The 43,724-nt window shown below is 70.8% G+C and carries 48 protein-coding genes; 21 read left to right on the top strand and 27 right to left on the bottom strand.

Features of this window, described 5'->3' with window-relative positions; genetic code table 11:
* Window positions 1-93: 93 nt before the first annotated feature.
* Window positions 94-657 (bottom strand): DUF3000 domain-containing protein, encoded by a 564-nt coding sequence (locus ACFWIW_RS29935; RefSeq protein WP_378371552.1) that lies wholly within the window; start codon window positions 655-657, stop codon window positions 94-96.
* Window positions 658-745: 88 nt separating this feature from the next.
* Here ACFWIW_RS29935 and hemE point away from each other — a divergent pair, with 88 nt between their 5' ends.
* From hemE to ACFWIW_RS29915, 4 genes are read left to right on the top strand one after another with little or no spacing between them, the layout of a single operon-like run.
* Window positions 746-1,819, top strand: a complete 1,074-nt coding sequence (hemE, locus tag ACFWIW_RS29930) for a uroporphyrinogen decarboxylase (protein ID WP_378371551.1) — start codon at window positions 746-748, stop codon at window positions 1,817-1,819.
* Window positions 1,816-3,195, top strand: a complete 1,380-nt coding sequence (gene hemG / locus ACFWIW_RS29925) for a protoporphyrinogen oxidase (protein WP_378371550.1) — start codon at window positions 1,816-1,818, stop codon at window positions 3,193-3,195. The genes hemE and hemG overlap by 4 nt, the downstream gene beginning before the upstream one ends.
* 25 nt (window positions 3,196-3,220) lie before the next feature.
* Window positions 3,221-3,913: a hydrogen peroxide-dependent heme synthase gene (hemQ, locus tag ACFWIW_RS29920; RefSeq protein ID WP_016332997.1), complete on the top strand. Its 693-nt coding sequence runs from the start codon at window positions 3,221-3,223 to the stop codon at window positions 3,911-3,913.
* Between the two features lie 11 nt (window positions 3,914-3,924).
* Window positions 3,925-5,271, top strand: coding sequence for a CoA transferase (locus ACFWIW_RS29915; protein ID WP_378371549.1), 1,347 nt, complete (start codon window positions 3,925-3,927; stop codon window positions 5,269-5,271).
* Between the two features lie 16 nt (window positions 5,272-5,287).
* On the opposite strand, the gene ACFWIW_RS29910 is transcribed toward ACFWIW_RS29915, so the two are convergent.
* The 8 genes from ACFWIW_RS29910 to ACFWIW_RS29875 form a co-directional block, all read right to left on the bottom strand.
* Window positions 5,288-5,632 (bottom strand): hypothetical protein, encoded by a 345-nt coding sequence (locus tag ACFWIW_RS29910; RefSeq protein ID WP_378371548.1) that lies wholly within the window; start codon window positions 5,630-5,632, stop codon window positions 5,288-5,290.
* Entirely contained in the window at window positions 5,629-6,444 is an 816-nt protein-coding gene (locus ACFWIW_RS29905; protein ID WP_378371547.1) for a DUF692 domain-containing protein, read from the bottom strand. The genes ACFWIW_RS29910 and ACFWIW_RS29905 overlap by 4 nt, the downstream gene beginning before the upstream one ends.
* Window positions 6,434-7,372: a TIGR04222 domain-containing membrane protein gene (locus tag ACFWIW_RS29900; RefSeq protein ID WP_378371546.1), complete on the bottom strand. Its 939-nt coding sequence runs from the start codon at window positions 7,370-7,372 to the stop codon at window positions 6,434-6,436. Before ACFWIW_RS29900 ends, ACFWIW_RS29905 begins: the two co-directional genes overlap by 11 nt.
* Before the next feature lie 113 nt (window positions 7,373-7,485).
* Entirely contained in the window at window positions 7,486-8,331 is an 846-nt protein-coding gene (locus tag ACFWIW_RS29895; RefSeq protein ID WP_378371545.1) for a TIGR04222 domain-containing membrane protein, read from the bottom strand.
* A 75-nt stretch (window positions 8,332-8,406) separates the two neighbouring features.
* Window positions 8,407-8,829, bottom strand: coding sequence for a peptide-methionine (R)-S-oxide reductase MsrB (gene msrB, locus ACFWIW_RS29890; protein ID WP_378371544.1), 423 nt, complete (start codon window positions 8,827-8,829; stop codon window positions 8,407-8,409).
* A gap of 19 nt (window positions 8,830-8,848) precedes the next feature.
* A complete protein-coding gene (locus ACFWIW_RS29885; protein WP_016333002.1) occupies window positions 8,849-9,154 on the bottom strand; it encodes a hypothetical protein in 306 nt (101 codons plus the stop codon).
* Between the two features lie 73 nt (window positions 9,155-9,227).
* Window positions 9,228-10,829, bottom strand: coding sequence for a protein kinase (locus tag ACFWIW_RS29880; protein WP_378371554.1), 1,602 nt, complete (start codon window positions 10,827-10,829; stop codon window positions 9,228-9,230).
* A 166-nt stretch (window positions 10,830-10,995) separates the two neighbouring features.
* Window positions 10,996-11,682 carry a TVP38/TMEM64 family protein gene (locus ACFWIW_RS29875; protein WP_378371543.1) on the bottom strand — a complete coding sequence of 229 codons (687 nt, stop codon included), beginning with the start codon at window positions 11,680-11,682 and terminating at the stop codon, window positions 10,996-10,998.
* 24 nt (window positions 11,683-11,706) lie between these two features.
* Between ACFWIW_RS29875 and ACFWIW_RS29870 the strand changes: the two genes are divergently transcribed.
* The 4 genes from ACFWIW_RS29870 to ACFWIW_RS29855 all read left to right on the top strand — a co-directional run bounded on the left by ACFWIW_RS29870 (window position 11,707) and on the right by ACFWIW_RS29855 (window position 14,966).
* Window positions 11,707-12,264, top strand: a complete 558-nt coding sequence (locus ACFWIW_RS29870) for a GNAT family N-acetyltransferase (RefSeq protein WP_378371542.1) — start codon at window positions 11,707-11,709, stop codon at window positions 12,262-12,264.
* Between the two features lie 19 nt (window positions 12,265-12,283).
* Window positions 12,284-13,303 carry a DNA polymerase domain-containing protein gene (locus ACFWIW_RS29865; RefSeq protein ID WP_378371541.1) on the top strand — a complete coding sequence of 340 codons (1,020 nt, stop codon included), beginning with the start codon at window positions 12,284-12,286 and terminating at the stop codon, window positions 13,301-13,303.
* Between the two features lie 225 nt (window positions 13,304-13,528).
* Window positions 13,529-13,921 (top strand): DUF6221 family protein, encoded by a 393-nt coding sequence (locus tag ACFWIW_RS29860; RefSeq protein WP_034318123.1) that lies wholly within the window; start codon window positions 13,529-13,531, stop codon window positions 13,919-13,921.
* A 7-nt stretch (window positions 13,922-13,928) separates the two neighbouring features.
* On the top strand, window positions 13,929-14,966 hold the full coding sequence (locus ACFWIW_RS29855; protein ID WP_378371540.1) for an LLM class flavin-dependent oxidoreductase: 1,038 nt from the start codon (window positions 13,929-13,931) through the stop codon (window positions 14,964-14,966).
* Here the strand turns inward: ACFWIW_RS29855 and ACFWIW_RS29850 are convergent.
* Window positions 14,963-16,477: a PucR family transcriptional regulator gene (locus tag ACFWIW_RS29850; RefSeq protein WP_378371539.1), complete on the bottom strand. Its 1,515-nt coding sequence runs from the start codon at window positions 16,475-16,477 to the stop codon at window positions 14,963-14,965. The two genes, ACFWIW_RS29855 and ACFWIW_RS29850, sit on opposite strands and share 4 nt — an antisense overlap.
* Window positions 16,478-16,683: 206 nt before the next feature.
* Between ACFWIW_RS29850 and pruA the strand changes: the two genes are divergently transcribed.
* Window positions 16,684-18,321, top strand: coding sequence for an L-glutamate gamma-semialdehyde dehydrogenase (gene pruA / locus ACFWIW_RS29845; protein ID WP_378371538.1), 1,638 nt, complete (start codon window positions 16,684-16,686; stop codon window positions 18,319-18,321).
* Window positions 18,322-18,337: 16 nt separating this feature from the next.
* Window positions 18,338-19,267, top strand: a complete 930-nt coding sequence (locus tag ACFWIW_RS29840; protein WP_378371537.1) for a proline dehydrogenase family protein — start codon at window positions 18,338-18,340, stop codon at window positions 19,265-19,267.
* 87 nt (window positions 19,268-19,354) lie between these two features.
* Here the strand turns inward: ACFWIW_RS29840 and ACFWIW_RS29835 are convergent, their stop codons facing one another.
* Window positions 19,355-19,711 (bottom strand): co-chaperone YbbN, encoded by a 357-nt coding sequence (locus ACFWIW_RS29835; protein ID WP_038515702.1) that lies wholly within the window; start codon window positions 19,709-19,711, stop codon window positions 19,355-19,357.
* A gap of 90 nt (window positions 19,712-19,801) precedes the next feature.
* Here ACFWIW_RS29835 and ACFWIW_RS29830 point away from each other — a divergent pair, with 90 nt between their 5' ends.
* The gene (locus tag ACFWIW_RS29830) at window positions 19,802-20,044 is read left to right on the top strand and encodes a DUF2630 family protein (RefSeq protein ID WP_016333014.1); all 243 of its coding nucleotides are present in this window, start codon (window positions 19,802-19,804) and stop codon (window positions 20,042-20,044) included.
* Window positions 20,045-20,114: 70 nt separating this feature from the next.
* Here the strand turns inward: ACFWIW_RS29830 and ACFWIW_RS29825 are convergent, their stop codons facing one another.
* The 10 genes from ACFWIW_RS29825 to ACFWIW_RS29780 all read right to left on the bottom strand — a co-directional run bounded on the left by ACFWIW_RS29825 (window position 20,115) and on the right by ACFWIW_RS29780 (window position 26,825).
* Window positions 20,115-21,671 (bottom strand): alpha/beta hydrolase, encoded by a 1,557-nt coding sequence (locus tag ACFWIW_RS29825; protein ID WP_378371536.1) that lies wholly within the window; start codon window positions 21,669-21,671, stop codon window positions 20,115-20,117.
* A gap of 72 nt (window positions 21,672-21,743) precedes the next feature.
* Window positions 21,744-22,823 (bottom strand): ATP-dependent DNA ligase, encoded by a 1,080-nt coding sequence (locus ACFWIW_RS29820; protein ID WP_378371535.1) that lies wholly within the window; start codon window positions 22,821-22,823, stop codon window positions 21,744-21,746.
* Between the two features lie 28 nt (window positions 22,824-22,851).
* Window positions 22,852-23,439: an alkaline shock response membrane anchor protein AmaP gene (locus ACFWIW_RS29815; protein ID WP_360091550.1), complete on the bottom strand. Its 588-nt coding sequence runs from the start codon at window positions 23,437-23,439 to the stop codon at window positions 22,852-22,854.
* Entirely contained in the window at window positions 23,436-23,972 is a 537-nt protein-coding gene (locus ACFWIW_RS29810; RefSeq protein ID WP_378371534.1) for a DUF6286 domain-containing protein, read from the bottom strand. The genes ACFWIW_RS29815 and ACFWIW_RS29810 overlap by 4 nt, the downstream gene beginning before the upstream one ends.
* A 13-nt stretch (window positions 23,973-23,985) precedes the next feature.
* Window positions 23,986-24,342 (bottom strand): Asp23/Gls24 family envelope stress response protein, encoded by a 357-nt coding sequence (locus ACFWIW_RS29805; protein WP_378371533.1) that lies wholly within the window; start codon window positions 24,340-24,342, stop codon window positions 23,986-23,988.
* The gene (locus tag ACFWIW_RS29800; protein ID WP_378371532.1) at window positions 24,339-24,515 is read right to left on the bottom strand and encodes a hypothetical protein; all 177 of its coding nucleotides are present in this window, start codon (window positions 24,513-24,515) and stop codon (window positions 24,339-24,341) included. Before ACFWIW_RS29800 ends, ACFWIW_RS29805 begins: the two co-directional genes overlap by 4 nt.
* Entirely contained in the window at window positions 24,515-24,964 is a 450-nt protein-coding gene (locus tag ACFWIW_RS29795; RefSeq protein ID WP_378371531.1) for an Asp23/Gls24 family envelope stress response protein, read from the bottom strand. The genes ACFWIW_RS29800 and ACFWIW_RS29795 overlap by 1 nt, the downstream gene beginning before the upstream one ends.
* A gap of 135 nt (window positions 24,965-25,099) precedes the next feature.
* Window positions 25,100-25,525, bottom strand: a complete 426-nt coding sequence (locus ACFWIW_RS29790) for a hypothetical protein (protein ID WP_378371530.1) — start codon at window positions 25,523-25,525, stop codon at window positions 25,100-25,102.
* Window positions 25,525-26,082: an RNA polymerase sigma factor gene (locus ACFWIW_RS29785; RefSeq protein WP_378371529.1), complete on the bottom strand. Its 558-nt coding sequence runs from the start codon at window positions 26,080-26,082 to the stop codon at window positions 25,525-25,527. Before ACFWIW_RS29785 ends, ACFWIW_RS29790 begins: the two co-directional genes overlap by 1 nt.
* Complete coding sequence (locus ACFWIW_RS29780) at window positions 26,079-26,825, bottom strand: pyrimidine reductase family protein (RefSeq protein WP_378371528.1); 747 nt, start codon at window positions 26,823-26,825, stop codon at window positions 26,079-26,081. Before ACFWIW_RS29780 ends, ACFWIW_RS29785 begins: the two co-directional genes overlap by 4 nt.
* Window positions 26,826-26,923: 98 nt before the next feature.
* Here ACFWIW_RS29780 and zapE point away from each other — a divergent pair, with 98 nt between their 5' ends.
* Window positions 26,924-27,958, top strand: coding sequence for a cell division protein ZapE (zapE, locus tag ACFWIW_RS29775; RefSeq protein WP_378371527.1), 1,035 nt, complete (start codon window positions 26,924-26,926; stop codon window positions 27,956-27,958).
* Here zapE and ACFWIW_RS29770 read toward each other — a convergent pair.
* Window positions 27,912-28,520, bottom strand: a complete 609-nt coding sequence (locus ACFWIW_RS29770) for a phosphatase PAP2 family protein (protein WP_378371526.1) — start codon at window positions 28,518-28,520, stop codon at window positions 27,912-27,914. The two genes, zapE and ACFWIW_RS29770, sit on opposite strands and share 47 nt — an antisense overlap.
* 70 nt (window positions 28,521-28,590) lie before the next feature.
* On the opposite strand from ACFWIW_RS29770, the gene ACFWIW_RS29765 reads away from it, so the two are divergent.
* Window positions 28,591-29,466, top strand: a complete 876-nt coding sequence (locus tag ACFWIW_RS29765) for an FAD-dependent oxidoreductase (protein WP_378371525.1) — start codon at window positions 28,591-28,593, stop codon at window positions 29,464-29,466.
* 483 nt (window positions 29,467-29,949) lie between these two features.
* Here the strand turns inward: ACFWIW_RS29765 and ACFWIW_RS29760 are convergent, their stop codons facing one another.
* Both ACFWIW_RS29760 and rocD read right to left on the bottom strand, forming a co-directional pair.
* A complete protein-coding gene (locus ACFWIW_RS29760) occupies window positions 29,950-31,311 on the bottom strand; it encodes a DUF2252 domain-containing protein (protein WP_378371524.1) in 1,362 nt (453 codons plus the stop codon).
* A 31-nt stretch (window positions 31,312-31,342) separates the two neighbouring features.
* Window positions 31,343-32,545, bottom strand: a complete 1,203-nt coding sequence (gene rocD / locus ACFWIW_RS29755; protein ID WP_378371523.1) for an ornithine--oxo-acid transaminase — start codon at window positions 32,543-32,545, stop codon at window positions 31,343-31,345.
* Between the two features lie 156 nt (window positions 32,546-32,701).
* Between rocD and ACFWIW_RS29750 the strand changes: the two genes are divergently transcribed.
* Genes ACFWIW_RS29750 through ACFWIW_RS29740 form a run of 3 tightly spaced genes read left to right on the top strand, consistent with a single transcriptional unit; the run spans window position 32,702 to window position 36,638 of the window.
* Window positions 32,702-33,556, top strand: a complete 855-nt coding sequence (locus ACFWIW_RS29750; protein WP_378371522.1) for a PPK2 family polyphosphate kinase — start codon at window positions 32,702-32,704, stop codon at window positions 33,554-33,556.
* A gap of 20 nt (window positions 33,557-33,576) precedes the next feature.
* Complete coding sequence (locus tag ACFWIW_RS29745; RefSeq protein WP_378371521.1) at window positions 33,577-35,691, top strand: prolyl oligopeptidase family serine peptidase; 2,115 nt, start codon at window positions 33,577-33,579, stop codon at window positions 35,689-35,691.
* Window positions 35,688-36,638, top strand: a complete 951-nt coding sequence (locus ACFWIW_RS29740) for an LLM class F420-dependent oxidoreductase (protein ID WP_378371520.1) — start codon at window positions 35,688-35,690, stop codon at window positions 36,636-36,638. Before ACFWIW_RS29745 ends, ACFWIW_RS29740 begins: the two co-directional genes overlap by 4 nt.
* 51 nt (window positions 36,639-36,689) lie before the next feature.
* Here ACFWIW_RS29740 and ACFWIW_RS29735 read toward each other — a convergent pair whose 3' ends face one another.
* Entirely contained in the window at window positions 36,690-37,766 is a 1,077-nt protein-coding gene (locus ACFWIW_RS29735) for an NAD(P)/FAD-dependent oxidoreductase (RefSeq protein ID WP_378371519.1), read from the bottom strand.
* 87 nt (window positions 37,767-37,853) lie between these two features.
* Between ACFWIW_RS29735 and ACFWIW_RS29730 the strand changes: the two genes are divergently transcribed.
* Window positions 37,854-38,279: a MarR family winged helix-turn-helix transcriptional regulator gene (locus ACFWIW_RS29730; protein WP_378371518.1), complete on the top strand. Its 426-nt coding sequence runs from the start codon at window positions 37,854-37,856 to the stop codon at window positions 38,277-38,279.
* A gap of 1 nt (window position 38,280) precedes the next feature.
* Here the strand turns inward: ACFWIW_RS29730 and crcB (ACFWIW_RS29725) are convergent, their stop codons facing one another.
* Both crcB (ACFWIW_RS29725) and crcB (ACFWIW_RS29720) read right to left on the bottom strand, forming a co-directional pair.
* Window positions 38,281-38,655: a fluoride efflux transporter CrcB gene (gene crcB, locus ACFWIW_RS29725; protein ID WP_378371517.1), complete on the bottom strand. Its 375-nt coding sequence runs from the start codon at window positions 38,653-38,655 to the stop codon at window positions 38,281-38,283.
* A complete protein-coding gene (gene crcB, locus ACFWIW_RS29720) occupies window positions 38,652-39,062 on the bottom strand; it encodes a fluoride efflux transporter CrcB (RefSeq protein WP_378371516.1) in 411 nt (136 codons plus the stop codon). Before crcB (ACFWIW_RS29720) ends, crcB (ACFWIW_RS29725) begins: the two co-directional genes overlap by 4 nt.
* A 172-nt stretch (window positions 39,063-39,234) precedes the next feature.
* Between crcB (ACFWIW_RS29720) and ACFWIW_RS29715 the strand changes: the two genes are divergently transcribed.
* The 4 genes from ACFWIW_RS29715 (at window position 39,235) to ACFWIW_RS29700 (ending at window position 43,635) form a co-directional block, all read left to right on the top strand.
* The gene (locus ACFWIW_RS29715) at window positions 39,235-39,366 is read left to right on the top strand and encodes a hypothetical protein (protein WP_005157133.1); all 132 of its coding nucleotides are present in this window, start codon (window positions 39,235-39,237) and stop codon (window positions 39,364-39,366) included.
* Window positions 39,367-40,548, top strand: coding sequence for a cupin domain-containing protein (locus ACFWIW_RS29710; protein WP_378371515.1), 1,182 nt, complete (start codon window positions 39,367-39,369; stop codon window positions 40,546-40,548).
* An 85-nt stretch (window positions 40,549-40,633) separates the two neighbouring features.
* Window positions 40,634-41,596 carry a sucrase ferredoxin gene (locus ACFWIW_RS29705; RefSeq protein ID WP_378371514.1) on the top strand — a complete coding sequence of 321 codons (963 nt, stop codon included), beginning with the start codon at window positions 40,634-40,636 and terminating at the stop codon, window positions 41,594-41,596.
* Between the two features lie 131 nt (window positions 41,597-41,727).
* Window positions 41,728-43,635, top strand: a complete 1,908-nt coding sequence (locus ACFWIW_RS29700; RefSeq protein WP_378371513.1) for an intein-containing Rv2578c family radical SAM protein — start codon at window positions 41,728-41,730, stop codon at window positions 43,633-43,635.
* Window positions 43,636-43,724: the final 89 nt, after the last annotated feature.

The raw sequence follows: 43,724 nt of genomic DNA, 5'->3' as shown, positions 1-43,724 counted from the left end.
GTCGGGCCCCGGGGAGAAGTCCGTGAAGGCCTCCTTGAGGGACCCAGGGTCCCTCAAGGAGGCCTTCACGGACTTGGGAAGCGCTCGAAGCGGCTAGGAGGACTGGCGCTGCTCGAACAGGGTCACGCCCACCGGAGGCAGTCCCACGACGCTCGCCATCACCTGGCAGAACGCCTGCCCGTGCGGCCGTAGCGCGGCGTCGGTCGGCGTCCAGGACGCCCGGAGTTCCAGATCGTCGGTGCGCGCGGGCCCCGAGATGTCGCCGAAGCGGGCCGACGAGGTCTCGGTGACCGTCCCGCCCAGCGCCGTCCACTCCGCGCCGGAGGTCTCCAACGCGTCGGTCAGCCACGACCAGCCGACGGCGGGCAGGAAGGGATCGGTCGCCAGTTCCCGGTCGAGTTCCGCGCGGACGTACATGACCAGCCGCAGGACCCCGTCCCAGCCCTCTTGGCCCGCCGGATCGTGCAGCAGCACCAGCCGCCCCGACGCCAGCACGTCCGCCGGCCCTTCCACCTCGCAGCTGACCGCGTAGGACCACGGCGCCAGCCGCTGCGGCGGGCGCATCGTCTCCAGCTGGACTTCGGGGCGGGGCCGGACCGATTGCAACGCCGCGACGGCTTCACGGAAGAGATCGGGTACTGATGTCATCGCGGTCACCAACCGACTGTAAGACGCGATCGTCCGGTTCGGGGCGCAGGCGCGCCGAGAGTAAGGCCTCCGAGCGCACATGGCACCATGAACCGTGATGTCTCCTTCAGTCGCTTCTCCCGCGCAGACCGTCCCGGCGGCCCGGCGCGCCCTGCCCGGTGCGCCGTTCCTGGCCGCCGCGCGCGGCGAACGCCCGGCTCACACCCCCGTGTGGTTCATGCGCCAGGCGGGCCGGTCGCTGCCCGAGTACCGGGCGCTGCGCGAGGGCACCTCGATGTTCGAAGCGTGCTTCGACCCCGAGATGCTCGCCGAGATCACGCTCCAGCCGATCCGCCGCCACGGCGTCGACGCGGCCATCCTCTTCAGTGACATCGTCGTCCCGCTCAAGGCGGCGGGCCTCGACATCGACATCGTCGCGGGCACCGGCCCGGTCGTCGCCGAGCCGATCCGCGACGCCGCGGGCGTGCGCGCGCTGCCGGTGCTGGAGCCGGAACAGGTGGAGCGGGTCGCCGAGGGGGTCCGGCTGCTGGTCGGGTCGCTGGGCGAGACGCCGCTGATCGGGTTCGCCGGCGCGCCGTTCACGCTGGCCTCGTACCTCATCGAGGGCGGGCCGAGCCGCAACCACGAGCACACCAAGGCGCTCATGCATTCCGAGCCCCAGCTGTGGCACGAGCTGGCCGGGCGCCTCGCGGACATGGCGATCACCTTCCTCTCCGCGCAGCTCGACGCCGGGGCCGACGCGATCCAGCTCTTCGACTCGTGGGCGGGTGCGCTCTCGGAGCGGGACTACCGCGAGTTCGTCCTCCCGCATTCGGCGAAGGTGCTGTCCGCGGTCGCGGGCTACGGCGTGCCCCGGATCCACTTCGGCGTCGGCACCGGCGAGCTGCTGGTCGCGATGCGCGACGCGGGCGCCGACGTGGTCGGCGTCGACTGGCGCATCCCGCTCGACGAAGCCGTCCGGCGGCTCGGCGGCGGTGTCGTCCAGGGCAACCTCGACCCGGCGCTGCTGCACGCGTCCTGGCCGGTCATCGAGGCCGAAGTGCGGCGCATCCTCGCCGAGGGCCGCGCGGCCGACGGCCACGTCTTCAACCTCGGCCACGGCGTGCTGCCCGGCGTCGACCCGGACGTCTTGACGCGCGTGGTCGGGCTGGTGCACGAGCACCGGCCGTGACCACCGTCGCCGTCGTAGGTGGCGGCATCTCGGGACTGACCGCGGCGTACCGGCTGCGGACCCTGCTCGGCGAGGACTCCCGCATCGTCGTCTTCGAGGCGACCGGGTCGCTCGGCGGGAAGCTCCGCACGGTCGAACTCGCCGGAGAGCGCTACGACGTCGGCGCGGAGGCCTTCCTCGCCCGCCGCCCCGAGGCGGTCGCCCTGGTCCGCGAGGTCGGGCTCGGCGAGAGTCTCGTCCACCCCACCAAGGCCCGCGCCAAGATCCACGCCGGCGGTTCCGTGCTCGGCCTGCCGCCGGGCACGGTCATGGGCGTTCCCGCTTCGGCCGACGCGGTCGCGGGGGTGCTGTCGGAGAAGGGCCGCGCACTGGTCGAGGCCGAGGCGTCGCTGTCTCCGCTGGAACTGCCCGCGGAGGACGTGCCGCTCGGGCCCTTGCTGCGTGAGCGGTTCGGTGACGAGCTCGTGGACCGCCTCGTCGATCCACTGCTCGGCGGGGTCTACGCCGGGGGAGCGGACGGGCTCGGGCTGCGCGCGACCATGCCCGGTCTCGCGTCCGCGATCGATCGCGGCGCACGCTCGCTCACCGAAGGCGCCGCCTCGCTCATGCCCGCCTCGCCGAGTACGGCGCCGGTCTTCGGCACCCTCCTGGGTGGCCTCGGAACGCTGATCGCCCGGCTCGCGGAGCTGTCCCGCGCCGAGATCCGGACCGGGACCACGGTGACGGCGCTCGAACGCACCGCCGTCGGCTGGAAGGTCGACGACCTCGACGCCGATTCCGTCGTTCTCGCCGTCCCGGCGCCTTCGGCACGACGGCTGCTCGACGGTGTCGCGGGAGTGGCCTCGTCGGTGTTCGCCAAGGTGGAACTCGCGTCGATGGCGGTGGTCGCGCTCGCGCTGCCGCCGGGGACCGTGTTGCCGGAATCGTCCGGGGTGCTGATCGGCGCGGGGGAGCGGGACGCGGCCGGGAAGCCGTTCGCCGCCAAGGCGTTCACCTTCTCTTCCCGCAAGTGGGCGCAGTACGGCGAAGGCCCGGTGCTGGTGCGCGGCTCGGTCGGCCGCTTCGGCGAACCGGACGCGCTGCACGCGGACGACGACGAACTCGTGCGCGTGGTCCGCGCCGACCTGGCCCGGCTGACTGGCGTCACCGCCGAGCCGATCGACACCCTGGTGACCCGATGGGGCGGCGGGCTCCCGCAGTACGGCACCGGGCACCTCCTCCGCGTCGAGCGGATCGAACGCGCCGTCGCCGGTGTCCCCGGCCTCGCCGTGGCGGGCGCGACACTGCACGGCGTCGGGCTGCCCGCCTGCATCGCGACCGCCGACGCGGCCGCCCGCCGCATCGCCGGGATCACACCGCCCCACGAGGGCTCCTGAGCACCGGCAGTGCCAAGATGGCGGTATGGCGCGGCTGAACTACAACGAGCTCAATGACACCATCCGCTACACCGCCTGGTCGGTCTTTCGTGCCGAGCAGGGCAAGCTCGGCGAAGACCGGGCGAAGGCGACCGCGGAGACCACCGAGTACCTCGACGCGCTGGAGGCCAAGGGCGTCGTCGTCCGCGGTGTCTACGACCTCTCCGGGCTGCGCGCCGACGCCGACTACATGATCTGGTGGCACGCCGAGGAGATCGAGCAGGTCCAGGCGGCGTACAGCGGGTTCCGGCACACGCCGCTCGGCCGCGCGTCGGCGCCGGTGTGGAGCCAGGTCGCGCTGCACCGCCCGGCGGAGTTCAACAAGAGCCACATCCCGGCGTTCCTCGCCGGTGAAGAGGCCCGCAAGTTCATCTGCGTGTACCCGTTCGTGCGCTCCTACGAGTGGTACCTGCTGCCGGACGACGAGCGCCGCAAGATGCTCGCCGACCACGGCAAAGAGGCCCGCGACTATCCGGACGTCCGCGCCAACACGGTCGCGTCGTTCGCGCTGGGCGACTACGAGTGGATCCTGGCCTTCGAGGCCGACGAACTGCACCGCATCGTCGACCTGATGCGTCATCTGCGCGGCACCGAGGCGCGGCTGCACGTGCGCGAGGAGATCCCGTTCTACACCGGGACGAAGGTAGCGCCCGCCGAGCTGATCGCGCTCCTGCCCTAGTGAAGGCCTCCGTGGACACCCGCGTCTGGACCACGCTCACCGGCGACACCCTCGCCGAGGACGCCGTCGAGATCACCGGCCCCGAGTCGGTGCTGCCCGGCACCTTCCGGGTCGAGGAGGCGGCGACGACGAGTATCGCCGCGGCGACGCTCGCGGCCGGGGAACTGTTGCGGCTGCGGGGAATCGAGCCGGGCAAGGTCTCGGTCGACACGCGGCACGCGGCGGCGGCGTTCCACAGCGAACAGTACGTCCGCGTCGACGGGGAGCCGGTGCCGTTCAGCGCGCCGCTGTCCGGCGACTACCGCGCGAACGACGGCTGGGTGCGGCTGCACTGCAACTACCCGCGTCACGTGTCCGCCGTGTGCTGGGGTCTGGGCGTGCCCGCGACGCGGGCGGCGTTCGAGAAGGTCGTGGCGGCCAAGTCGAAGTACGAGGTCGAGTCGGCCGTGGTCGGCGCCGGCGGGGCCGCCGCCGTGATGCGGACCCGTGACGAGTGGCTGGCGCACAAACAGGGGCAGGCGTCGAGCGCGTTGCCGGTCGCCGACATCCGGCCGCTCGGCCCGTCGGAACCCGTGCGGCTCTTCGAATCCGGCCGGCCGCTGGGCGGGGTGCGGATCCTGGACCTGACCCATGTCATCGCCGGGCCGGTCGCGGGCCGCGTGCTCGCCGCGCACGGGGCGACCGTCATGCACATCGGTTCTGCGCAGCTGCCGACCGTGCCGCCGCTGGCCGTCGACACCGGGATGGGGAAGCTCTCCGCGTACGTCGACCTCGAGACCGAGGCCGGACGCTCGCGGCTGCGCAAGCTGATCGCCCGCGCCGACGTCGTGTTGCAGGGATTCCGACCGGGTTCGTTGACTGCCAAGGGTTTCTCGCCGGAAGCGATCGCCGAGCTCCGCCCCGGAATCGTGGTCGCCGACCTGTCCGCCTACGGCTGGGAAGGGCCGTGGGCACGCAGGCGCGGGTTCGACAGCCTGGTGCAGATGGCGTCGGGCATCGCCGACGAAGGCGGCAAGACCGCCGGGCTCGACGGCCCGGGACCGCTTCCGGTGCAGGCGCTCGACCACGCGACCGGCTGGCTCACCGCGGCGGCGATCATGACCGCCGTCCGCCGGGCGGCCACCGAAGGCGGCAGCCAACATGTCCGCACGTCGCTCGCCGGGACCGGCGAGTGGCTGAACTCTTTGGGACGCAAGGAACCGGGGCCCACCGGCTTCGACGGCGGCGAGTGGCTCGAAGACGTCGACGGCCAGCTCGGTCGGGTCACCCGGGTGAAGATGGCGGGAACACTGCCCGGCTCGAATCCACAGTGGACGGAAGCGACGCACGTGGCGGGGAGCGACCGCCCGGTCTGGTGAAACCGCATTCAGAGGACTAAATGCGGCGTAGCAGGCGCGCGAATCGGCCCGGGGGTTTCGGGATCTCAGCGCGTTCGACGAGCCACGTGCCGAACGCGTCCGCGTAGGCCCGGGCGCGGATCGCGTCGGTCTTCGGGTGGCTCGTCGCGTACTCGCGGAAGAGTGCGGCGAACCGGTCGCCGAGAGCCTCGGCGAGATCCGGGCGGAGGTAGGCGGCCAGCCTGCTTTGCTTGTTCCGCAAGACGTTCGCCTCGATGCGGAGCCTGTCCGCGTCGAAACCCGCCGGAGCGTCGCCTCCGGCGAGAAGCGCCTTGAGCAGCTCCGCCTGCTGCCCGGCGAGCCGCTCCCGGGGCGACGTCACGGCGAGACCGCTTCCCGCAGCGCGGCCAGCTCGGCCGCCAGTTCGGTGTCGGACGGGTAGTCGTCGTCGCGCTCCAGCAGGACACCCGGCGGCTCGGTGCGGCGCCGCAGTTCGCGCAGCAGGTCCAGCACCTCCGGGACCACCGGATGGGCGTGCGTGTCGTGGTAGACGCCGTCGCGTTCGACACCGCCGGCCATATGCGTGTACGCCAGCCGCTCCCACGGGATCTCGTCGAGGAACCGTTCGGGATCGGTGCCGAGGTTGCGGGCGTTGGCGTACAGGTTGGCGACGTCGATGATCAGCAGGCAGCCGGTCCGCTCGGTCAGTTCCCGCAGGAATTCCGACTCGGTGAACTCCGCGTCCGGCCATTCCAGCACCGCCGCGATGTTCTCCAGCGCGAACGGGACCTCCACGATGGACTGTGTCAGGTTGACGTTGTCCACCAGGACGTCCAGCGCTTCCCGGGTGCGGGGGAGCGGCATCAGATGGCCCGAGTCGAGGCCACCCGCGCGGACGAAGCACACGTGGTCGCTGGCCATCGGCGCGCCGAGCTCGCGGGTGAGGACCGCGAGATGCTCGACGCGCGCGGTGTCCAGCGGCTCCGCGCCGCCCAGCGAGAGCGACACCGCGTGCGGCAGGACCGGCATTCCCTTGTCGCGCAACGCGACCAGGGTCTCCGGAAGATGCCCGGCGTGCAGGTTCTCGGCGACGACCTCGACCCAGTCGACGCCTGGCAACCGGGCGATCGAAAGATCGAGCTCGTGCCGCCAGCCGATACCGATCCCGAGCTTGCCGGGCCCGTCAGCCGCCACAGCCGCCTCCACCGCAACCGCCGCCGCCGCTGCTGCCGCTGCTGCAGGAGCTGCCTCCGCTGCTGCACGAGGAGCCGCCGCCGGACGAACCGCCGCCGAAACCGCTGGAGACCGGCGGCGGGATGAGGGCCGCGCTCAGCTCCTCATCGGGGTACGAGGCGAGGCCGCCGAACGCGACCGCGGCCGCGGCGCCGCCCAGCAACCCGGCACCGGCCGCCCCGGCGTAGCCCGGTCCGTTCGGGATGCCGCGTTTGCGCTCCCGCCCGTGCGCGGACCTGGCCTTGTGGAGGACCCGGGCACCCTCGCTGGTCGGTCGCGGGCCCGGCCGCTTGTTCTTGAGCGCACGGGAGATCACCGTCGCGAACACGGCCGAGATCAGCAGCGGGATCAGGTATCCGACCGGGCGGTCGCCGGCTATCCCGGCGATCAGGCGCGCCACGCCGAGGACCAGGACGGCGAGATACAGGAAGTACACGACCCGGCGGATCCGCGGCGTCTGATCGACGACGACCAGCCCTCGCGTCTCAAGCCCCTTGGCGAGCGCCTGCATCGGCCCCGACAGCCGCAACCGGTCGCGGATGCCGCGGGTCGTGGCGTTGTAGCCCGGCTTGGCGCCCTTGGCGACGGCCTTTTCGATCGGGTCGGCGGGCTCGGGGCCCGTCAGCTGGAGCTGCTTCGAACTGCTGACCCGCAAGGTCCCGCGGTCGACCAGCGTCGCGATGGCCGTGTCGACCACCCGGTCCGGGCCACCGGCGAGATAGGCGAACTCGTACACGGTCGGCTGCGGGCCGCTCACTTCGGCGCGCGGCGCCTTGTCGCCCAGTTTGGTCGCGATCGTCCACACGAAACCGGCGACCACCGGGAATACGATCAGGGCGCCATAGATCGCCAGGAAAGTCGGTCCGGGGATGCCCCAGGTGTCTTCCATCGCACGGGCCTTTCGCGAGCAGGTGCACTTACCGTAGTCGGACGCTTTTCCGTCCGGTGGTGGTTCCGTGATTCGAGCATCCGGTGTGGAGTCCGGTGACGGCAGTTGGGCCGTCAGCCGCCACAACCGCCGCCACCGCCACCGCCGCAGGACGAACCGTTCGCACAGCCGCTTCCACTGCCCGACGAACCCGCCGATCCCTTGGCGGTGGCGTCGCCGGTCCTGACCAGCACGTCCGCCATCACCGGATCGGGATACGCCGCCAACCCGCCGAGCGCCACCGCGCCCGCCACTCCGGGGACCAGAAGCGGGTTCCGCCGGGCCGCGCCGATGACGCCCAGCCCGGCCAAGGTCGGCAGGACGGTGCGGCTCGGCCGTTGGAGAAGGGCGGTCCCGGCGATGGCCGCGACCACCGCGAGGAGGAGACCCGTCAGCACCCCGACCGGGCGACCCAGCGGGATGGCGTTGGCGAGCCTCGCCAGCCCGAGCGCGAGCACGGGGAGGTAGACGATCAAGGCCACCAGCCACCCGGCGCGACGGCGACGTTCATCCACTTGCAGGCCGCTCAGCTGAAGTTCGTTGCGCACTTCCTGGACGGCCGCGCTCCGGCTCAGCAGCTTCTTCAACCGGTAGAGTCCGCCGTCGCCCGCCCGCGGGACGAGTTCGGCGGCGGCGCGTGTAAGCGGGTCTCCTGATGCGGCTCGGAGGACGGTGACCCGCCCTCGGCTGTCCAGCCGTATCCGTTCACCGGCGACCATGGTGGCCACCGCGACATCGGCGACCCGCTCGGTGCCACCGGCCAGAGCGGCGAGGTGATAGGGGCCCGGCGGCGTCCACTCGTCGGCGGCACGGCGCCGGAGCGAATGTGTCCACAAGCCGGCGACGAGAAACGGCAGCACGGCACAGACTCCGTACAGCCACGCGAAAGCCGGTCCGGAGATTCCCCAGGGTTCGTTCATACGAGACCGCCCTCCCCGACGCTGTTCCTGTCATCCGGGAACGCGCCGGGAAGGGCGGTGGTTCGCTTCGTTCGGTTACGACTCGGGAACGAGCTTCAGCGAGATCGAGTTGATGCAGTACCGCTGATCCGTCGGCGTGGCGTAACCCTCGCCTTCGAAGACGTGCCCGAGGTGGCTGTGGCACGACTTGCACAGCACCTCGATCCGGCGCATTCCCATGGTGGTGTCCTCACGGAGGAGGACGGCGTCGGTGTCAGCCGGGTCGTAGAACGACGGCCAGCCGCAGTGGCTGTCGAATTTCGTGTCGCTGCGGAACAGTTCGGCGCCACAGGCCCGGCACTGGTAGACCCCGGTGGTCTTCTCATCGGTGTACTCACCGGTGAAGGGGCGCTCGGTGCCCGCCTGGCGAAGGACGGCGTACTCGTCGGGGCTGAGCTGCTCCCGCCATTCCTGCTCGGACTTGACCACGCGCGGCGTGGCTCCGACAACGGGTTTCATGCCTTTCACCGGTTCCACGTTACCCCGCGAGCCACGCGATGGCCCGGCCGATGATGTCCCATGCGGTGACCATCACGCCGAGCACGATGAGGACCACGACGAGTGCCGAAACCCACCAGCGCAGCCCGCCGAGACGGTTGCTGGAGTCGGCGAAATCGGAGACACCGTCGAGGCAGGCCTCCACGGTGAAGTTCGGGCCGCAGCGCTCGATGCGGTCCAGATGCTCGGCGAAGGCCCGGGCTTCGGGGTCGTACGGGTCGAGGCCTACCAGGTCCTCCTGGAAACGAGGATTCTGGCCAGGTCCGAAAGGTCCGCTATCGGCCATACCGCCAACAGTAAGCCAAGAGCGGCGATTGGCCTACCACCAGCGAGGCGGGTCTCACCACCGCCACGCTGCGTCAGTTGCCGAGTACTCGTGTGTCGGCGTCGATGTAGTACTGCCCGCCGACCTGGACCACGCGCAGCGCCGGCCGTGGTCCCTTGTTGAGCGTGATGTTCATGTCGATCGAGCCGTCGGGGTTTCCGCCGCCGCTGTCCGCTCGCGCGGTTTCGGCACCAGTGACCTTGTGAGTGCTCCAGTACTCGGCGAACGCCTGCTCCGAGCCGTAGACCGCCTTCGCGGCCTCCGTGAGCTTGTTCCAGCTCGCGGACGTCCCGATCTTGTCGGTGTCGAAGAAGTCCAGCAGGAATTGCCCCACGCTGGAGTAGCTGGTGACCTTCTCGCTCGGGGTCTTCCCCAGGCCCGCGGGTGCGGGACGCGACGAAGACGAGCCGCTCTTCGGCGGCGCCGAGGTGCCGGGCTGTGGGTTCGCCCCGGTGTTGTCGCCCGCCTGGGTGTTGGAGCCGTTGCTCGAGTTCAGGATCAGGAACACGATCACGGCGATCACCACGACCGCGGCACCGGCGCCCGCGAACAGGACGGCTTTGCGCTTGGCGTCGGCGGGCTTGGCCGGGGACGGCCGCATCGGTGCGGCCGCGGACGGCGGCGGGCTCATCGCGGCGACCGGGCGCGGCGGGGTGTTCGGCGGGGCGGACGGCGAGCGCATCGGGATGAACGCGGCCGTCGGCGTGTGCGTCTTGGTGGGTTGCGGAGGAGCCGCGGCGGAGGAGACCGGCTTGTCGGTCCGCTGCCACGGCGGGCGGTCTCCGCCGGGGATGCCGTGCCCGGGAGTCTCGGGCACGGCGGGCTGTCTACCGCCGCCCGCTCCGAAAAGCCGCGGCGACGCGGCCATGCCCGCGCCGGATTCGTTCGCCGCCAGCGCGGCGAGGCGCTCCCTGGCCTCGGCCATGCTCGGGCGTTCGGTCGGCTCGGTGCGCAGGAGGCTCATCAGCAGCGCCGTCGCGGGGCCCGCCTGCTGCGGCGGGTTGATCTGGCCGTTCGCGGCCGCGTACAGCAGCGCGAGCTGGTTGGAGCTGTTCCCGTACGGCGTCTGGCCCTCGATCGCCTGATACAGCGTCGCGCCGAGCGCGAAGACGTCGGAGCTGGGCACCGGGTCCGAGCCGCGCGCCAGCTCGGGCGCGAGGTACGCCGGGGTGCCGCCGATCAGGCCGGTCTGGGTGAGCGTCATGTCACCGGCCGCGCGGGAGATGCCGAAGTCGGTGATCTTCGCGGTGCCTGCCTCGTCGATCAGGATGTTGCCCGGTTTGACGTCGCGGTGCACGATCCCGGCGCGGTGCGCGGCGACCAGCGCCGACGCGACCTGCTCGCCGATCTTCGCGACGCGCCCCAGCGCCAGCGTGCCTTCATCGGCGATGATCGCCGAGAGACTCGGGCCGTTCAGGTACTCCATCACCAGGCAGGGGTCGCCGCCGTGCTCGGCGATGTCGAACACCACGATCGCGTTCGGATGCTGGAACCGGGCCGCGTTCTTCGCCTCGCGCATGGCGCGCTGGCGCATGTTGTCGCGTTCGGCCTCGGAGACACCGGGCTGCGGGAGGATCTGCTTGACCGCCACCGAGCGCTCGAGGCGGACATCGATGGCACGCCAGACCACCCCCATGGCACCGCTACCAATTTGCTCGACCAGGCGATAGTGCCCAGCGATCAGCTGACCGGTGTCGATGGCGACTGCTCCTGACACATTCTCCGGGTGATGGTGGCGCTACGCGGCCTGACAGGTCCCGCGCACTCGATCGAGTGTAGCGGGCGGCGGTTTCGGCTCCCCGTCAGCTCGCCGGTGCGGAGGCGGGCAATTCTTCCTCGCCGCTCGGTTCGGGCACCGGACTGGCCTTGCGGCGGAAGACCTTCACCAGCCCGATGGCCCCCGCGGCGGCGAACACGGCGTAACAGATCAGCAGGGCGGGAGGCGTTTCCCCGGTCAGCGCGTCGCCGAGGACGACGACCGCGACCGTACCCGGCAGGCTGCCGAGCGCGGTCCCGATCAGATACGGGGCGAAACGGACCGATGACACTCCGCACAGGTAACTGAACGGAGCGAACGGCACCATCGGGATCAGCCGTAAGGAGGTGATCGCCAGAACTCCGCCGTCCGAAAGCCGGTCGTTGACCGCGCGGACCTTCGCCCGGTGCAGGTGCCGGGTGACCAGATCGCGGCCGAGTGCCCGCGAAAGGGCGAACGAGAGCCCGGAAGCGACCGTGGTCGCCAGGATGCCGACGACGATTCCCGTCGTGGCGCCGAGCAGCAGCCCGCCCGCCAGGTTGAACACGGTGCGCGGGATCGGCGCCACCGTCAGCACCGAATAGGCCAGGAAGAACACCAGCGGAGTGGCCGGGCCGGTCTCGGCGGCCCAGGCCCGCAGCCCGGCCGGACTCGGGATCGGCAGCAGCACCGCCGCCGCCACGAACAGGGCGAGCACGGTGAGCGCGAGAATCAATTTGGTACGGCCGGACACCGCGTCCACCGTACCGTGTCCGCCGTGATCGACACCGAGGCGCTGCGGGCGCAGCCCGAACTCACCGGCGAGAACGTCGTGCTCACGCAGCTCGACGAGACCTACTTCGAGACCGTCTGGAAGGCCTTGCAGGAGCCGGAAACCATGCGGCTGACCGGTACGCACACCAAGTTCACCCCCGAGCAGATCCGGACCTGGCTGGCCGGGCGGACCGGTCTCGACGACCGCGCGGACTACGCGATCGTGCGCAAGGCCGATCGCGCGCACGTCGGCGATCTCGCGCTCACCGACGTCGACAAGGACAACCGTTCCGCGGCGTTCCGCATCGCGCTGAACGGGCCGGAGTTCTTCGGCATGGGCTACGGCACCGAGGCGACCAGGCTCCTCCTGGACTACGCGTTCGTCGCCGTCGGCCTGCACCGCGTCTCGCTGGAGGTGTTCGACTACAACCCGCGGGCCCAGCGCGTCTACGAGAACGCCGGCTTCGTCCGCGAGGGGCTCCAGCGGGAAGCGCTGTGGTGGGACGGCGAGTGGCATGACGTCGTCACGATGGCCGTCGTGGAGACCGATCCCCGGCCCTGATCGGCGATACGGTGTCCGCATGCCCAAGAACGGTGAGCCGATCGAGGTCGAAGCGGGCGGGCGCAAGGTCCGCGTGTCCAGCCCGGACAAGGTGTACTTCCCGGCCAGGGGGATCACGAAGCGCCAGGTCGTGGAGCACTACGTCGCGGTCGGCGAGCCGTTGCTGCGCGCGATCGGGGAGCGGCCGACGACGCTGAAGCGCTACGTCGACGGCGTCGAAGGCGAGTGGTTCTACGCCAAGCGCGTGCCGAAGGGCGCCCCGGACTGGGTGGAAACCGCGAAGATCACCTTCCCGTCGGGCCGGACCGCCGAGGAGGTCTGCCCGACCGAGCCCGCCGTGTTCGCGTGGGCGGCGAACCTGGGCACCTTCGACTTCCACCCGTGGCCGGTGCGGCGGCCCGACGTCGACCATCCCGACGAGCTCCGTATCGACGTGGACCCGCCGGACGAGGCGGGCTTCTCCGACGCGGTCGAGGTCGCGGGCGTGGTCCGCGAGGTACTCGACTCGGCGGGCCTGACCGGCTACCCGAAGACGTCGGGCGGGCGCGGGGTGCACGTCCTCGTGCGGATCCGGCCGGACTGGGACTTCATCGACGTGCGGCACGCGGTGATCGCGCTGGGCCGCGAGGTCGAGCGCCGGATCCCCGAGAAGGCGACCATCGCCTGGTGGAAGGAAGAACGCGGCGGCCGGGTCTTCATCGACTACAACCAGGCGGCGCGCGACCGCACGGTGGCGTCGTCCTGGTCGGTCCGCGGCACCCCGAGGGCGACGGTGTCGACGCCGCTGACCTGGGATCTGCTGACCGAGGTCGACCCGGACGACTTCGACGTCCTCACCGCGGGCGCCTTCTACGCCGAGCGTGGCGACCTCCACGCGCCGATGGACGAGCAGGCGTTCGGCATCGAGACGCTGCTGGAGTGGTACGCGCGGGACGAACGCGACCACGGCCTCGGGGAGATGCCGTATCCGCCGGACTATCCGAAGATGCCCGGTGAGCCGAAGCGCGTCCAGCCGAGCAAGGCGCGGGACGACACGTAGCACGCGCCAAGTGACGGCGCGTGCGGCCGCGGTGACGAATTCACGTTTTCCCTTCGTTTTGCTCCCGGAGTGATTGCGCTTTCGTGTCGATCCAGAAACCAGTCACCGCCCCGCGGTGGATCGATACGAGACTGTGTGACGCGCGGGACCCGGCCGTAACGCCGGGCTTCCTGCCAGCGACATTTCCCTCCGAACACTAGGCTGGGGGAGGACGAAGGAGTACCCGTGGACGACCTGATCGCCTTTCTCGCCGCGCGTGTGGGGCAACGCCAGGCGTTGATCATGCAGGCGGTCAAGAAAACCGAGATCAACGAATCGCTCACTCGCGGTGAGACCAAGGTCGTCATCGAAAAGAAGATCCGTTCGCTCAACGACCTCGAACTCGACACGGTCAATCAGATGATCAACGAGATCGAGGCGACCCGGCGGCTCCTGCAGGCGCACCGCACCACGGTTTCGGAGAAGGTCCCCGGATTCCCCTTGTACGGCAACGAGTACTGGTGCGAGACGTGCCATGTGCCCGCCGACGAGGCCGGGACGAACTGGTGCCTGACCCTGCGGCTGCTGGCCCTGCCGCACGCCGACCACCCGGATTACAGCGAGCGCTGGCGCCCCTGAGCGGGGAATGCCCGCCGGGCCGGGACGCGTTGACCCGAAGGTGATCACGCTTTCGGTACTGGACCGGTCCCCGACCCGCCGCGGCGGCGACGCGCCCCGCGCCCTGCGGGACACGGTCGCCTTCGCGCGGGACATCGAAGCCTTGGGCTATCACCGGTTCTGGGTCTCCGAACACCACAGCGTGCCCGGTGTCGCCGGTTCCGCGCCCACCGTATTGGCGGCGGCCGTCGCCTCGGCGACGGAACGCATCCGGGTCGGCACCGGCGGCGTGATGCTGCCCAACCACCGGCCGCTCGTGGTCGCGGAACAGTTCGGCGTGCTCGAAGCGCTCTTCCCTGGCCGGATCGACATGGGGCTGGGGCGTTCGGTCGGGTTCACCGGCGGGGTCCGGCAGGCGCTCGGACACGACAAGGACGACGCCGATCGCTTCGGCGAACAGGTTCGCGAGCTGCTGGGCTTCCTCGCGGGCGATCAGACGACGTATCCGGGCGTGCACGCCATTCCCGCGGAAGGCCTGCGCGTGCCCGCGTTCCTGCTGGCCACCGGTGCCGGGGCGCGGCTGGCCGCGGAACTGGGGCTGCCGCTGGTGATCGCGCCGGTCCGGGGCGAGGGACCGATGCTCGAAGCCGTCGAGGGATATCGCTCCGGATTCCGCCCTTCCCCGCGGGCGTCGCGGCCGTATGTCGTGGTGTCCACGGCCATCGCGGTCGCCGAGACGGCCGAACGGGCCCGGCGGCTGCTGATCCCCGAAGCGTGGTCGACCGTCTATTCGCGCACGCACGGTGTCTTCCCGCCGTTGTCGCCGGTGGAGGAGATCCTCGCCGGGCCGCTGTCGGAACGCGACCGGGAGCGGCTGGACCGGGCGCTCGACGGTCAGCTCGCCGGCACCCCGGACGAGGTGGGGGACCGGCTGGCCGATCTCGCCGCCAAGACCGGCGCCGACGAGATCCTGGTGACCACCAGCACGTTCGACCAGGCGGAGCGGCTGGAGTCCTATCGCGCGCTGGCCGAGGTCGCCGGGCTGCGGAGCCTGACGCCGGCCTAGAGACGCAACAGAAGCTGGGTGAGCAGGCGCTGCGCGGGGTCGTCCAGGTCGATCCCGGACACCTCGCCGGCGCGGCGCACCCGGTAGCGGACCGTGTTCGGATGGATGTTCAGCTCGCGCGCCGCGCGCCGGACGTCTCCGAACGCGTCGAGGTACGCGAGCACGGCGGGCACCAGGATGCCGCCGTGTTCGGCGTCGTGCGCGAGGAGCCCGGTCAGCCGCGGGTCGCGGATCCTCGGTTGCTCGCCGAGGAACGCGAGCACCTCCGAGAGCAGGACTTCGGCGCGGACGTCGGCCAGCGAGGCGACGTCCGCGGTCTCGTGCCCGCGCGCCATCGTCGCCAGCACGCGGTCCGCGTCGCCGCGGGAGGCCGCCGCTTCCGAGAGGCGGGGCACGACACCGCCCAGCGCCGCGCGCACCCGGACGTCGAGATGCCGTTGCGCGGTGCCGACGATTTCCTTGGCCAGCGCCAGGATCGGCGCTTCGGCGTGCTCCGGAAGGTCGGGGAGGAGCGCGTAGACCCGGCCGCCGATCACGCTCACCAGCGCGCTCCGCCGGTACGCGGCGGTGTGCACGGTGATCAGGTGCACCAGCTCGGCGCGGCGCAGCTGCCGGTCGGTCGCGGCCCGGTCGCGGGGGAGCGAGAACGCCAGCACCATGGCGGGTTTCCCGGGATCCGCGCCGATGTCGTCGGCGACGGACTCGGCGTCGACGCGGCCGTCGAGCAGCCCTGCCAGCAGATCCTCGCGCAGCCGGAGCTCGGGGCTGGGCAGCGTCCGGTGCCGGATCAGCTGCGGTGCCAGCGCCCGGCTCGCGCCGAGCAAGGCGACCTCCGCGCTTTCGGTGAGCGGATGCGCGCCCTCCTGGACCCAGATCGTGCCCAGCGGCTGCGACCCGGCGTGGATCCCGGCCGCGATCCGCCGCCGGATGCCGAGATCGGGCCGCTCGTCGATGCGGACGATGCCTTCACCGGCACGAAGCCGCTGGTAGACGCCCCATTCGCGCAGCATCGCGAGATACCGTTCCGGGCCCTCGCGGCCGAGGATCGAGAGCCGCCGCAGTTCGTCCACCTCGTCGCCCGCGCGCGAATAGGCCAGCACGCGGCTCGCGGTGTCTTCGATGCTGACCAGGCCGCCGGTCAGCGTCGCGATGGTCTGCGCGAGCGAGAACAGATCGCCCAGCACCTCGCCGCTGTCCGCTTCGCCACCCGCGCGCGCCGCGTCGACCACGCCTCTGGCCAGTGCTTCGACCTGTTCCCAGCGTGCCTCGTGGCCGACCTCGATCAGCGCGATCCCCGCGTCGGCCGCGACGTTCACGACGGCCGAGCCGTTCTTGACCGCGACGGCGGCCGCGCCGGACCGCCCCGCCGCCCGGATCGCCCCGGAGGCCGAGCGCCCGCGAGCGCCGATCACCAGGACGAGGTCACCCGGATGGGCGTCGGGCGGATCCTCCGGATCGTGGATGACGACGTCCTCCACGCCGACACCGAGCCCGCCCGGGGCCGCGAGCATCCTGACCAGCGGTTCCCCGAGCGTGGCGAGGACATGCCGGAGGGAGGCACCTGTGGTCGTATCCGTGGTCAGGTCATCACCGAATTAAGCCGATCGGACAAGATGGTCACCCTGATTCTAGCCAGTCGAACAAGCCGTGGCGAAGCCGTCCGGTCTACCGTTCGGGGTGAGACCTCTATCCGGCGAAGTGAAGTCAGGAGCAGTCAGTGGACGCCGTGACCCAGACCCCCGCCCCGAAGAACGAGCCGGTGCTGAACTACGCGCCGGGCAGCGCTGAGCGCGCTGAACTCGAGGGCGCGCTCAAGACGCTGGGCAACGCCGACCCCATCGACATCACCGCGACGATCGGTGGTGAGCAGCGCAAGGGCGGCGGCGAGAAGATCGAGGTCGTCCAGCCGCACAACCACAAGGCGGTGCTGGGCGTCATCCACAGCGCGACCGCGCAGGACACCCACGACGCGATCGCCGCCGCCAAGGCCGCCGCCCCCGGCTGGCGCGCGCTGTCCTTCGACGACCGCGCCGCGATCATCCTGCGCGCCGCCGACCTGCTCGCCGGCCCGTGGCGCGCCAAGCTGAACGCCGCCACCATGCTCGGCCAGTCGAAGACCGCCTTCCAGGCCGAGATCGACTCCGCCTGCGAGCTGATCGACTTCTGGCGCTTCAACGTCGCGTTCGGCCGTCAGATCCTCGCCGAGCAGCCGGTCAGCTCGCCCGGTATCTGGAACCGGATGGAACACCGCCCGCTCGAGGGCTTCGTGTACGCCATCACCCCGTTCAACTTCACCGCGATCTCCGGCAACCTGCCGACCGCGCCCGCGCTGATGGGCAACGTCGTGCTGTGGAAGCCGTCGCCGACGCAGAGCTACGCCGCGCACATGCTGATGCGGCTGCTCGAAGAGGCCGGTATGCCGCCGGGCGTGATCAACCTGCTGCCGGGCGACGGCAAGGCCGTCTCCGAGGTCGCCCTGACCCACCGCGACCTGGCCGGGATCCACTTCACCGGTTCCACCGCGACCTTCCAGCACCTGTGGTCCACCGTCGGCGCCAACATCTCGGGCTACCGCACGTACCCGCGCCTGGTCGGCGAGACCGGCGGCAAGGACTTCGTGCTCGCGCACGCCTCCGCCGACGTCGACATCCTGCGCACCGCGCTGATCCGCGGCGCCTTCGAGTACCAGGGCCAGAAGTGCTCGGCCGCTTCCCGCGCGTACGTCCCGCGCTCGCTGTGGGCGAGCCTGAAGGACGACCTGGTCTCCGAGACCGAGGCCATCACCTACGGCGACGTCACCGACCTGGGCAACTTCGGTGGCGCCGTGATCGACCGCCGCGCCTTCGACAAGCACGCCGCGGTGCTGAAGAACGCGGCCGAGGACCCCGAGATCGAGGTCATCGCCGGTGGCACCGCCGACGACAGCGTCGGCTACTTCGTGCGCCCGACGATCCTGGTGTCGGACAACCCGAACCACGAGATCTTCCGCACCGAGTACTTCGGCCCGATCCTCGCGCTCCACGTCTACGACGACAGCACCGACGCGGGCTTCGACAACGTGCTGAAGCTCGTCGACGAGACCGCCGACTACGCGCTCACCGGCGCGGTCATCGCGAACGACCGCACCGCCGTGGCGAAGGCGTCCGAGGCGCTGCGCTTCGCCGCCGGCAACTTCTACGTCAACGACAAGCCGACCGGCGCGGTCGTCGGCCAGCAGCCCTTCGGCGGCGCCCGCGCGTCCGGCACCAACGACAAGGCCGGTTCGGTGTTCAACCTGCTCCGCTGGACGAGCCCGCGCTCGGTCAAGGAGACCTTCGTCCCGCCCACCAGCGTCCGTTACCCCCACCAGGGCTGAGAACCAGGAGTTCGTGATGTTGCGTGCCCCGTTGCTCGCCGCCGCTCGATCCCAGCGGATGCGCAAGCTGGTCGAGGTCGTCCCCGCCACCCGATCGGTGGTGGGCCGGTTCGTCGCCGGTTCGAAGACGCCCGACGCCGCGCGGGTGGTCCGTGAACTGGCCGACGACGGCCTCCGGGTCACCCTCGACCACCTCGGCGAGGACACCACCGACGCCGAACAGGCCGCGACGACCGTCCGCGCCTACGAGGAACTGCTGACCGCGCTGGCGGCCGACGGCCTCGCGTTCGGCGCCGACGTGTCGGTGAAGCTGTCCGCGGTGGGCCAGTTCCTGCCCGTCGACGGCGAGAAGGTCGCGCTGGAGAACGCCCGCAAGATCTGCGCGGCGGCCGAAGCGGTCGGTGCCACGGTCACCCTCGACATGGAGGACCACACCACCACCGACTCGACGCTGGGCATCCTCAAGGAGCTGCGCACCGAGTACCCGTGGGTCGGCGCGGTGCTGCAGGCCTACCTGCGGCGCACCGAGCAGGACTGCCGTGACCTGGCGGCCGAGGGTTCCCGTGTCCGGCTGTGCAAGGGCGCGTACGCCGAACCCGAGGAGGTCGCGTTCCAGGACAAGTCCGAAGTGGACAAGTCCTACGTGCGCTGCCTGAAGATCCTCATGCAGGGCAAGGGTTATCCGATGGTCGCCTCGCACGACCCGCGGATGATCGCGATCGCCGAGAAGCTCGCGGCGGACGCGGGCCGCAAGGCGGACGACCACGAATTCCAGATGCTGTACGGGATCCGTCCCGAAGAGCAGCGCCGCATCGCGGGCGACGGCAAGACGATGCGCGTCTACGTCCCCTACGGCGACGAATGGTACGGCTATTTCATGCGCAGGCTGGCGGAACGCCCGGCGAACCTGGCGTTCTTCCTGCGCGGACTCGCCACCAAGGGCTGACCCGGCCCCCGGTGGCACTGTTCCGCTGAAGGACAAAGGGGCCCTTCCCGGCGAAACCCGCCGGGAAGGGCCCCTTCTCCATGCTCGTCAGGCCTCCTGGGCCTCTTCCTTGAGCTTGTCCATGTCGATGTCGCGCGCCTGCTGGATGAGGTCTTCGAGCGTCTTCTCCGGCAGCGCGCCCGGCTGGGCGTAGATCACCGTCTTGTCGCGGATGACCGCGAGCGTGGGGATCGAGCGCACGTCGAAGGCGGCGGCCAGCTGCTGCTCGGCCTCGGTGTCGACGCTCGCGAACACGATGTCGTCGTGGTTCTCCGACACCTTCTCGTAGGTCGGCGCGAACTGACGGCACGGCATGCACCAGCCGGCCCAGAAATCGATGATGACGAAGTCGTTGTCCGACACGACCTGGTCGAAGTTGGCGGCGGTCAGCTCCACTGTGCTCATGCCCCGCGTAACGAATCGGGCGGTACGCGCATTCCCGTGATTGCGCGTAGCGTCTCGGATGGAGCAACCCACGTTTCGCGGGAGGTGCGTATGGCCGACGGGGACATCCTCAGCCGGATCGACGAGCTGGTCAGCGAGGAGCACGAACTCCGTTCGCGGGCGATCGGCACCGGGCTCAGCTCGGACGACCGGTCCCGCCTCGCGAGTGTGGAGCAGCAGCTGGACCAGTGCTGGGACCTGCTGCGGCAGCGGCGGGCGCGGGTCGAGTTCGACGATGACCCGGATCAGGCCACGGCGCGGCCGGTGTCCGAGGTGGAGTCTTACCGGCAGTAGTACCGCCTGGGTCTCGTGAGTGGTAAGGACGGTTAGAACCGTCCTTACCACTCACGAGGCCCGAGGCGGGTCAGGCCGGGCAGAGGGTCCCGTCGACGGGCACCTTCCCGTCGATCAGGAACGCCCGTGTCGCGTCCGCGACACACGGCGAGAGGCTCAGCGCGCCGTGCCCGGCACCCTGCCAGGTGATCGTGACCGCGCTCGGCATCTGGTCGGCGGCCCGGCCGGTGCCCTGTTCGGGGGTGACCGGGTCGGTCGCGGTGCCCGCGACGAGTATCGGCGGCGCACCCGGCGCGCCCGCGGGCGGGAGCGGTTCGCGGCGCACAGGCCAGGGGCTGCACCACGCCAGTTGCTGCGCGGCGAAGACGCCGAACTGCGGATACTTGTCGCGCAGGGTCGTGGTCACGCGCGTGAGCTCCTCGGCCGAGAGCCGGGTCGCGCTGTCGTTGCACTTGGTCGCGAGCGTGCCGTCCAGCCGCGAAGGCCGCGCCCGCGAGTCCTTCAGCACCGGTTCGGCGAACGCGGCCAGCGGGGTGACGTCGCCGGTCTGCGCGGACTTGAGCGCTTCGGCGAGTTCCACCCAGCGTGAGCGCTGGGCGAGCCCGGAGTAGATGGCGTACAGCGCGATCCCCGGCGTGATCTCCGCGCCGTCGGTGGTCGTCGCGGAGGCGGCGCGGAGCCGGTCCGCGACGGTGGTCACGGCCGATCGGGTGTCGCCGAGTGGGCAGCCCCTCGCGACGCAGTCGGCGCCGAAAGCGTCGAGGGTGGCCTGCGCGCTCGCGGCGACCTGTTCCTGCACCGCGGCCGCGTCCGGGGCCGGGTCAGGCAGCCCGTCGAGCATCATCCGGCCGACCTGGGCCGGGAACCGCACGGCGTACTCGGCGAGCACCTTCGAACCGTCGCCGCGCCCGAGCGCGTGCAGTTTGTCCATGCCCAGTTGCTCACGGAGTTCTTCGAGGTCGCCCGCGGCCCGCCAGCTGTCCATCGCGACCTGCGAGTCGTCCAGTTCGATGGCGCATTGCTGACCGGCCTTGCGCGCCGCGTCGACGACGCCTTCGAGGTCGGCGGCCGCCGGGTCGCCGCTCAGCAGATCGGTGCGGATCTCCGCCGGGATGCACTGCACCGGCGCGGACGACCCGGTCCCGCGCCGGTCCACGCCGATCAGGGAGAACTTCTGCAGGAACTCGGGCGGCAGCGTCGCGGCCAGCCGCGCGGCGTACAGCGACCCCGGTTCACCGTCGACGTCGTTCACCACGACGAGCGGGATCGGCCCGCCGCCGGTTTTGACCACCGACAGCCGCGAGAGCCCGCGGCCCGGCAGGTCCGGCGCGTCGAGCGTCGTGGCCACCCTGGCGCAGGAGAACTTCAGCGTGTCGGGCACGGACGGCTGGCCCAGCCGCTGCCGGGTCGCTTCGTCGCAGTCCTCCCAGTTGATCGACGGCGACCGGGGTTCGGCGAGCGGCGGCAGCGGCACCTGCTGCGCCGTCGTCTGGCCGCCGGGATCCGGCTTCCCGTCGTTGTCGATCACCGCCGGCCGGACCGAGGGCCCCGCCGTGCAGCCCGCGAGCACGGCCGCCACCACGGTGGTCGTCAGGAACAGCCGTGGCGTGCGGCGGGCGGTGCTCACGGGCTGGTCCTCACTTCCACGGCATGACAAAAGCTCGGAACAGAGCTTCGCAGGTCGGATGTCAGGACACGGTTAGCGGGTGCGTTTCACCTCGCCGCGGAACACGGCGTCCAGGTCGTAGCGGGCGACCTCGTCGAGCTGGGCGTAGGTGCAGGAGTCCGGTTCGCGGTCGGGGCGCCAGCGTTTGAACTGCGCGGTGTGGCGGAACCGCGACGGATATCCGCCTTCCGTGTGTTCGTAGCCGACCTCGACCACCTTCTCCAGCTTCAGCGGCACCCACGGGGCTTCCTTCGCCTTCCAGCGGGTGATCCCGCCGGGGATCCGCTGGTGTTCCCGTACGTTGTCGCCCAGCCAGGGGTGATCGGCGCCGTCGGTGATCAGCGGCGCCAGCTCCTCGGCCAGTTCACGCCGCCGGGTGACCGGGAACGAGCCGACGACACCGGGATGGTGCAGCACGCCGTTCTCGTCGTAGAGCCCGAGCAGGAACGAGCCGACCAGCTCGCCCGGTTCGCCGTCGACGTGCCAGCGCAGCCCCGCGAGCACGCAGTCGGCGGTGCGCGAGTGCTTGTACTTCAGCAGCACCCGTTTGCCGGGCGTGTACGGCTCGTCGAGCGGTTTGCCGATCACGCCGTCGAGCCCGGCGCCCTCGAACAGCTCGAACCAGTGCCGCGCGATCGCCGGATCCGCGGTGGCCGGGGTGAGATGGATGCCGTCGGACGCCAGCTTCTCCAGCCGTTCCCGCCGTTTCGACGTCGGTTCGTCCAGAAAGGACTCGTCGCCGAGCGCCAGCAGGTCGAACGCGACGAATTCGGCCGGGGTCTGCTCCGCCAGCAGTTTGATGCGGCTTTCGGCGGGGTGGACCCGGTCGGTGAGCGCGTCGAAATCCAGTTTCCCGTCGCGGGCGACAACCAGTTCGCCGTCCAGCACGATCCGGTCGGGCAGCGCCGCCTTCAACCGCTCGACGACCTCGGGGAAGTAGCGGTTCAGCGGTTTCTCCGACCGCGACTGCAGGGTCAGCTCGTCGCCGTCGCGGAACACCAGGCAGCGGTAGCCGTCCCATTTCGGCTCGAACAGCAGCCCGCCGGAATCGGGGATCGCCTTCGCCGGTTTGGCGAGCATCGGTTTGACCGGCGGCGTCAGGGGAAGCGACATGACGGCCATTCTTGCCGCACCGGCGTGCTCAGCGCACCCGTTGCGGTGCCGTCGTGTCGAGTTCGATCCGGACGGCGGTCGGCAGGACGTCCACCCCGAGCGATTCCCGCGCGCGGGCCAGCACCGTGTGGTCGAGCTGCTCCCAGACCCGTTTCAGATCGGTGCCCTCGACGAGCCAGAGCGTGATGCGCAGCGCCGGGTTCTCCTTGTCGCCGACCGCGCGGACCCGGGCGCGCCCGACCCCGTCGACCGTCTCGGCGTCGAGGCGGACGGCCTCGGAAATGGCCGAGGAGGTCACCACGAGGTCGTCGTCGAGTTCGAGGTCCGGGCGGCCTTCCGGGCGCAGCGACCGGAAGAACCACCACAGGCCCAGCCACAGCAGGAGGACGCCGAGCACGATCGCGCCGATCCGGCCGGCGAGCGCGTGCCGCGACAGCCAGTCGAGGGCGATCGGGTCCACGAGCGGCCGGTCGGCGCGATACGTGCCGAGCCAGCCCGCGCCGACCACCAGCGCCGCGGCCCCGCCGAGCAGCGCGAGGAGTCCGATGAGGACGGTCAGCGTCCGTTCCGTGCCGGTGGACCGGCCGAGTGCCTTGGCGGAGACCGAACGGGTCATCGGCGGTCCTTCGGGGAGTCGACGACGACCGACACCTTCGGCCGCCGCACCAGTGGGACGTCGTCGAGCAGACCGGAGACGGTCTCCAGCAGCCGCGGCCGCAGCTCGCCTTCGGTTTCCAGCCTGCTCGTCGCGCGGACGCGGATCTTCTTGGCGGTGGCCGTGACCTTCGCGCCCGCGACGTTGTCCTGTGCGCGCACCGTCACCCCGACCAGCCTCGCCAGCGAACGCGGCGACGTGGTCACGCTGACCTCGTTCGCCGGATCGGTCAGCCGGATGGCGCGCCGCCCGGCCGAGGCCGCCGCCAGGATCAGGAGCAGCCCGACGACCGCGACGGCGATCGAGAGGTACCGGACTTCGGCGGTGTTCCAGGACAGCTCCGCGAGCCTGTCGCGCCAGTCGTCCCACGGGACGAACAGCGGCCCGCGTCCCGGCCGCCACCAGCCCCAGCCGACCTCCAGCGCCAGCAGGACCCCGGCGGCGGCCAGCGCCAGCCCGATCAGGGCCGACAGCAGGCGGACGAACAAACGCATGCGGGTGCTCCTTCTAACGGACGCGGGGCGCGATGTCGGGCAGGAGCGCGGAGACCGTCACCGAGATGTCCCGGACCTGGTACGAGGTGATCCGCTCGACCTCCTCGGTGACCCTGGCGCGCAGATCGCCGACGATCCGCCGCACCGGCGCCGGATAGTGCAGCGCGACGTCGAGCACGAGATCGACGTCGTTGCCCTCGCCGCCGACCTTCGCGCTCGCGCCGTGTGTCCCCAGCCCGAGCCCGGCGATCCGCCGCTCGGCGCGCGTGGTCCCGTCGACCTGGTCCGCGGCGTGCTGCGCGATCTTGCGGACCACGGACGGCGCGATGGTGAGGGTGCCGCGGTCCTCCGGTTCGGCCGGGAGGGTCATTTGTCGCGGCCCCGGCCGAACAGGTCGCCGAGGTCGAGTTCGCCGCCGAGCACGCGGCCGAGGACGAGGCCGATGACGCCGACGGCCAGCGTCACCAGGAACGCGGTGAAGCCCTGGGTCGCGGCGAGGCCGAGGATGAGGCCGGCGAGCAGGCCGGTCTGGGTCCCGTTCATCACTCGACCCGCGAGGTCTCGGTCTCGCCGCCGTTCTCGTCGGGCAGGTGGATGTCGTTGACCGCGATGTTGACCTCGATCACTTCGAGCCCGGTGATCTGCTCGACCTGGCCGATCACGTTGCGGCGCACCGCGCGGGCGACGTCGACGATGCGGGCGCCGTACTCGACGACCACGTCGAGGTCGATCGCGGCCTGCTTCTCGCCGACCTCGACCGAGACACCGGACGTGGTGACCGTGCCGGAGCCGGGGATGCGCTCGCGGATCGCGCCGAAGGCCCGCGAGACGCCGCCGCCCAGCGCGTGGATCCCGGTCACCTCGCGGGTGGCGAGACCCGCCACCTTCTGCACCACCACCGACGAGATCGTGGTCTTGCCGGCGGCTCCTTCCTCGTTGAGGGACGACCCCGTGACCGGGGTGTCGGGCTTGCTCGCGCTCGGCTGCGCCATGAAGTTCGCTCCTTCTCGCACCGGTGCCGCGCGACCTGCGCGCGCGGCGGTCCCTACGCTCTCACCGACCAGGACACCCGCGCATGCCGAGCCGTCACGCGATGTCCCCCGGATGGGGTAATCAGTCGCGGGGGTTCAGTCCGGGTGGACGTCGACGACGTGGACGTTGATCGTGGGCGGGGCCGACCCGAGCTGGCCGGTCAGCGCCGCGCTGACCCGGTGCCGCAACAGTTCCGCGACGGCCGCCTCGACGCCGAACCGGATCGTCACCAGCACCTGGAGCACGTCCTCTTCGAGCGCGACGGCCGAGACGTGGACCCCGCCGAGGTCGCGGCCGATCTCGGCGGCGAGGCTTCGGGTCATCAGCACCAGCGCCCGTTCCGACACCTGGGTCTTGCCGCCCGACGAGGGCAGCTCGAGCGGGGCGGTGGTGTGCCCGCCGCGGACGCCACTGACCGAACGGAGCACGCGTTCGACGAGTCCCGGCGGCGTCGGCACCGGACGGCTCGCGGCGGCGCGCACCTGCTGCCACCGGGGGTCGTCGCGCGGATCCTCGCTCATCACCGTTCCCCGGGTCGGAAGTTGTCGCCGAGTTTCGCCAGCAGCGCCACCCGCGCGCGGTGCAGGCGGGCACGCAGCGCGGGCACGCTGACTTCGAGCACCTCGGCCACCTCGTCGTAGGTCAATCCTTCGAATTCTCGCAGAATCAGCGGGATCCGCTGGCCGACGTCGAGTTCGGCGATCGCGCGCAGCACCGTGCCGACCTGTTCGGCGCTCACCACGTACCCCTCCGGACCAGGCACGACACCCGCGTCGCCCTCGTCGAGCGGCACCGTCGGCTTCCGGCGCCGGACCACGCCGAGCGCGCCGTTCGTCGTCACCCGGTAGAGCCAGGTCGACACCGCCGACTCGAACCGGAAGCCGGGCAGCGCGCGCCACGCGGAGAGCCAGGCCTCCTGGACGACGTCCTCCGCCTCCGACGAGCTGCCGGTGATCCGCAGCGCCACCCGGTACATCCTCGCCGTATGCCGCCGCACCAGGGTGTCGAAGGCATCGTGGTCCCCGCCGGCGGCCCTGGCCGCCAGTTCCTCGTCCGGAACCGGCGCGGTCTCGCTCACCCGCCCTCCCGGCGGCGATAGCGCAACATGGTGAAGCCGTCTTCGAAGAGCACGGACGCGAGGTCCATCCGCCGCGGTTCCGGGGACGGGCGGCCGTCGGCGATCCGGCGTTCGCCCGCGCCCGCCAGCAGCGGGGCGACGGTCAGGCACAGCTGGTCGACGAGGTCGGCCGCGATCAGGTCGGCGAACAGTGCCGGCCCGCCCTCGCAGTCGATCCGGCGCAGCCCGCGTTCGTTCAGCAGCGCGAGCGCGCGGTGGAGGTCGACGTCTTCGGTCCCCGCGACGAGCACCTCGGCGCCCGCGCGCTCCAGCGCCGCCCAGGGCGCCTTTTCGGTGGTGATGACGATCGGCGGGACCTTGGTGTCGGTGAACAACGGGCCTTCGGGGTCGAGTTCACCGGAACGGGTCACCACCGCGATCGGCGGCACCTCGGACAGCCCGAGCGAAAGGCGGCGGGCGGCGCGTTCGGGACTGATGCGCGCACCGCGGTAGCCCTCGGCGCGCGCCGTGCCGGCACCGACCAGGATCACGTCGGAAAGCAGCCGCCCCATCAGGAAGATCCGCTTGTCCGCGGGGGAGGAGAGCCCCTCGGACAGCTCGTCGACCGCCACCGCGCCGTCGGCCGAGCTGACGAAGTTGACCTGGACCCAGGGCCGGGTCAGGTCTTCCGGATACCCGTAGAGCCGTTCGAGGTCCGCGTCGGAGACGGGTTCCGCCGGTGTCGTTGGCCACAAAAGCTGCACACCGTCATCCCAGCACGCGCCCGACGGCACCGCTGAGCGGGGGATACGCCCGGTCAGGGAGAGTGAACCCGCGACGACGGTGCCGTTACCCTCGGCGAATGCCCGCCCGCCTGATCGATCGCCGTCCGGAGCTGTCCGCCGACGAGCTGATCACCGCGCTCGTCCCGCCGCCGAGGTTCGACGCGGTCCGGTTCTCCACCTACGTGCCCAACCCGGACGAGCCGAGCCAGGCACAGGCCGTCGTCGACTGCGGCGCGTTCGCGAAACGCGTGGCGGAGGCCTCCAACCGGAAGCCGAAGTCGAAGCTGCGCGCGCTGTTCGGCGGTGGGGACGAGGCGCCGTCCGGGCCGATGGGGCTCTATCTCGACGGCGGTTTCGGTGTCGGCAAGACGCACCTGCTCGCCTCGACGTGGCACGAGACGCCGTCGCCCAAGGCGTACGGGACGTTCGTGGAGCTGACCCACCTCGTCGGCGCGCTGGGGTTCGCCGAGGCGGTGCGGCGCCTGTCGGAGCACCGGTTCCTGGCGATCGACGAGTTCGAACTCGACGACCCCGGCGACACCATGCTCGTCACCCGGCTGCTGCAGGAGCTGATCTCGGCCGGGGTGTTCGTCGCGGCGACCTCCAACACGCTCCCGGACAAACTCGGCGAAGGCCGGTTCGCCGCCGCGGACTTCCTGCGCGAGATCCAGTCGTTGTCCGCCCGGTTCGGCGTCTGCCGCGTCGACGGCCCGGACTATCGCCACCGCGGCCTGCCGGACGCGCCGCCGCCCGCGAGCCCCGAGGAGCTGGAAGCCTCGGCCGCCGCGCATCCCGAGTCCACTGTGGACGATTTCGACGCGCTGTGCGAGCACTTGGGCAAGCTGCACCCTTCGCGCTACGGCAGGCTCCTCGACGGCGTGACCAGGGTGCACCTGCGCGACATCCACCCGGTGCCCGACCAGAACGTCGGACTGCGGCTGGTCGCCTTCGCCGACCGGCTCTACGACCGCGCCATCCCGCTGGTGGTCTCGGGCGAGCCGGTGCCCGAGCTGTTCACCGAAGAGATGGTGAACGGCGGCTACCGCAAGAAGTACCTGCGCGCCGTCAGCCGTCTGACGGCACTGGCGCGCGACGCCGTGCAGCCCAGGTGAGCAGCACCCACGTGGCGCACACGGTCGCGACGGCGAACAGCGTGCCGCCGACGACGTCGGTCAGGTAGTGGTAGCCGAGGCCGATCATGCCGATCGTCACGCCGCAGAGCACCACCGCGCCCACGGTCGCGATGACCGCCGTCGCGACGCCGGGGCGGGCGAGCAGGACGAGCACGGTCAGCACCGCGACCAGCGCGACGGTATGCCCGCTGGGGTAGGCGAGGTAGGTGTACTTCCAGCGGTCGAAGAGCGGTTTGAGCACCCAGGTGTTCGCGAGGATCGCGACGAGCGGGCCCACGATGGTCAGCACCGCTTCGAGCCTGCGCCCGCCGATCAGGCACAGGACGGCGGCGAGCACCGCGACCGGGAGCAGGACGTAGGCCTCGGTCGGTAGCACCAAGAGCAGCAGCAGGTCGGTGTCGGGGCCGAAGGCGCGCTCCACCCACCTGACGGCGAGTTCGTCGGGGACGGAAAGACCTTCGCCGGAGACCAGCACCCCGAGCACGACCATGATCACGGCGCACGTCACCGCGACCAGCCCGTACGGCGCTCTTCCGCTCATCCGGCGAGATTACGTGACGGGCGATCAGTCACCATGCAGGGACGGCTCGCGAGGACGAAGGGGGCTTTCGATGCGGATCACGGTGGTCGGCGGCGGGGTGATCGGGCTGAGCTGCGCGCACCGGCTGGCGGGGGCCGGGCACGACGTCACGGTGCTCACCGACGCCGTGCCGGGGGAGACGACGTCCGCGGTCGCGGGTGGTGTGCTGTTCCCGCCGCTCGCGGCGAACTCCGACCGGGTCGACCGCTGGACCACGGCGAGCGTCGAGGAGTACCGCACCCTCGGTGCTCCCGGGATCCGCATGCTGCGGGGGACGTACGTCGTCCCGCGCGAGGCGGCGCCGCCGTCGTGGGCGCTGTCCATGCCCGGCCTCGACCACGAACCCGGACGGCTCACCTTCACCACCGCGCTGGTCGACACCCCGGTGTACCTCGCCTGGCTCGCCGGGGAGGTCGCCGCGCGGGGCGTGCGCACCGAGTACCGCACGGTGTCGCGGTTGGCCGACCTCGACGCGGACCTCGTGGTGAACGCCGCCGGGCTCGGCGGGGGACGGCTGGCCGGGGACGCCACCGTGGTGCCGGTCGGCGGCCAGGTCGTCCATCTCGCCGATCCGGGACTCACCGAATGGATCGTCGACGGCTCGACGCCGGTGCTGCGGCACGTGATCCCGCACGGCCGCCATGTCGTCTGCGGTGGCACGCAGGAGCCCGGCCGCGATTCGGTCGAGCCGGACCCCGGCGTGACCGCGGACATCGTGCGCCGGTGCCGCGAGCTCGTGCCCGCGCTGGCGGACGCGCCGGTGCTGGGCGCGAAGGTCGGCTTGCGGCCGTTCCGGCCCGAGGTGCGGCTGGAGCGGGACGGGCGGGTCGTGCACTGCTACGGGCACGGGGGTGCGGGGATCACGGTCGCTTGGGGCTGCGCGGACGACGTCCTGGCCCTGGTGTGAGGGCCCGCGTTTAGTCCTCTGAATGCGGCAGGGGTCGGTCCAGGTGGTCGTGAGTGGCCGGATCGAACCCCTGTCACGCGGGATTCCGGAATCACCCCGGCGCGATGTGTCCACAACGGACACCTTGCGCGGACGGTGCGCCCGATTGATGTCATGATGTCCGGTTCCTGCGGTGGGTCGTGAGTGGTAAAGAGGGTTAGAACGACCATTGCCACTCACGACCCCCGTGAGAAGCTGCGCGAAAGTGTCCAAATCGGACTTTTGCTCTCGAAAAGTGTCCTTTTTGGACAGCCTGAGGGGCATGCCAGGCCTCGGTGGCGAGCCCGCTCGCACCGCCGACTCCATCACGCCATCCTTTGACTTACCCTCAACAACCCGAAACGCCACTGACGACCCCCGTGAGAAGCTGCGCGAAAGTGCCCAAATCGGTTTGCCCCCGGGGCGCCCCTGCCCGCATTTAGAGGACTAAATGCGGCAGGGGGGTCAGAGGGCAGCGAAGGCCGCGAAGTCCGCTTCGGTCTGATCCGCGTACCGAATGGCGTAGGCGCCGATGGCCTCATCGAGGTCTTCGTCGTCCTCGAAGTACCCCGCCAGCAGCCGCGGATGCAGCGATCGCGCGTGCGCCCGCGCCAGCAACGCGCCGGCCAGGCGGCCGTAGTCGTCGAGATGGTCCTTCTTCAGCTCCGCCGGGTCGATGTCGCCCTTGAGGTTCCGGAACTGCCGCACGATGTACGGCACGCCGTCGATCGTCGTCCAGCCGAGCAGGATGTCCGTTTCGGCCTGCACGAGCCGCGCGCCTTCGACGATCCGGCGGCCCTCGTGCTCCGGAGCGGGCAGGCCGAGGAACGGCGCGAGCGCCGACGGGACGGCCTGTTTCACTTGCAGGACAAGATCTTCGCCGGAGTTCCCGTGCAGCAGCGCGACGTAGCTGCGCAGCCCGACACTGCCGGTGCCGACCACCCGGAAGGCCACATCGGACACCCGGTACCGCGAGATCAGCGTCCGCCGCGACTCGCGTAGCGTGTCCACATAGGACACCAGCCCGCTCACGACGGCTTCTGCGGTCGCGTCGTCGACGTGCGTGAGCACGGGCGGGTCTTCGACGAAGCGGTGCCGTTCGAGGCCGGTCTCGTGGTCGTCGATGCGTCGGGTCCACTTCGCGGTGACCTTGGCGCTGGTGTTCTTCCGCGCCTTCTCGGCCGCTTCCTCGAAGTCGTCGATCAGATCGTGCGCGCGCACCTTGCTCAGCACCGACGCGTCCGGCAACGCGTTCCACGACCGCAGGAACGGCAGCTCCGCCAGCCCCCGGATGGTGCGCCGGTACGACTTCACCGCGTCTTCGGCGGCTTCACGGCAGCCCGATTCGCCGATGCCGCCCTCGCGCCCGGCGAGGACGAGACTCGCGGCGAGCCGTTTGAGATCCCACTCCCACGGGCCCGGCACCGATTCGTCGAAATCGTTGATGTCCATGACGATCTGGCCTTCGGGCGTGCCGTACAGCCCGAAGTTCGCGGCGTGCGCGTCGCCGCAGAGCTGCGCCGTGAGCCCGGACGACGGCGAACCCGCCAGATCGGCGGCCATCAGCCCGGCGGCCCCGCGATAGAAGGTGAACGGCGACGCGAGCATGCGCTCGCGCCGCAGTTCGACCAGCTCCGGCAGGCGGCCTTCGTTGCTCCGCGCGAAGAACTCCGCCACGCTCGGCCGTCCTTCGCCCGCCGCCGCGTGATCGTGCGCGGACGTCGGCGCCTCGGCCCGCAGCGCCTTACCCCTGGCGGACCAGTCCTCCGGCGACACCGTCTCGGTGCCGACCAGCGGCCGCTCCACCCACTCCCGCTCTTCTCCCATGGACAGGCAACGTACAACCCGTCCGAAAGGTTCACCGCGTCTTGACGACGTCGGTGATGGCGTCGATACCGCGGTCGAGCTCCTCACGGCTGATCACCAGCGGCGGCGCGATCCGCAGCGTGTGGTCGTGCGTCTCCTTGCACAGCACACCGCGTTCGGCGAGCGCCGTCGACGCCTCACGGCCGGTCGGCCCGCCGGGCGCGATGTCGATCCCGGCCCAGAGCCCGCGCCCGCGGACCTCGGCGAGCCCGTCGCCGACCAGTTCGCCGAGCCGCGAGTGCAGGTGAGCGCCCAGTTCCCGCGAACGCTCCTGGAACTCGCCGGTCTTCAGCAGGCCCACGACGGCGCGGCCGATCGCGCACGCGACCGGGTTCCCGCCGAAGGTGGAGCCGTGCTCACCCGGCCGCAGCACACCGAGCACGTCCTTGCTCCCGACGACGGCCGAGACCGGCATGATGCCGCCGCCGAGCGCCTTGCCGAGGGTGTAGACGTCGGCGCGGACGCCCTCGTGGTCGAGCGCGAGGACGGTGCCGGTGCGGGCGAGACCGGACTGGATCTCGTCGGCGATCAGCAGGACGTTGTGCTCGTCGCACAGCCGCCGCGCCTCGGCGAAGTAGCCGGCGGGCGGCACGATCACGCCCGCCTCGCCCTGCACCGGCTCCAGCAGGACCGCGGCGGTGCGCTCGGTGATGGCGTCGCGCAGCGCTTCGGCGTCGCCGTACTTCACCGTGACGAAGCCCGGCGTGAACGGGCCGAAGTCGGCGCGCGCGGTCTCGTCGGTGGAGAAGGACACGATGGTGGTCGTGCGGCCGTGGAAGTTCGAGCCCGCGACGACGATCTCCGCGGTCCCGTCGGGGACGCCCTTGACCCGGTACGCCCACTTCCTGGCGATCTTCACCGCGGATTCGACGGCTTCGGCGCCGGAGTTCATCGGCAGGGTCATCTCGGTACCGGTCAGCTCGGCGAGCTCCTTGCAGAACAGCCCGAGCTGGTCGTGGTGGAAGGCGCGCGAGGTCAGCGTCACCCGGCCGAACTGCTCGACCGCGGCGGCGATGAGCCCGGGGTGGCGGTGCCCGAAGTTCAGCGCCGAGTAGCCGGAGAGGAAGTCGAGGTAGGTCTTGCCCTCGACGTCGGTGACCGAGGCGCCTTCGGCGGTGGCGATCACCACGGGCAGGGGGTGGTAGTTGTGCGTGCTCCACTGCTCGTCGAGCGCGATGAAGTCGGCGGTCGTCATGCGTTCAGGTTAGATGCCCATCCGGCTGCTTTCATCCGGGAAACGTTGCTTTGACCCGTTGTTCGTTGCGTATCGACTCCATCGAGTGGCGAAATCGTGCAGCGGCGTCCTCGATCACCGGAGGCGCCGGGCCCGGACCGCGGTTATCGTCGCCGGATGGCGAAAAAGGACACCGTCTCCGTCCGGGACACGCTGAGGATCGGCAAGGGCGGCGAGCGGCACCACCCGGGCTCGTTCCCGGTCGGGCCGACCAAGAAGCCCAAGGGGCTCAAAGACCTCGCGGACGCCGGAAGCAGGCTCGCCGGGCTGCAGGAGGCGTTGTACGCGGAGGGCGTCGGCGGCGGGAACCGGAGCCTCCTGCTGGTCCTGCAGGGGATGGACACCTCCGGCAAGGGCGGCACGGTGGGCCACGTCCTCGGTCTCGTCAACCCGATGGGCGTGCGGTACGCCGGGTTCAAGAAGCCGACCGCGACCGAGCGGCGCCACCACTACCTGTGGCGGATCCGCAAACGGCTCCCCGGACCGGGGCAGATCGGTGTCTTCGACCGCTCCCACTACGAGGACATCCTGGTGCCGCGCGTCCAGAAGCTCGTGCCCGCGGCGGAATGGCGCAAGCGCTACGCCGAGATCAACGCGTTCGAGAAGGAGCTGACCGAGGCGGGCACGACGATCGTGAAGGTCTTCCTGGACATCTCGCCGGAGGAGCAGCTGAAGCGGCTCAAAGCGAGGCTGGAGACCCCGGCGAAGTGGTGGAAGTACAACCCCGCCGACCTCGACGCGCGGGCCCAGTGGAACGACTACCAGAAGGCCTACGCCGACATCTTCGCCAAGACCTCCACGGCGGCCGCGCCCTGGTACGCCGTCCCGGCCGACCGCAAGTGGTACCGCAACTGGCTGGTCGCGCGGCTGCTGATCGAGACGATCGAGGGGATGGACCCGAAGTTCCCGCCCGCCGGCTTCGATCCCGAGACGGAGCTGAAGAAGCTGGAAGGCGTTGGCGTCCCCGGTTGATCGTCTGAGAGAGTGCGGTCGTGACCGACAACAGCCTCGAAGATCTCCCGTTCCTTCGCCGCCAGGCCCGCACCCAGCGCTTCACCCTCGGCGCGCCCAAAGAGTTCAAGGTCGCCCCGGACGGTTCCCGCATCCTGTTCCTGCGGACCGAGTCCGGCACCGACCCGCGGCACAGCCTGTGGTCGTTCGACGTCGCGTCGGGCGAGGAGACGAAGCTGGTCGACGCCGCCGAGCTGCTGCCCGGTGAAGAGGACCTGCCGCCGGAGGAGCGTGCCCGCCGCGAGCGCAGCCGGGAGACCGGCGGCGGCGTGGTCGGCTACGCGGTCGACGACGCCTTCACCGTCGCCGCGTTCTCGCTCTCGGGCAAGCTCCACACCCTCGACCTGGCCACCGGCGAGGTCGCGGTGCTGGTCGACGGTTCGGTCGTCGACCCGCGGCCCAGCCCCGACGGCACGCACGTCGCCTACGTCCGGGACCGGCGCCTGCGGGTGATCGACCGGGCCACCGGCGAGGATCGCCTGCTCGTAGAGGAGGCGGGTGACGACATCGCCTGGGGGCTCGCGGAGTTCATCGCGGCCGAGGAGATGGGCCGCACCCGCGGCTACTGGTGGTCGCCGGACGGGAAGAGCCTGCTCGTCGAGCGGTCCGACCGGGCCGCCGTGCCGCGCTGGACGATCGCCGATCCGGCCAATCCGCAGTCGGCGGCGAACGTCGTCGCGTATCCGGCGGCGGGCACCACCAACGCGGACGTGACGCTGGCCGTCCTCGGCCTCGACGGCTCCCGCGTCGACGTCACGAAGACCGGCTGGGAGTACCTGGCCGCGGTGCACTGGTCCGCCGCGGGCAAGCCGCTGCTGTCGGTCCAGTCGCGTGACCAGCGGAAACTGGAGATCCAGGCGGTCGACCCGGCGACCGGTTCCGTCGAGGTGCTGCACACCGAGACCGACGAGCACTGGGTCGAGCTCGCCGCCGGCGTCCCGGCGTGGACCACCGACGGCCGTCTGGTGCGCGAGAGCGCCGCCGACGGCGACCACCGGCTGGTCGTCGACGGCGTGGCCGTCACCCCGCCGGGACTGCAGGTGCGCTCGATCCTGCACGTCGGCGACGAGGTGCTGTTCAGCGCGTCGGAGGCCGACCCGACCCAGATCCACGTCTTCCGCACCGAGGGCGGCGAGCTGCGCCGTCTGTCCACTGAGGACGGTGTGCACGTCGGCTCCGGGACCGCTTCGCTGACCGTGCTCTCGTCGTGGACCCTGGAGCGCAGTGGCCCGGTGGTGACCGTCGTGTCCGGCGAGAAGACGGTGGCGCGCATCGGTTCCTTCACCGTCGACCCCGACGTCGTGCCGAACCTGACCTGGCTGACGCTCGGGGAGCGGGCCCTGCGCGCCGCGCTGGTGTTGCCGACCGGGTACGAGGAGAGCGAAGGCAAGCTCCCGGTGCTGCTCGACCCGTACGGCGGCCCGCACGCCCAGCGTGTCCTGCAGACCCGCAACGCCTTCCTCACCCCGCAGTGGCTCGCGGACCAGGGTTTCGCGGTGCTGGTCGCCGACGGGCGCGGCACCCCCGGCCGGGGTTCGGCCTGGGAGAAGGAGATCGCGGGCAAGCTCGCCGACGTCACCCTCGCCGACCAGGTCGATGCCCTCCACGCGGCGGCCGCGCTCCATCCGGAACTCGATCTGGAACGCGTCGCGATCCGCGGCTGGTCCTACGGCGGCTATCTGTCCGCGCTGGCCGTGCTGCGGCGTCCCGACGTCTTCCACGCCGCTGTCGCGGGCGCCCCGGTGACCGACTGGTCGCTGTACGACACGCACTACACCGAGCGCTACCTCGGCCTTCCGCAGGAAGAAACGGCTTCGTACGAGCACAACTCGCTGATCGCCGGTGCCGGCGATCTCTCGCGGGCGCTGCTGATCGTGCACGGGCTGGCCGACGACAACGTTTTCGTCGCCCACTCGTTGCGCCTGTCGTCGGCCTTGCTGGCCAAGGGACGCGCGCACGTGTTCCTGCCGCTGGCCGGCGCGACGCATATGACGCCGCAAGCCGAAGAGGTCGCGGAGAACCTGATGCGCACGCAGGTGGACTGGATCGTGCGTGAGCTGTCCGGTGCCGCGGTCAAGAGCGAGGAGAACGCATGAAACGGTGGGGCATCACCATTCCGCTGACCGGGGTGCCGCTCGCGGCGCACGAGGAGATGGTGCGGGAACTGCCGGATCTCGGCTACACCGACGCGTGGTCGGCCGAGACCGCCGGCCACGACGCGTTCACGCCGCTGGTACTGGCCTCGCAGTGGGCGCCGCAGTTGCGGCTGGGCACCGCGATCGTGCCGGTGTACACGCGGGGGCCCGGGCTGCTGGCGATGAGCGCGGCGACCGTCGCGGAACTGGCGCCCGGCCGGTTCGTGCTCGGCATCGGCGCGTCGTCGCCGGTGATCGTCGAGAACTGGAACGCCGCCGAGTTCGAGGCCCCGTTCGCGCGCTCGCGGGACACCCTGCGGTTCCTGCGTTCGGCGCTGGCGGGGGAGAAGGTCACCGAGGAGTACGAGTCGTTCTCCGTCAGCAAGTTCCGGCTGGAGCGGCCCGCCGACCCGCCGCCGTCGATCATGCTCGCCGCGCTGCGGCCGGGGATGCTGCGGCTGGCCGCGAAGGAGGCCGACGGCGCCATCACCAACTGGCTCGCCGCGTCCGACGTACCGAAGGTGCGTGCGGAGATCGGGCCGGACGTCGAACTGGCCGCGCGGATCTTCGTATGCCCGACCGAGGACAAGAACGCCGCGCGCGGGCTCGGCCGGATGCTCATCTCGAGCTACCTGACCGTGCCGGTGTACGCCGCGTTCCACGAATGGCTCGGCCGGGGCGACGCGCTCGCGCCGATGCACGAGGCGTGGGCGGCGGGCGACCGGCAGAAGGCGAACCAGGTCATCCCGGACGAGGTCGTCGACGACCTGATCGTCCACGGCAGCCTCGAATCCTGCCGCGAGCAGGTGCAGTCCTATGTGGACAACGGGCTGACGACGCCGATCATCGCACTGCTGCCGACGGGTGAGGACCCGTTCGCGCACGTGCGTGGGTTGGCTCCGCGCTAAAGCCTCGTGAGTGGCAAGGACGGTTAGAACCGTCCTTGCCACTCACGAGCGTTACGCCTCTCCGAACATCTCCTCGTACCTGGACACCATCATGTGCGACCCCTTGATCTCCGAGGTCGTCGCCGCGTCCAGGATCCCGGTCTCCTCGGTGTAGGTCGCGCCCCCGGAAGGCCCGAGCGGCAACGAGATCATCGGCGCGCCCGGGGTGTGGGCACGCAGTTCGCCGCCTTCGATCAGCGCCCGGATGTTGGCGACGACGACCTCGGCGTGGTCACCGGCCACCTTCGCCAGCTTCCCCTCCGGCAGCGCCGTGATGTCGCCGAGCGCGAACACGCGGGGCTGCCCGGGGAGACGCAGTTCGGGCGTCACCTCGATCTGTCCGTTCGCCTGCCGCGCGGCGGCCAGTTCGCCGTCGAGGTACGCGGTGTGCGGCGCGCCGCCGTAGCACTGGAACCACAGATCGGCGGTCACCTCGCCGCCGCCGGTGAGCCCCGAGGTGAACGTCTTGGCCTGCCCGGGCTCCGAGACGGGGGCCTCGGTCAGCGAAGTGCCGAGCAGGAGTTCGACGCCCAGGTCGTCGAGCTGACGGAGGATCTCCGCGCGGAAGCCGTCCGGGAAACCGGGCAGGATCTCCTTCGCCGGGTCGACGATCGTCACGGCCTTCTCCGGCCACACCGCCTTGATCTCGCCCGCCAGTTCGAGGCCCACCGGGCCCGCGCCGAGCAGCAGCACCTTGTCCGCTCCCGCGAGTTCCTCCCGGGTGGCGCGGATCTTCGCCTTCGCCGAAGCGCTGTCGTGGAAGTCGATCTTCGCCGGGAACGGGTACGCCGAACCGGTCGCCAGCACGACGTAGTCCGGCGCGAGCCGCTCGCCCGACGCGAGGATGACGCCGTCCTGGTCCACGCTCACCGCGCGGTCGCGCAGCACCCGTCCCCGTTCGAGGAGCGCGGAGTACGGGTAGAAGAGCCGGTCCGTCCACTCGGGATCGACGAGCCCGCGCAACGCGGCGACGTGGTGGACGAAGTCCTCGCGCGGCTCGACGAGCACGACGTCGGTGAACGAGTCCAGCTCCTTGGCGACGGTCGTGCCGCCGTATCCCCCGCCGATGACGGCCACGGTCGTGGTCATGAGGTTCCCCTAGTTCGTAGTGCGTAATGTTCGTACTACGAACTACAGTAGTTCGTACTCCGAACGATCGTCAAGTAGACTTCGGTCATGACCACGGCCGAAGACCTCGGATTCGCGACGGCGCTGGTGCGGCTTTCGCATCTCGTGCAGCGGGCTTTCATCGACGTCGGCCGGTCGTACGACCTCACGCCGCAGCAGGCGCAGCTGCTCTGTGTGCTGGCTCAGGGGGAGACGGGCGTCGGGATGACCGACCTCGGCAAGATGCTGAACCTCGAGAAATCCAGCGTCACCGGCCTGGTGGACCGCGTGCAGCGGCGCGCGCTCGTCGAGCGGGTCGCGGATTCCTGCGACCGCCGCGCCTTGAAGATCACGCTGACCGAAGAAGGGCTCCGGCTCGCGAACGCCGCCCACGAAGGCGTCGTCGAGAAACTGGAGGAGATGGCGGCCGATCTTCCGGCCGAGCAGCGCGAGGCGATCGCCGCGGCGGCGTGGCGGATGGCGCCCGAAGTGTGAGTCAGTGCCAGACGGCGGCGGCCAGCAGCAGGCCCGCGGCCGCCGCGGCCAGCCCGGCGAAGACCGTCACGCAGACGTTGACGACGGCGTAGAGCCGCGCCTTCTCCGTGAACAGGCGCAGGGTTTCGTACCCGAACGTCGAGAACGTCGTGAGCCCGCCGCAGAAACCGACGGCCAGCAGCGCGCGGACGGCGTCCGGCTGCCCGCCGTGCAGTGCCCAGCCGGTCAGCACGCCGAGGATCGCCGAGCCGACGACGTTCACCGTGAGCGTGCCCCAGGGGAACGCGGAATTCCGCCACGCCTGGACGCGCCGGTCGGTCAGGTAGCGCAGGATCGCGCCGAGGCCGCCGCCGACCGCGACGAACAGAACGGTCATTTCCTCACCGCGCGGGTGATCTCGTGCCCGGCGTAGACGGCTGCCAGCGCGGCGGCCACCGTGGCGGACGCGTACGCCAACCCGGTGAACGGACGTCCCGCCGTCACGAGATCGAGTGTGTCCGTCGCATAGGTCGAAAACGTGGTGTAGCCGCCCAGGATCCCGACCCCGAGGAATGGCCGCAGCAGTCTGTGCGGGTTGCCCGCCGCGGTCAGCAGTGCCATCAGGACGCCGATCAGCAGACAGCCGGAAACGTTGGTGGCAAAGGTGGAAACCGCGAACTGACCCCGGGAATGGGGGAGTGCGACCGACAATCCGTAGCGGGCGAGACTGCCCAGCGCGCCACCCGCGCCGATGGCCGTGAGCACGTCCCATCGCGGGCGGGGGACGGATGCCGGATCAGCCATGAATGCCAGCTTAGAACCGCTGTCCGGGTGAACCGGCGCCACGGTGTCGAAGATCGCTCACTAGACCGTTTTTCCCTGCTGGACAGTGAATTTTCCGGAAACGTGTCGTAGGCTGGGCGGCGCTCCAGGCCGATTTTCGGTCCGTCCGCTCGTCTGAGAAAAAGGTGGCAGGATGGCACAGGAACAGTCAGGTACGCAGGCTCCCGACAGCGGTTTGCTGCTGGAGGTCGAGAAGATCCCGACCGCGGTCGACCGCGGGAAGGCCAACGGCGCGGCCGCCGACAACGACGGCAACGACGGCTGAGTGCCCGAAACGCCGACGCTGGCTGACCTCGTGGCTCCGCTCGGGGTCAGCCAGTTCTTCCAAGACGTCCAGGGCGAGACCTACCGCCGATTCGAAGGCCGCGCGGGCCGGTTCGCCGACCTGCTGCCGTGGCCGGCGCTGAACGCGATCCTCCGGCAGCACCGCCTGGAGTTCCCGCGGCTGCGCCTCGCGCTCGACGGCACCCCGGTGCCCATGGAGAGCTACACCGATCTCGTCCCCACCCGCCGCAGTGGCACCGTCCCCCGCCTGCAGGCCGCTCCGTTCACCGAGCACCTGCGCGGCGGCGCGACGATGGTGCTCGACGCCATCCAGGAACTCAGCGACCCGATCGGCGATCTCGCCAGGAGCCTCGAACACGACCTCCGCGAGAGCGTCCAAGTCAACCTGTACGCCGGCTGGGGCGTGACCCACGGTTTCGACGTGCACTGGGACGACCACGACGCGTTCATCATCCAGGTCGCCGGCCGCAAACGCTGGCGGATGCACGGCCCGACCAGGCCCGCCCCGCTGCATCGCGACGTCGAGCAGCCCGAGCGGCCAGGGGAGCCGATCGACGACTTCGTCCTCGAAGACGGCGACGTCCTCTACGTCCCGCGCGGGCACTGGCACGACGTCACCGCGGTGGGGGAGATGTCGCTGCATCTCACGCTCGGCTTCAGCCCGGCGACGGGGATCGACCTCGTCTCGTGGCTCGCCGACAAGCTGCGGGCGAGTACCGCGTTCCGGCAGGACCTCCCGAGGTTCGGGACGGCGGAGGAGCGCGCGGCCCGTGCCGCGGCACTGCGCGCGGAACTGGAAGCCACGCTGACCGGCGACGTCGTCGACCGGTTCCTCGCCGAACGCGACTCGGCGGCCCCGGCGCATCCGCGCGTCGGCCTGCCCTGGGCGGCGACCCCCGGCCTGCTTCCGGACGGCGACGAGACCGAGGTCCGGTTCCTCGTCCCGAGGGCGGTGCTCGAAGAAGGTGACGGCCGGGTGACCCTGCTCGCGGCCGGGAAACGGTTCGTGTTCGCGGGTGCCGCGGCCCCGCTGCTGAAGGCGCTGCTCGACGGCACGCCACAGGCGGTCAAGCGACTCGCCGAGCTGTCCGAACTCGATCGGGGGACGGTGCGGGCCTTCCTCGGCGAGCTCACCACGCAGGGGCTGCTCTCGATCGGCTGAAGGTCACAGGAGACGAGAAGTGTGAAGGGAGCCCGGACGGGGTAAGCTAAGGCATGCCTAAGGTGAGGTCCGGAGGGGTCGGCCGATGACCGCTCAGCTCTCGGACACCCCAGCCCCGGACGGTCAAGCGCCGCCCGCCGCGTTGCCGGGCTGCGCCACCGTCGCGCGCATGCTCGGGGCGAGCCCCGCCGGAACCGCGGCGGACATGCGGTGCTGGCTGCTCATCGAGCAACCGGGCCCCTGGCCCGCGGACGCGCTGGAAAACGTCCTCGACGAGGCCTTCCCCGCCGAGCGCCGTGAGCTGCTCGAGAACTTGAGACGGTCGCACGGGCTCCGTCCGCTGCTCATCCGCCGTCCCGGCAAACACCAGCGAGACCCGGATCGCCCTCGTTCCGTGTACGTCGGCGGGGGCGAACCGGGCAACCGCTGGCTGGAACGCCTCGAGATCCACGACCTGGGCGAACTGGCCGAGCTGGACCTCGAAGCCGTCGCCGAGGGCACCGGCGGGCTCGGCACCCGCGTGGACGGGCCGCTGTTCCTGGTCTGCACCCACGGCACCAAGGACATGTGCTGCGCGGTCCTCGGCCGCCCGCTGGCTTCGACGCTCAACACCAACCACCCCGGCCGGGCCTGGGAGGTGAGCCACGTCGGCGGCGATCGCTGGGCGGGCAACCTGCTGGTGGTCCCCGACGGTTTCCTGCACGGCCAGCTCAACCCGGCCGAGGCCGCGCTGGTCGCCAAGGCCGCGCTGCGCGGCCAGGTCGAGCCGGAGCAGCTTCGCGGCCGGACGTCCGCCCGGACGGCGTGGGCGCAGTTCGCGGAGATCGCGCTCCGCCGGCGGCTGGACCTGCCCGGTCTGGACGACGTGCTCGCCGTCCAGGAGGAGCCGCTGCTCGAATCCGACGCGCGGGTCGTCACCGTGCGCGGTGGCGACGACTTCTACTCGGTGACGGTGCGCCGTCGTTCGGCGACGCCGCGCGGGGAGAGCCGGTGCGCGGGACTGATCCAGCCCGCCGGGTACGTGGCCGACGAGATCACGAAGCTCTAGCTCGCGTTTCGTCCTCTGAATGCGGTACTTGCACGCGCAACTACCGCATCCAGAGGACGAAACGCCGCGAAGATCACCCGTGTTCGAACATGCGTTTGACACCCGTCTAGAACATGTGTTCGACTGGCCGGGTGCGATGGGATCGACAGCGGGCGGACGGCGGCGAGCCGGTACTGCCCGGATTGGACGGGTTGCTGCGTTCGGTGCGCACACCCGAGTTCGACGGCGTCACCTTTCACGAGGTGCACGCCAAATCCGTGCTGAACAAGGTGCCCGAGGGCTCGGGTGTCCCGTTCGGATGGACGGTGAACCCGTATCGCGGTTGTTCGCACGCGTGCACGTACTGCTTGGAGGGTGCGACACCGGTCCTGATGGCCGACGGAAGGACGAAGGCGCTGGCGGAGCTGGCGCCCGGCGACGCGATCTACGGGACGCGAGGGCGTGGCGCGGGGCGCCGCCTGGTGCCGACGAAGGTCCTCGCGCACTGGTCGACGCTGAAACCGGCGTACCGCCTGACCCTCGACGACGGAACGTCCATCGTGGCCAGCGGCGACCACCGGTTCCTGACCGGCCGCGGCTGGAAACACGTCACCGGCACCCGGTTCGGCGCGGCGCAGCGGCCGCATCTGGTCGGCGGCACCGAACTCGTCGGCGTCGGGAAACTCGCGCGCACCCCGGACGACACCCTCGGCTATCGAGCCGGATACCTGTGCGGGATGTTGCGCTCCGGCGGGTTCTCCGCCGAGAAGGACGCCGCGGACCGCGCGCTGCGGTATCTGCCCGATTTCGGCGCGTCGGTCGGCTTCGTGCAGGTGCCGCCGTCGCCGGATTCCCATTGGCTGCGCGGATTCCTGGCCGGGCTGTTCGACCTCGCCGGGAGCTACCGGCACGGCGCGTTGCGCGTCACCCATGACGAACAGGACATCGTCTCGACCTTCTGTTCCGCGCTGGGGAACTTCGGCTTCCGTTACGTCAGAAGCGAAAACGCCAAGTTCCGTCCGCTGTGGACGGTGCAGATCCTCGGCGGGCCTTCGGAGGAGATGCGGTTCTTCCATCTCGCCGATCCCGCCGTCGGCTGGAAACGGTCACTCGACGGCCTCCCCATCGGCCGGACGAGGCGGAAGGTGACGTCGATCGAGCCGCTGGGCATCGAGCTGCCGTTGTTCGACATCACCACCGGCACGGGCGACTTCATCGCCGACGGCATGGTCACGCACAACTGCTTCGCCAGGAACACCCACACGTACCTGGACTTCGACGCCGGACGCGATTTCGACACGCAGGTGATCGTGAAGGTCAACGCGCCCGAAGTGCTGGCCGCGCAGCTGCGGCGGCCGGGCTGGACCCGCGAGCACGTCGCGATGGGCACGAACACCGACCCGTACCAGCGCGCCGAGGGCCGGTACAAGCTGATGCCGCGCATCATCACCGCGCTGGCCGATTCGGGGACGCCGCTGTCGATCCTGACCAAGGGAACCGTCCTGGCGAGGGATCTCCCGTTGCTGGAGTCGGTGTCGAAGGACGTGCCCGCCGGGCTGGCGATCTCGCTCGCGCTGCTGGACGAGGAGCTGCAACGCCGGCTCGAACCCGGGACGCCGGGCCCGCGGGCGAGGCTCGACCTGATCCGCAAGGCGCGCGACGCCGGGCTGCCGTGTTCGGTGCTGGTCGCGCCCGTGCTGCCGTACCTGACCGACTCGGTGGCCGCGCTCGACGCGCTGTTCTCGCGGCTGGCCGAGGCCGGTGCCACCCGGGTCACCGTCATTCCGTTGCATCTGCGGCCGGGCGCGCGGGAATGGTTCGCGCGCTGGCTCGGCCGGGAACATCCGGAGCTGGTGCCGAAATACCGCGAGCTGTACTCGCGCGGCGCCTATCTCCCGAAGTCCTATCGGGAACGGCTCGGCGCCCGGGTCGGCCCGTTGCTGCGCCGCCACGGCTTCGGTTCCCGTGCGGACGACGGGGAGCGGATGCAGGTGACGATGCCCGTGCAGCGTTCGGGGGAGGCGGTGATTCCGGCTGCGGAGCAACTGAAACTGCTATGAGGCGCCCGCGCTCCGCTAGGTGCGCTCACCTGCGTCGACGGCGCGTTGCGAAAGCCACTTTCGCAACCTTCAACGTTGCGAAAGTGGCT

This window comes from Amycolatopsis sp. NPDC058340 (assembly GCF_042723975.1).
Classification (GTDB): domain Bacteria; phylum Actinomycetota; class Actinomycetes; order Mycobacteriales; family Pseudonocardiaceae; genus Amycolatopsis.
The sequence above is the reverse complement of the archived record's forward strand: the minus strand, read 5'-3'. Positions and strand labels throughout refer to the sequence as shown.

Coding starts and splice junctions, on each gene's coding strand:
- zapE (WP_378371527.1), top strand. CDS start 26,924: ATGCCCGCCCGCCTGATCGATCGCCGTCCGGAGCTGTCCGCCGACGAG.
- ACFWIW_RS29795 (WP_378371531.1), bottom strand. CDS start 24,964: ATGGCGCAGCCGAGCGCGAGCAAGCCCGACACCCCGGTCACGGGGTCG.
- ACFWIW_RS29805 (WP_378371533.1), bottom strand. CDS start 24,342: ATGACCCTCCCGGCCGAACCGGAGGACCGCGGCACCCTCACCATCGCG.
- ACFWIW_RS29750 (WP_378371522.1), top strand. CDS start 32,702: ATGGCGAAAAAGGACACCGTCTCCGTCCGGGACACGCTGAGGATCGGC.
- ACFWIW_RS29705 (WP_378371514.1), top strand. CDS start 40,634: ATGACCGCTCAGCTCTCGGACACCCCAGCCCCGGACGGTCAAGCGCCG.
- ACFWIW_RS29835 (WP_038515702.1), bottom strand. CDS start 19,711: ATGAGCACAGTGGAGCTGACCGCCGCCAACTTCGACCAGGTCGTGTCG.
- ACFWIW_RS29740 (WP_378371520.1), top strand. CDS start 35,688: ATGAAACGGTGGGGCATCACCATTCCGCTGACCGGGGTGCCGCTCGCG.
- ACFWIW_RS29730 (WP_378371518.1), top strand. CDS start 37,854: ATGACCACGGCCGAAGACCTCGGATTCGCGACGGCGCTGGTGCGGCTT.
- hemQ (WP_016332997.1), top strand. CDS start 3,221: ATGGCGCGGCTGAACTACAACGAGCTCAATGACACCATCCGCTACACC.
- crcB (WP_378371516.1), bottom strand. CDS start 39,062: ATGGCTGATCCGGCATCCGTCCCCCGCCCGCGATGGGACGTGCTCACG.
- ACFWIW_RS29765 (WP_378371525.1), top strand. CDS start 28,591: ATGCGGATCACGGTGGTCGGCGGCGGGGTGATCGGGCTGAGCTGCGCG.
- ACFWIW_RS29810 (WP_378371534.1), bottom strand. CDS start 23,972: ATGCGTTTGTTCGTCCGCCTGCTGTCGGCCCTGATCGGGCTGGCGCTG.
- crcB (WP_378371517.1), bottom strand. CDS start 38,655: ATGACCGTTCTGTTCGTCGCGGTCGGCGGCGGCCTCGGCGCGATCCTG.
- msrB (WP_378371544.1), bottom strand. CDS start 8,829: ATGAAACCCGTTGTCGGAGCCACGCCGCGCGTGGTCAAGTCCGAGCAG.
- ACFWIW_RS29850 (WP_378371539.1), bottom strand. CDS start 16,477: ATGCTCGCGGCCCCGGGCGGGCTCGGTGTCGGCGTGGAGGACGTCGTC.
- ACFWIW_RS29735 (WP_378371519.1), bottom strand. CDS start 37,766: ATGACCACGACCGTGGCCGTCATCGGCGGGGGATACGGCGGCACGACC.
- ACFWIW_RS29840 (WP_378371537.1), top strand. CDS start 18,338: ATGTTGCGTGCCCCGTTGCTCGCCGCCGCTCGATCCCAGCGGATGCGC.
- ACFWIW_RS29770 (WP_378371526.1), bottom strand. CDS start 28,520: ATGAGCGGAAGAGCGCCGTACGGGCTGGTCGCGGTGACGTGCGCCGTG.
- hemE (WP_378371551.1), top strand. CDS start 746: ATGTCTCCTTCAGTCGCTTCTCCCGCGCAGACCGTCCCGGCGGCCCGG.
- ACFWIW_RS29885 (WP_016333002.1), bottom strand. CDS start 9,154: ATGGCCGATAGCGGACCTTTCGGACCTGGCCAGAATCCTCGTTTCCAG.
- ACFWIW_RS29900 (WP_378371546.1), bottom strand. CDS start 7,372: ATGGAAGACACCTGGGGCATCCCCGGACCGACTTTCCTGGCGATCTAT.
- ACFWIW_RS29790 (WP_378371530.1), bottom strand. CDS start 25,525: ATGAGCGAGGATCCGCGCGACGACCCCCGGTGGCAGCAGGTGCGCGCC.
- ACFWIW_RS29895 (WP_378371545.1), bottom strand. CDS start 8,331: ATGAACGAACCCTGGGGAATCTCCGGACCGGCTTTCGCGTGGCTGTAC.
- ACFWIW_RS29865 (WP_378371541.1), top strand. CDS start 12,284: ATGCCCAAGAACGGTGAGCCGATCGAGGTCGAAGCGGGCGGGCGCAAG.
- ACFWIW_RS29820 (WP_378371535.1), bottom strand. CDS start 22,823: ATGTCGCTTCCCCTGACGCCGCCGGTCAAACCGATGCTCGCCAAACCG.
- ACFWIW_RS29800 (WP_378371532.1), bottom strand. CDS start 24,515: ATGAACGGGACCCAGACCGGCCTGCTCGCCGGCCTCATCCTCGGCCTC.
- ACFWIW_RS29880 (WP_378371554.1), bottom strand. CDS start 10,829: ATGGGGGTGGTCTGGCGTGCCATCGATGTCCGCCTCGAGCGCTCGGTG.
- ACFWIW_RS29760 (WP_378371524.1), bottom strand. CDS start 31,311: ATGGGAGAAGAGCGGGAGTGGGTGGAGCGGCCGCTGGTCGGCACCGAG.
- rocD (WP_378371523.1), bottom strand. CDS start 32,545: ATGACGACCGCCGACTTCATCGCGCTCGACGAGCAGTGGAGCACGCAC.
- ACFWIW_RS29830 (WP_016333014.1), top strand. CDS start 19,802: ATGGCCGACGGGGACATCCTCAGCCGGATCGACGAGCTGGTCAGCGAG.
- ACFWIW_RS29815 (WP_360091550.1), bottom strand. CDS start 23,439: ATGACCCGTTCGGTCTCCGCCAAGGCACTCGGCCGGTCCACCGGCACG.
- ACFWIW_RS29715 (WP_005157133.1), top strand. CDS start 39,235: ATGGCACAGGAACAGTCAGGTACGCAGGCTCCCGACAGCGGTTTGCTG.
- ACFWIW_RS29855 (WP_378371540.1), top strand. CDS start 13,929: ATGCCCGCCGGGCCGGGACGCGTTGACCCGAAGGTGATCACGCTTTCG.